We start from the raw sequence: 57671 nt of genomic DNA, 5'->3' as shown, positions 1-57671 counted from the left end.
GAGCGCTACACCCCGGACCAGGCGGGCATCGTGGTCGGCGACTACCGGCGCGCGCTGCTGGGCACCGTGCCGCAGGAGTACCTGGTGGAGTACGCGGCCGCGCAGCCGGCCATGGCGGCCATCGTGGACATGCTGCGCGGGGCCTGCGCCCGCCGCCTGCCCGGCCCGGACGTGACCGCCGAGCAGCTGCGCAACCGCAGCTGGTACAGCGGCAAGGACATGTTCGTGATCGTCGACGACTACGAGCTGGTCGCGACCAGCTCGGGCAACCCGCTGGCGCCGCTGGCCGAGTTCCTGCCGTTCGCCCGGGACATCGGCCTGCGGGTGATCGTGGCCCGCAGCGCGGGCGGCGCCGGGCGCTCGATGTACGAGCCGGTGATGCAGCGGATGCGCGAGCTGGGCGGGCAGGGCGTCATCCTGTCCGGCAACCGGGACGAGGGCGCGCTGCTGGGGACGGTCAAGCCGCAGGCGCTGCCGCCGGGCCGCGGGATCTACGTGTCCCGCCGGGCGACCCACGGGCAGATGGTCCAGACGGGCTGGCTGCCGGTGCAGTGACGACGGCCGTTGGCCGGGCCGTTGGCCGGGCCGTCCGCTACGGACGGTGATCGAAGGGGTCGGACTCATGGAGTCCGACCCCTTCGGCGTCCCAGGTGCTGAAACGTTACCTAGATCTTTCCGGGCCGGGGCTGCGGTTCCCGCACCCGGCCGGGGAGTTGCGGTGCCGCTCGGAGCCGCCTGGGCGTATTGCCGTCCAACCGGAGCGCCGCCTTTGAATGATGGGCCGCAACGCGCAGTTCACCTTTGATTCATGCTTCTTGTGGCCAAAGTAACAAGTCGGACAAACAGCGTGATGACCGTAAGTGATCATCGGATCGCATGTTTATGCCATTCCCCGCAACGGATTCCGAAGCAGTTCCGGCGTTGACGCGATCAATACGCCCAAGGTTCCATTGCGGCCCGGGAGCGACCGGCACAGACCCGAGCAACCAGCCAGCGGAGGCGATACCGCTCCCGTCCCAGGACCGCACAGAGCCGATCGGAATCCACATGACCGACACGCTTCGCCCGCCACAGACCGTAGCCGCCACGGCGGACGGGGCCGCGCCCCAGCAGCTCAAGCGCTCGATCGGCGTCGTGGGCGGCACCCTGCTCACGCTGTCCTGCGTCACCCCGGCCTCGACACTCTTCGTGATCGTGCCGCAGCTGTTCTCCAGCATCGGCAGCGCCACCGCCCTGGCCATCGCCATCGGCTCGGTGCTCTGCATCGCGGTCGCGTTCTGCTACTCCGAGCTCGGCACCCTGATCCCCAGCGCCGGCGGCGAGTACGCGATGGTCGGCACCCTGGCCGGGCGGCTCGCGGGCTGGCTGGTCTTCATCCAGTCGCTCATCGTGGTGATGATCGTCCCCTCGGTCATCGCCCTCGGCACCGCCGACTACCTGGCGCCCGTCCTGCACGTCGACAAGCCGATCGCCGGCGCCGCCGTGATGCTGGCCGCCACCCTGGCCGGCCTGCTCGACCTGCGCGCCAACGCCTGGATCACCGGCATCTTCCTGGTCCTGGAGGTCATCGCGGCCGGCGTGGTCTCGGTGCTCGGCTTCGCCCACACCAACGCCCACCACCCGAGCCTGCTGCACGGCCTGGTCTCCACCGACGGCGGCGCCGCCAGCCCGGTCGGCATCGGCGCCATCATCGGCGCGCTCGGCATCGCCCTGTTCGCCACCCAGGGCTTCTCCACCGCCGTCTACCTCTCCGAGGAGCTGGAGAATCCCCGCCGCACCGTCTCCCGCACCGTGCTGTGGACCCTCGGCCTCTCCAGCGCCATCATCCTGGTCCCGGTCGCCGCCATCACCATGGGCGCCCCCGACCTGCAGAGCCTGACCTCCGGCGACATCTCCGGCATGGTCACCGCCTGGAGCAACTCCGCGGTCGGCACCTTCATCAGCCTCTGCATCGCGCTGGCCATCATCAACGCCGGCATCGTCATGGTCATCCAGAACTCCCGGGTGCTGTTCGCCTCCGCCCGTGACAAGGCCTGGCCCGAGCCGGTCAACAAGGCCTTCGGCACCCTCGGCCGCTTCGGCTCCCCCTGGATCGCCACCCTGGCCGTCGGCCTGCCCGGCGCCGCGCTCTGCTTCGTCAAGGGCGAGCTGCTCAGCAACATCACCGGCGTCGCCGTCACCGCGATGTACCTGCTGGTCGCCATCGCCTCGCTGCTCTCCCGCCGCGGCCACCACAAGCACGCCGCCGCCTGGCGGATGCCGCTGTGGCCGGTCGTCCCGGTGCTGCTGATCGTCGTCCTGGTCTACGTCATGACCCAGCTGGACGCCGAGCCGCTGCTGTGGACCGGCGGCATCACCGCCGTCGCTACCCTCTACTGGCTGTTCTACCTGCGCCCCCGGCAGGCCACCCGCTGGGTGATCAGCCTCCCCGAGGACCAGCGGGACTGACCGCCACTCCCCCACCCCCTCCCCCACACGGCGGTGCCCCGGGCTCTCCCCCAAGCCCGGGGCACCGCCACATCCGTGACCGCTACTTCTTGGCCTTCCACTCCGGGCTGGTGGCGATCGCCTTCAGCTGGTCCAGGCTGAGCAGCGGCTTGCCGGTCGGCGGCTCCCCGACCTGGACGAGGACGTCGTCCCGCACCACCTCGGCCATCGGCGCCGCCTTCGGGCTGGACGTCCCCGGGCCGTAGAGCTTGAGCTGACCGCCCTCGGGCAGCGTGGTCGCGCCCTGGGACATGTCCTTCGTCTCGCCCTGCTGCCCCGTCAGCTTCTGCATCCGCACGACCAGCGATCCGGTGCTGCCCCCCTGGGTGAGCTGGACGTTCATGGCGACCTCGTTGCCGTCGACCTTGGTGGCGGTCACCCCGGCGGGCAGCAGGCCGGTGAGGATCGCCTGCCGGTCCTGCAGGGACACCCCGGTGCTCAGGGCCGCGTAGTCGACGCCGTCGGGCTTGACCGCCGCGACGATCCGGTCCCAGGACTTGTCGGTGACGATCGCCCTGAGCTGGTCCAGGGTGAGCGGCGGGTTGGCACGGCTGTCCGGCGCGCCCTTCTCCTGCGGCGAGTTCCACTCGCTGAGGGAGATCTCCCGGCCGTCTGGCCCGGTCAGCGACGCCATCCACTCCTTGGTGGTGGCGCGGTGGTCCGGGTACTCGTAGCCCTCGCTGAGGTACAGCTTGGAGCCGTCCGCCAGGGTGGTGACCGAGCACGCGTCGAGCTGGCCGGGCTTGAGCTCCGGGCAGGACCGGTCCTGGCTCTGGCCCGGGCGGTGCTTCTGGACACCGACCATGAGGAGCGACTTGCCGGCGCCGTCGTCGAACACCAGCTGGGCGCCCGCGAAGGTGCCCTTGAGCGCGGGGTCGTCGGTGCCGCGGCCGCTGGCCCCGGTGATCTGGCCCTTGGGCAGCAGCGCCTTGAAGGTGGACAGCACCTCGTCACCGGTGACCGCCGCGGCGGCCGTGGGGGTGGGGGTGCCCGCGCCGGCGGAGGCCGGGGTCAGGGCGGCGCCGGTGGAGGCTGCGGGGGCCGCGGCCACCGTGCTCGCGCCGGACGGGGAGGCGGAACCGGTCAGGTACACCGCCCCGGTGCCCACCAGGGCCAGCGCGGCGGCACCGCCCACCACCGCGGCGGTCGAGCGGCGGCGCCAGCGGCGGCGGCCGAGCTGGTACCCGCCCGAGACCAGCCCGGCCTGGTCGGCCTGGTCGGGGCGGAAGCCCTCACCGGTGCGGGTGAGGGCGTAGAGAAGATCGTCTTCGAACTTGTCCTGCTCGGACATGGCGGATCACCGTCTCCTTGCGTCGCGGAAGTGCCGGAAGTGGCCAGCTCGTGGTGCGGAGCGTCAGCTCCTGGTGCGGGGGACGTCAGCGGGGTGCGGAGGACGTCAGCGGGCGGCGAGTTCGGCCAGCGAGTCGCCGAGCAGGGTGCGCAGCCGGGCCAGCGCCCGGGTGGTCCTGGTCCGGACCGCGCCGGAGGACAGCCGCAGCACCTCGGCGGTCTCCTCGACGCTGCGGTCCTCCCAGTAGCGCAGCACCAGCACGGCCCGGTCCTTGGCCGACATCCGCCCGAGGGCGTCGAGCAGGGTCAGCCGCAGACTGCTGTCCGCGTCGTGCCCCTCCCGCTCCGGCAGGGTCTCGGTCGGGCGCTCGCCGCTGGAACGGCGGCGCTGCTGGGCGATGAAGGTGCGCACCATGACCGTGTGGGTGTAGGCCGCCGGGTTCTCGATCCGGTTCCGGCCGCCCGTGAAGGCGCTGCGCCGCCAGAGCACGTACATCCGGCTGAGGGCCTCCTGCACGAGGTCCTCGGCGTAGTGGGTGTCGCCGCTGGTGAGCAGACAGGCCGAGCGGTACAGGTGGCCGGTGCGGCTGGAGACGAGTTCCAGGAACTCGGCGTCCTTGGCCTCGCGGCCGCCTCTCATCCACCCCATCGCCCGTCGCTCCCCCGCGTCCGTGTGCCCCTGACACCTGATGGATGCGGTGAGCGGGCGCCGGTGTTACAGGCGTTCCGCAGGTTTTTCAGTCGGCGGACTTGCGGCGGTGGTCGCGCAGCACGACGCCCCCGCCGACCAGCAGGGCGACCAGCAGCGCACCGACGCCGACCACGTACGTGGCGGTGCGGCCGTCGCGGTCGGCCTGGGTCTCGCCGAGGCCGACCGGCGCCGGCACGATCGGGGCGGCGGCCAGCTGCACCGGGGCGTCCGGGGCGGCGGCGGACGGCGGGTTATCGGGCGCCTTGGTGACGGCCTTCACCGGATCCACCACGCCCCAGCCGATGAACTGGTTGGGGCCGGGCTCGGTGCGCTGGGCGGTCTGCTCGATCCAGGCCCGCACCTGGGCCGGCGTCCAGCCCGGGTGCGCGCCGACCAGCAGCGCGGCCAGCCCGGCGACGTACGGGGCGGCGAAGCTGGTGCCGTTGTCCACGCACTGGCCGCCGCCGGGCACCGTGGAGAGCATTTCGACGCCGGGCGCGGCGACCTTCACGAAGGAGCCGTACTGGGAGAACGGCGCGCGTTCGTTGTTGCGGTCGGAGGCGCCCACGGACAGCACGGTCGGGAAGGCGCCCGGGTAGGTGTCGCCCTCCTTGCCGTCGTTGCCGCTGGAGGCGACCACCACGACCTTCTTCTGTTCGGCCCGCTCGATGGCGGCCTTGAGGTCCGCGTAGCCGCCGAACTGGGCGTCGCCCGCACCGCGCACGTCCTGCGAGATGTTGATGACCCTGGCGTGGTCGGCCGCCTCGTTGATGGCCTTGGCCAGGGTGGAGACGTCGCCGTTGCCCTCACTGTCGTTCTGCCGGATCGCGTAGATCCGGGCGTCGGGGGCCAGTCCGACGAAACCGGTCTTGTCGCTGCGGCTCGCGGCGATGATGCCGGCCACCTTGGTGCCGTGGCCGACGGTGTCGTTCTTGGAGTTGCCGTCGGCCGGCTTGTTGTTCTGCTTGTCGAACAGCAGGCTGGTGCCGACATCCACCTTGCCGGCCAGCTGCGGGTTGTTGTCGTCCACCCCGGTGTCGATGACGGCGACCGTCACGCCGCTGCCGGTGGTCTTCCCGCCCTGCCACAGCTCGTTCAGCAGCAGCCGCTGCAGCGACCACGGCACGGTCTGCACGTCGGGCGCGGGCTTGGGGCAGTCACCGGCGGAGGCCAGCCCGGGCCCGTCCGCGTACGCCGGGGCGGTCAGTGGGCCGCCCAGCACCACGAGCGCGGCCAGCGCCGCGGCCGTCCTACGGAACCCGCGTCCGGACACCCTGCCACCCCTCATGTTCTCCACCCCGTGCCGCGTCACGCGCCGAAGGGCGGGTGCCCGGAACTCCGGGTACCCGCCCCTGTCGTTCCCGTCCGGGAACGGTCGATCAGCCCTGCCAGAGACCGGCGTTCTTCTTCTCGGTCGCGTGGTAGCTCTGCGCGGCGCTCTCCAGCGAGCCGGAGATCTTGGCGCAGGTGTCCTTCAGGTTCTGCGCGGCGGAGTCCCACTTGGCCTGCTGGGCGTTGTAGCCCTGCTGGGCCTGGCCCTGCCAGCCGTGGGAGATCTTGACGACCTCCTTGCGCAGGTCGGACAGCATGCTCTCGATCTTGTTGGCCGAGTTCTGCACGTCCTGCGACGCCTGGTGCAGGGTCTGGAAGTTGACGAGAATGTGGTCGGACACAATGTCTCCTTGACGAGGATGCGGAGCACCCGGCGCTCAGCCGCGGGCGCCCCGGCGGGCGGACGGTCGGAACAGAGTGGTGATCAGCTCGACGATCAGCCCTGCGGGCCGAACAGCGCCTTCTGCTCCTCTTCGGCACTCGCGTAGTGCTTGGTGGTCAGCTCGATCGCGTGCTTGATCGCCGTCAGCGATTCCTTCAGCTTCTTGACGTCCTCGTTGACCTGCGTCTGCAGGGACTTGTAGGCGTCCGCCGCCTGGCCCTTCCAGCCGCCGGTGATGTTGTCGACCGTCGTCTGGAGTGCAGAGCGCTCCTGCTCGATCTGGCCGATCGCCGTCTCGATCTTCCCGGCGAAGTCCATCATCTCCTGCGCGGTCACCGTGAACTGGCCGTCACTCATGCTCCACCATCCCCCATGAGACAAACATTGTGTGTACGGAGGGCCCCCAGGACCCTGCCGCCGCATCACCCGTGTGATGCCGAGCAGCACTGTAGTCGGCACACGCAACTCACCCAACATCGAGACCTGAGTAGTTACCAGACCATGACACTGGGGCCAATTCCGTTGCCGCACCCGGCCGGTCAGGCGTTCTGCGGCTGCGCGGCGCTCTTCGCGGTCAGCGGCGGACCGGCCGGGACCAGGTTCGACCACTCCTTCGGTACCGGCAGCGGCTGGACGTTCTGGTAACCCAATCGTGCCTGGTTGCCGCCGGGTTGGTCGTCCGGGTTCGGGGTCTGCTGACTCCCGGAACCGGGGTTCGGGGTGCTCTGCTGCGGTGCCGGCGTCTTCGCGGCGCCGCTCGCACCCGGCGACGGGCTCGGGCCGTGGCCGCCGTCGCCGTTGGCCGGGACGGAGTAGCGCAGGCCGGTCTCGGTGATCAGGAAGTCGGTGCCGGAGCCGTCGGGCGCACCGGCGTTGGCACCGGCGGCGTTGGCACCGGCCGGGTTGGCGCCCGGCTGGTTGCCGCCGCCCGCGTTGTCCACCGCCCGGTAGAACAGGCCGTGGCCGGGCGTCACGTACGCCGCCCCCGCGCCGTTGTTGTACGGCGCCGGGTAGGACGTCCCCGCCCAGACGCTGCGCTTGGGCGTGCGCCCGTCCTCGGACATGCCGTCGAAGGTGCTGCAGACGACCAGCCGGGCGTCCTGGCGGTCCTGCCAGTTGTTCACCGGCGCACCGGACTTCAGCGGCCAGTCGTCCGGGGTCTTCGGCAGCTTCACGTCGGTGTTGAACTTCGACTGGTCGTCCGGGGTCATGTCGTCGCTGCGCGGCCGCTTGTCCTGGTCGTACTTGTAGAGCACCTGGTAGGCCGGGTTCTGCCGGATCAGCTCCGCCTGGAACGGCGTGATCAGGAAGAGGCCGTCCTTGCCGACCACGTAGTTGCGGTCCTGGTAGTGCACCAGCCGGCCGATCCGGCGGTCCGCCGCGTTGCCCAGGTTCACACTGGAGTTGGCGCCCTGGGTGTCGGTCATCCCCTTGACGTCCGGGAAGGTGATCGGGCTGGCGGTCATCAGGGTGTCCAGCCACTCCCGCTTGACCCGCTGCGGCACCGCGTTGGGCCCGAAGACCGCGGTGATCAGCGCCTTGCGCTCCTTGTCGTCCGACTCCGGTCCGATCGCGTGCTTGCGGCCCTGAGCGTCGACCAGGAACACCATCGCGGCGCCCGGGCCCGAGGCGGTCGAGGAGACCTGCTGCTCGTCCGCCTGCTGCACCAGCATCAGCTGGTCCGGGCCGAGCATCCGGTCCTTCGCGGACAGCGCCGCCGCGTCCGGGCCGGCCGCCACGAACACCGCCTGATTGACGGTCTCCTGCTTGTCGTCCGAGCCCGGCCGGTCGCAGACCGCCCACTTCATCGGCTGGTTCGCGTTGTCCTTGCCCGGCAACTTGTCCGGGGCGTACGGGATCCCGATGGTCGGACCGTGGTTGGGGTAGCGGTCCAGCACCCCGTCGTCCACCACCACGACCTTGGCGTCCGCCGGCAGCACCAGCCGTGCCGAGGACATGTTGAGCACCTGGTGCAGCCGCTTGGTCTTGCCGTCCGGATCGGTCAGCACCACGTAGCGGGTGGTCGACTGCTTGCCCTGGATGATGTTCTTGCCGCTGTCCCACTGCAGCGGAGCGGCGGGCTTGAACACCCCCCAGAGGCCGAACCCGGCCACCACCACCGCCCCGACCAGCACGCTCGGCAGCACCGCCTTCACCGGGCGCGGCGCGTCCTCGTCGCTGCCGCCGCCGGAGGGCAGCAGGAACGCCCCCACCGTGCGTTTGCGCGCGAAGGTGTACGCGTTCAGCTCGTCCCGGCGCGATGCCATCCTCGTCGTCCCCCTCTGTCAGACGTGTGCCAGACGTGGTCGGCCTTCCGTCGGCCCGACCGGCCCCGTGGTCCGCACCCGCCGGGCGGGATCCGGCCCGAACCCTCTACGATGCGGCAGCAGACGGTGAGTACGGTACGGGTACGGTCCGCGAACCAGCCAGCCGGGCCGCGACAACGGATCAGAGAGGGCCACCGGGGGATGCCAAGCCAGACCGCTCCAGAACGCCGCGGCACCGCGGGCGGCGGAAGGTCGCGCCGGTCCGGACGGGCCCGACGCGGCGGCCCGCCCGCCGAGGCCGCGGCCGTCCGACCGCCGACGACGGGCAGCGCCGGCGGCGCCGTCCAGGTGCGCGTCAACCCCCGACCCGGGCTGCTCGGCGGCCGGTTGAAGCTCCAACAGCTCGTCCTGGTCGAGGTCGCGGCCGCCCTGGTCGCGGTCGGCTGGACGATCAGCCGCCCGGTCGCGGCCGGCTTCGGCGCGGTCTCGCTGGTCCTGCTCGTGCTGGCGGTCGTCCCGCTGCGCGGCCGCACCATCCCGGAGCTGCTGCGGGTGCGCTCCGCCCTCAAGTCCCGCCGCAAGCAGGCGAAGTCGCTGCTGCCGCCGCCCGGCACCGACCCGGCCCTGGCGCCCGCGCTGGAGCTCGAACCCGGGCTGCGCACCTGCACCCACGCCACCGAGGCCGACTTCGGCGGCCGCCCGGTCCGCCGGGAGACCGGCATGGTCGGCGACGGCACCTTCCTCAGCTCGGTGCTGCTCGTCCAGGCCAAGGACCAGCCGCTGCGCCCGGTGCGCACCGCGCTGCCGCTGCCGCTGGACGTCATCTGCTCGGCGCTCACCGTGGACGACATCACCCTGGAGTCGGTGCAGCTGGTCCAGCACACCCAGCCCGCCCCGGCCCCGCACCTGCCCGAGCAGTCGCTGGCCGCCCGCGCCTACCGCGAGCTGCCGGACGGCACCTCCACCCCCGGACTGCGGCTGACCTGGGTCGCCCTCAAGCTCGACCCGGAGCGCGCGGCCACCGCCGTCCGGGCCCGCGGCGGCGGCGAGGAGGGCGCCCGCAAGGCGCTCCAGCGGGTGACCGACCAGCTCGCCGGGCGGCTCAACAGCGCCGGGTTCAACGCCACCGTGCTGGACGAGCGCGAGCTGATCGCCGCCCTGGCCATCGCCACCTGCGCCAACCCGATCGCGGTGGCCGGGCGCCAGGGCACCGGCAGCGGCGGCGGCACCACCCGCCGCACCCAGGAGGGCAACCGCTTCTGGCGGATCGACGACCGCTGGCACAGCACCTACTGGATCTCCCGCTGGCCGCAGCTCAGCCGCCCCGGCGGCGCCCCCGGCCGGATCGGCGCACCGGACCTGGTCAACCTGATCACCGGCTCCCCCGCGCTGGCCAGCACCTTCAGCCTCACCGCCGGGCACGGCACCGGCGGCTCGGTGACCGTCAGCGGGCACCTGCGGGTGACCGGGCGCAGCGAGAGCGAGGTCGGCCAGGTCGGCCGCCAGGTGGAGGCCCGGGCGCAGAGCACCGGCCTCGGCCTGGTCCGGCTCGACCTCGAACACGCCCCCGGCATGCTCGCCACCCTGCCGCTGGGAGGAGCGTCCTGATGCCATACCAGACCTATCCGACCCCCGGCCCGCAGCCCGGCGCCGAGCAGCGGCGGACCCGGCCGCGGGTCCTGCCCGGCTTCGGACTGCGCGGACCGCGCTGGGAGAAGCACGTGCTGGAGGCCGCCGACCTCGGCGCGCTGGCCTTCCCGGTCGGCGACGACGGCGTGGTGATCGGCGTAGACCCCCAGGGCCTGCCCGCGGTGCTCGGCCTGTTCCGCCCCAGCTCGTACGACCTGGTGCTGGTCGGCGGCATCTGGACGGCGCAGATCATCGCGCTGCGGGCTGCCGCGATCGGCGCCCGGGTCGCGGTGGAGACCGCCCGCGCACAGCTCTGGGGCCCGATGGCGCAGGCCGCCGGCGGCGGTCAGCCGTGCGTGACGATCCACCAGGTCGGGCGGCTCGGCCCGCAGGGCGCCTCGGTGGCCTCGCCGGTCCTGGTGGTGCGCGACCTAGGCGCCCGCCCGCCGCGCAGCCGGCTCTCCGCCGCGCCCTGGCAGACCACCCTGACCCTGCTGCCCTACCTGGGGCCGAACGCCTCCCGGGTGCTCAACGCGGCCGATCTGGTCGGCGTGCAGCGGATCTCCCCGCAGGAGGCGGAGCTGACCGGCCGGGTGCTGTCCCTCCCGCCGGAGGACGTGGCCGCGCTGCCCACCCTCGGCGACGACCTCACCCTGTGGGCCACCCGGATGCGGCGTCAGTACGTCCGGGCGGTGGCCGGGCAGGCCGAACAGCAGGTGCTCGGAGGCCCGCGCCGGATGGACTGAGGGGCGCTTCCGGGCCGGTCGATCCCGGTCCGGAACCGAAGCCGCCTTCAACAGGGGCAGCCGAACGGCCTAGTCTTTGTTGCGGCAACGGCACCGCTGAACAAGCGGCGGCGAACACGAGGGAGCCCTAGTGAGCAGCGATCGGGACGGCGTCTACGTCGGCGACAACGCGGCGGAGGACGACGACGACTGGTCCGACGCGCCCGATTACACTCCCCCGTCCTGGTACGTGCAGTCGGGTCCGGCGGCGCCGCCCGCTGCCGGGCAGGCTCCGGCGGCCGAGCCTGCCGTTCCGGGGGCCGTCCCGGCGCAGGCTCCTGTTCCCGCTCCGGCTCCGGCTCCGGCTCCGGCTCCGGCTCCGGCGACCGAGCAGGCGTCCGAGCCCGTGGCCCAGCCGCAGGCTCCGGTTCCCGCGCAGGCCCCGGCCCAGGTTCCTGCCCCGGCCCCTGCCCCTGCTCCGGTGGCCGAGCCGGGCCCGGCGCCCGCCCCGGTTTCGCCGGTCCCGCCCGTCCAGGCCGAGGCGCAGCACGTTCCGTTCCCGATGGCGGCCGCGGCCCCTGCCCCGGGCCCTGGCGTGACGCCGGAGCAGCCGCACGCCCCCGCTGCCGCGGCCTGGCCGCCGGCGGCGGAGGCACCGGCGCAGCCGAGCGCGCCGCAGCCGCAGCCCTACCCGGCGCACATGGCGGCACCGGCGCCCGCCCCGGTGCCGCAGCCGGTGCAGCCTGTACCGCCGCAGAACTTCGCGCAGCCGCCGGCCCAGCCGGTGCCGGGCCAGCCGGTGCCGGGTCCGCAGGCGCCGCACGACCCGCAGCCCGGGTGGGATCCGCAGGCCGCCTGGGCCGCCCAGCCGCAGCCCGGCCAGCCGGGTCAGCCGGCGCAGCCCGTCCAGCCGCACCCTCAGCCACAGCCCGCGCCGCCGCTCCAGCCGCAGCCCGGCCCGGTGGACCCGCGCCAGGGCGGCTGGCCGCAGCCCGGCGCCTACCCGCCGCCGGCCGCGCCCCAGCCCGTGCAGCCGGCCCAGCCGCAGCAGCCAGGCCCCGCGCAGCCCTGGCCGCCGCAGGGCGCCGCCACGCCGCAGCCCGCCGCGTTCCAGCAGGCCGCCGCCCCGCAGCAGACCGCGCACGGCGCCCCGCTCGGCTACACCGCCGCCGTCGAGCTGTCCTCGGACCGGCTGCTGCGCAGCCAGCCCAAGCAGCAGCGCCAGCAGCCGCGGTTCCAGTTCGGCGGCAAGGCCGCGGCGGCCGAGAAGGCCCGCAAGCTGGAGATCATCCGCACTCCGGTGCTGAGCTGCTACCGGATCGCCGTGATCAGCCTCAAGGGCGGCGTCGGCAAGACCACGACCACCACCGCGCTCGGCGCGACCCTGGCCAGCGAGCGCCAGGACAAGGTGATCGCGATCGACGCCAACCCGGACGCCGGCACGCTGGGCCGCCGGGTCAAGCGCCAGACCGGCGCGACCATCCGCGACCTGGTGACGGCGATCCCGCACCTGCGCAGCTACATGGACATCCGTCAGTTCACCTCGCAGGACCTGAACTCGGGCCTGGAGATCCTGGCGAACGACGTCGACCCGGCGGTCTCGACCACCTTCAACGACTCGGACTACCGCCAGGTCATCGAGGTACTGGGCCGCCAGTACCCGATCATCCTGACCGACTCCGGCACCGGCCTGCTGTACAGCGCGATGCGCGGGGTGCTGGACCTCGCCGACCAGCTGATCATCGTCTCCACCCCGAGCGTGGACGGTGCCTCCAGCGCCTCGACCACGCTGGACTGGCTCTCCGCGCACGGCTACGCCGACCTGGTGCAGCGCAGCATCACGGTGGTCTCCGGGGTGCGCGAGACCAGCAAGATGATCAAGATCGAGGACATCGTCGCGCACTTCCAGACCCGCTGCCGCGGCGTCATCGTGGTGCCCTTCGACGAGAGCCTGGCGGCCGGTGCCGAGGTCAACCTCGACATGATGCGGCCCAAGGTCCGCGAGGCGTACTTCGAGCTGGCCACCCTGGTCGGCGAGGACATCATCCGGGCCCAGCAGGCGGCCGCCCAGCAGGCCGGCTGGCAGCAGCAGGCACAGGCCGCCCACCAGCAGCAGCCCGGCCAGCCCCAGCCGTACGCCGACCCGCAGCAGGCCCCCCAGCCCGCGCCCGGCGCGCCGTGGGGGGCGCAGCCCGGCCAGCCCGCGCCCCCGTCCGGCTACGGCTGGCCGCAGCAGCAGGGCACCCCGCGGCCCGGCTACGACTACGACTGCCTGCCGCCCGGCGGCCCGGGCCAGCCCCAGCCGTACGCCGACCCCCAGCAGCAGGCCCCCCAGCCCCCGCCGCCGCCCGGCTACGGTTACCCGCCCCAGCAGCAACCGCCGGGCTACGGTTACCCGCCCCAGCAGCCGCCCCAGCAGTAGGACGACGAGGGCCCGCCGACCGGGAGTCGGCGGGCCCTCGGCCGCGGTGCCGGACGAAAGCCGGCCCCGAACGTCAGTCGGCGTCGGTCAGCTCACGCGCGCGCTTGACGTCGTCGGCCATCCGGTCGAGCAGCGCCTCGATGGAGTCGAACTTCTCCATCCCGCGCAGGTAGGCCAGGAAGTCCACGGCCACGTGCAGGCCGTACAGGTCCAGGCCGACCCGGTCGATGGCGTACGCCTCGACGGTGCGGGCGGTGCCGTCGAAGGTCGGGTTGGTGCCGACCGAGATCGCCGCCGGCATCCGCTCGCCCTGGGCGGTCAGCCAGCCCGCGTACACGCCGTCGGCCGGGACGGCGCTGTGCGGCACGGTCTCCACGTTGGCGGTCGGGTAGCCGAGCTCGCGGCCGCGCTGCGCGCCGCGCACCACGACGCCCTCGACCCGGTGCGGGCGGCCGAGCACCTCGTTGGCGCCGGTCATGTCCCCGGTCTCGACCAGTCGGCGGGTCAGGCTGGAGGAGAACGGCTCGCCGTCCCCGGCGCTGCCGCACACCTGCAGGTCCACCACCTCGACCTGGAAGTCGTCCGCCCGGCCCAGCTCGGTGAGCAGCGCGACGTCCCCGGCCGCCTTGTGCCCGAAGCGGAAGTTGGGGCCCTCGATGACGACCCGGGCGCGCAGCGCGTCCACCAGCACCTGCCGGACGAAGGTCTCCGGGGACTCCTTGGAGAACTCGGTGGTGAACGGCAGCACCAGCACCGCGTCCACGCCGAGTTCGGCGATCAGCTCGGCCCGGCGCGGGTGCGGCGCGAGCAGCGGCGGGTGGCTGCCCGGACGGATCACCTCGCGCGGGTGCGGGTCGAAGGTCACCACGACCGAGGGCAGGCCGAGTTCGCGGGCCCGCTCGACCGCCTGCCCGATGATCAACTGGTGCCCGCGGTGCACCCCGTCGAACGAGCCGATGGTGACGACGCTGCGTCCCCAGTCAGCGGGGATCTCCTCCAGGCCACGCCAGCGCTGCACCCGACTGCTCCTCGTTCCGTACGGTGCGTACCCTCGGTACGCTCAAACGCTCAAAACCCGAACCCCTATAGCGTGCCATGCGTCTGCCCCGGCTCAGGCACCGGAATGGGGGTTGAGCGCACCGGTGCGCGAAGGGCCCGCGCCGGGGCGGTCCGCTCGGCCTCGGCGGCGGCGTACTGCGGGTCCCGTCCGGCGGCCACCAGGGCCCGCATCCGGGCCAACCGGGGGCCGTCGGGGGCGGTCGGGGCGGCGTCGCGCGGCCACTGGGCGAGCAGTTGGGCGAAGGCCGCCGAGCGCCCGGCGCAGCGCACCAGCAGGTCGTCCGCGTCGGCCAGCCCCGGGGTCGCCCGGGCCAGCACGGCACGGGCCCGGGCGGGATTCTCGGCCGCGCAGTGCTCGGCGAGGCGTTCCACGGCGGCGGTGAGCACCGCCCGGTCGGTCTCGGTGGCGAGCAGGGCGTCCAGCAGCTCGCAGCGCAGAGCGTCCGCCGCCGGGTCGGCCACCGGGCAGGACAGCACCTCGGCGAACGGCCCGCGGACCGCCGCCGTCCGGGCGGCCAGCGCGGCGCCGAGCAGCACCCGCAGCTCCAGCCGGGCGGTCGGCCCGTCGATCGCGGCGTGCCGCAGACGTCGGCCGAGGTAGTCGACGGCGACCGGCCCGGCCAGCTCCGGCTGCTGGCGCAGCAGCCGGGCGGCCAGTTCGGCGCTCCGCCGGACGGCGACCGGGGCGCGGGCGTCGGCGAGCACCCGCAGGGTCTCGGCGGGGGCCGCGCCGGGGGCCGCCAGCCGGTCGGCGAGCGCGGCCAGGACGGGCTCCGGGTCGCTCTCCAGGGCCGGGGCCAGCGCGTACGGGGTGAGGAAGGCGTCGCCGCCCGCCCGGTGCAGGGCGAGGGCGGCGTCCAGGTGCTCGGCCCGGGTCGCCGGGTCGCCGACCAGCAGGGCCAGGGCGGCGCCGTGCAGACCCGGTTCGTCCTCGCGGGCGAGCAGGGTCAGCGCGCTGAAGCGCAGCAGTTCGGCCCCGGCCCCGGCGGCGTACGGCGCGGTCCGCAGCGCGTGCACGGCGGCCGCGACGTGCCGTTCGGGCCGCCGGTCGTGGCTCCAGCGGTCGACCGCGCGGCAGAGCGCGGACGGCTCCTCGGCGGCGAGCACGGTGAGCAGCGCGTCCGCCCTCGGGTGCGCGGTGTCGGCCAGCGCGTCGGCCAACTCGTCCAGGGCCAGCCACCGGTGGGCGTACAGCAGGTCCTGGGCGAGGTCCGCGACCCCCACCCCGGTACGGCCGGGGAGTGCGCCCGGGTCGTCGAACCAGGCGCAGAGCAGCGGGAAGACCGTGACCGGGTCGGCGCGCAGCCGCTCCGCGACCGCGCCGAGGAAGCGCTGTTCGGTGCCGTCGGCGGCCACCAGGCGGCGCAGCAGGGCGAGTTCGGCCTCGGCGGGCAGGCCGAGGCCGGTCCAGAACTCCGGGCCGAAGCGGCCCAGCCCGTCGAGCGCCTCCGCACTGCCCGCGACGGCGGCCCGTTCGGCGATCCGGCGGGCCAACTGGTCGAGCAGCGCCCGGTGTTCGACCGGGTCGGGGCTGGCGGCGAGTCCGGCGGTGAGCAGCCGGGCCGCCCACCAGGCGGGTTCGCTGCCCGGCGGGCGCAGGTCCAGCGCGCGCCAGATCCGGTGCAGCCACGGGTCCAGGGCGGGCGCGCCCCAGGTCTCGGCGACCCGGCGCAGCGCGGCCGCGACCGGGCCGATCCGGTGCCGGGGGACGGCCGGGCCGGAGCCCTCCGACCCGGGAGGGGTGTCCTCGGCCTCGCCGAGCAGCATCCGCAGCGCCGCGTCCAGGTCCAGGTGCCGGCCCTGCAGCCAGTCGGCGAACTCCCCGTGGGCGAAGCGGAATCCGGGCCCGGCGGGGACGAACAGCCCCTCGGCGAGCACCGCCGTGGCCCAGCCGCCGTCGACCGGGAACAGCTCCTCGAAGGCCTCCCGGCCCAGCGCGCCCGGCTCCTCGCCGAGCATCCGCCGGGCCGCCTCGTGCACCCGCCCGGCCACCGCCGCCGCGAGCCGGCGCACCCGCCGCTGGCGCGGGCCGACGAGCCGGGCGGCGCCCCGGCGGTGCGCGCCGGGGCGGCGCGGCCGGCCGTCCTCGGCCAGCCGCTGGGCCACCCGCAGGCAGCGCAGGTCCAGGTGGGCGTCGAACAGCTCGCCGCGCCGCGCCGGTCCCTCGTGCAGGCCCTGCGCCCACAGCTCCCCGGCCAGCCGGACGGCCAGCGGGTGCCGGGCGTCCTCGGCGGCGGTCGGGCGGCCCGGCGGCAGCCCGTAGCGGCGGCGCACCCGCTCGGCCGCATCGGCGGGCAGCGGGCCGAGCCGCTGCCCGGCCAGGGTCGGCGCGCCGGGGCCGGCGCCGTCCATCCGGACGGTGGGGGCGCTGGCCAGGTCGCCGTCCGGTGCCGGGTCCGCCGGGCGGGGGGCGTCGTGGGCGCCGCTGCCCCACGGCTCGGCCGCCAGCCGCTCCCAGACCTCCTCGCCGCAGGCGGTCAGCAGCCGTGCCCCGCAGCCGGTCAGCCACTGCCCGGCGCCGCGCAGCCAGCGCGGGTCCAGTTCGGCCGGGGCCTCCTCGGGGCCGTCCAGGAGCACCAGCAGCGGCCGCCCGGCCGCCGCGCACAGGGCCGCCACCGGTTCCGGCGCGGGTGCCGGGACGCCGAGTTCGGCCGCGGTGGCGGCCAGCGCCCGTTCCACCGGTTCGGCGAGCGAGCGGTCCTCGGCGCGCAGGTCGGCGCCGCGCAGCCAGAGGGTGGGCAGCGGCCGGGTGCCGCCGGAGCGGCGGACGGCCAGCGCGGCCAGTTCGGTGGAGCGCCCGCTGCCGGGGGCGCCGACCAGGACGGTGACGGTCGCCTCCGGCTCGTCGGTGGTGGGCCCGTCCGGCCGGTCCACCCGGTCGGCGGCCAGCCCGGCCACCCGGTCCGGCCCGGCCCCGGCGGCGGCCAGCTGGGCCGCGGCCAGCCGCAGCACCCCGGCCAGGTTCAGCGCCGGCCCGTACCCGGGCACCGCCGCCGCGTTGCGTGCCAGCAGCGCGGCCAGGGCGTCGGCGACCACCGCCCCTCCACCGGCCGGCACCGCCGACAGCGCCCCGCCCCCCAGGCCGGGCGCGGCCAGCGCCACCACGGCGCCGCTGCGGGCGTCCAGCACCGGCGAGCCGGCCGGCACCACGACCCCGCCCACCGCCGGCACGTCCAGCACCAGCACCCCGGCCAGCGAGTGCCCGCCGTACGCCGCGCCGCTGACGCCCAGCAGCCCGCAGCGCAGTACGACCGCCCGGCCGTCCTCGCCGGTGAGCGCGGGCAGCAGCACCTCGTGCCCGGCGCCCACCGCGGCCACCGGCAGCGGCGGCACCGGCAGCCCGCCGACCGCGTCGGTGCGCAGCAGGGCGAGCCCGTGCCCGGGCAGCGGCAGCACCGCGTCCGGGCCGAGCACCCGGGTCTGCCCGCCGGGGGTGTGCAGCACCACCCGGTCCAGGCCCGCCACGGCCTCGTGCGCGGTGAGCACCCCGCCCTGCGGGTCGGCGACGAACCCTAAGCCGTGCAGCCGCCCGTTGAGGTCGCGGATCCGCAGCAGGTACCGCCCCGGATCACCCTCCGCAAACCCCGGCATGAACGCCCCCTCGACCGTCGCTCGGGCCCGTCGCCCGCTCGCCGCCGGGAGCCTGCCCGCCGAGGCGGCGCCCCCACCGCGCCCGCGCCGCTCACCACGGTCGTTCACTTCGTGCGCTCCCTCGGGCGGGTGACGCCCCCCGTGCGGGTGAAGGGCCCGCAAAGGTGAACCCCCGCCGGGATTCCCGACAGGGGTTCACACAGGAAACGACGGCTCAGCCGACGAACACCGCGACCGGCTTCGCCTGCCCGCCCTTCTCCTCGACCAGCGCGAGGAAGCGCCCGTCCGGCCCGAACACCGCGATCGGCCCGTCCACGCCCAGCCCGGGCGCCTTCAGCCGGGCGCCGTGCGACAGCTTCTGCGCCGAGTCCTCGTCCAGGTCCCAGCGCGGGAAGACGGCCGCCGCGGCCGCCGCGATCGGCAGCACCTCCAGGGGGCTGGCGGAGTCACCGGTGACGGCGGTCTCCAGCTGCTCCAGGGTGCGCGCCGACTCCACCCCGTACGGCCCGACCTTGGTGCGCCGCAGCGCCGTCAGGTGCCCGCCGACGCCCAGCCCGGCGCCCAGGTCGCGGGCCAGCGCCCGGATGTAGGTGCCGGAGGAGCACTCGACGGTGACGTCGAGGTCGATCACCGGCGTGCCGTCCTCGGCGACCGCCGCGCGCTGCTCGTGCACGGTGAAGGAGTGGATCGTGGTCGGCCGGGCCGCGAGCTCGAAGTCCTCGCCCTCGCGCACCCGGGCGTACGACCGCTTGCCGTCGATCTTGATCGCGCTGACCTTGGACGGCACCTGCATGATCTCGCCGGTGAGCGCGGCGATCCCGGTGTCGATCGCCTCCCGGGTGACGTCCTGCGCCGGGGTCGAGGCGGTGACCTCGCCCTCGCGGTCGTCGGTGACGGTGGTCTGGCCGAGCCGGATGGTCGCCTCGTAGGTCTTGGCGGTCAGCATCAGATGGCCGAGCAGCCGGGTGGCCCGCTCGACGCCGATCACCAGCACGCCGGTGGCCATCGGGTCCAGCGTGCCGGCGTGCCCGACCTTGCGGGTCCCGGCCAGCCACCGCATCTTGGCGACGACCCCGTGGGAGGTGATGCCCTCGGGCTTGTCGACGATCACCAGGCCGTCCGGGCCGGTGCCTTTGCGCTTCATCGGGTTCTTTCTCTGAGACGTGCGGGAGGTGCTCAACACAGGATGGTCAATGGAGGGGCCGCAGCGCACCCCGGAACCGCTCGACCACCACGTCGACGTCCTCCCGGGCGCTGAACCCGGCCGCGAAGACGTGCCCGCCGCCGCCCAGTTCGGCGCAGGCGGCGGCCACGTCGACCGCGCCCTTGGAGCGGGAGGAGCCGCGCAGGGTGCCGTCCGGGTCCTGCTTGAGCACCAGCGCCACCTCGGCCTCGGCCGGCCGGCGCAGGATGTCGATCAGCCCCTCGATCTCCTCGACGGTGACGCTGAACAGCGCCAGGTCCTGGTACGGCACCCAAGTCCACACCAGGCCCAGCCCGTCGGCCGCGTCCGGCTCGTAGACGGCCCGGTCCAGCGCGGCCGCGAGCACCTTGAGGTATCCGAAGGAGCAGGTGTCCCACAGCTGCCGGGAGATCAGGTCGTGCCGGATGCCGGTGGCCAGCAGCCGCCCGGCGAGCTCGTGGGTCGCGGGCGTGGTGGCCCGGTACTTGAAGGAGCCGGTGTCGGTGGCGACCCCGGTGTACAGGCAGGTGGCCAGGGACTGGTCGAGCTCGACGCCGAGCCGGCGCAGCAGCTCGTCCACCAGGACGGCGGTGGCCGGCGCGGACGGGTCGATCAGCTGGTGGGTGCCGAAGCCCGGGTTGGAGGCGTGGTGGTCGAACACCACCAGGACGGGCGCCGCGAACGCCTTGTCGTGCAGCAGGCCCAGCCGGCTCTGCGCGGCGACGTCGAAGCAGAGCACCAGCTCGGGCACGTCCGGCACCTCGGCGGCCGGCACGATCAGCTCCTGGCCGGGCAGGAACGCCAGCGACTCGGGCACGATCTGCGGGTCGTCGCCGAAGGAGACCCGCACCTGCTTGCCCAGCGCGCGCAGCGCCAGGGCGGCCGCCAGCGAGGAGCCCAGCGCGTCGCCGTCCGGGCAGATGTGGCAGATCAGGTCGATCGAACGGGCCCGCCCGATCTCCGCCACCACCTGCTGCCAGATCAGCTCGAAGCCGCTCTCCTCGGTGCGCGGCCCCGGGAGCGCCGCGAGGGCACCCTCCACCGTGCTGGTGGAGGACGCCCCCGTGGTCGATCCGGCTCGCGAGGCGGCCTGCGCCGGCTCACCCGCCATGACTACTCGTCCTCGTCGTCACGCTCGGACGCCGGCACCCGGTACGGGTCCGCGTCGCCGGCGTAGGTCGCGCCCGCGGCGGTGGTGCGCACCGCCGCGTCGATGGCCTTGGCCCGGTCGAGCAGGTCGTCGATGTTCCGGGCGTTCTCCGGCAGCGCGTCCGCGACGAAGGTCAGCGTCGGGGTGAAGCGCACCCCGATCTTGCCGACCTCCGAGCGGATCACGCCCTTGGCGCTCTCCAGCGCGGCCGCGGTGGCCTCGCGGTCGGTCTCGTCGCCGAAGACGGTGTAGAAGACGGTGGCCTCGCGCAGGTCGCCAGTCACCCGGGTGTCGGTGATGGTCACGAACCCCAGTCGCGGGTCCTTGATCCGCCGTTCCAGGGTCTGGGCGACGACCACCTGGATGCGGTCGGCGAGCTTGCGCGCCCTTGCGGTGTCGGTCACGTTGCCTCCTCGTGCAGTGGGCCCGGTACCCGGGCGAGCTGCGCACCCGTCGGGGCCCAAGCCCCAAAGTACCGGCCCGCGCCCGGCCTTGCGGGCGCTCTCGGTCCTGATCTGTGTGAGAACGGCGACTTCCGCCGGCCGGCTCCACAGCCCTCATTCGTCGTCGTCGTTGTGGTAGCGCCTCCTCGCGGAGAGGAGCTGCACCTCGGGGCGGCCGGCGACCAACCGCTCACAGCTGTCCAGGACCTCGGTGACGTACCCGGCTTCGCCGGAGACCACCGCGAGGCCGATCTCGGCCCGGCGGTGCAGGTCCTGGTTCCCGGTCTCGGCAGCGCACACGCTGTACTTGCGCTGCAGTTCGGCCACGATGGGCCGCACGATCGAACGCTTCTCCTTGAGCGAGTGGACGTCGCCCAGCAGCAGGTCGAAGGTGAGTGTTCCCACGAACATGTATGACAGGTCTCGCCGACCTGGAAGGCCTCGGGGAAGGCGCGGCCCGGAACCGGGCCCGCGCCGGGACTGTCGGAAGGTGACTTCCGAACACCCCGGACCCTACACAGCGAGACCGGGGCCGGTCGACGGAAATACCATCCGTCGACCGGCCCCGGCTGACACCGACTAGACGCGCGGCTTCTCGCGCATCTCGTAGGTCTCGATGATGTCCTCGACCTTGATGTCGTTGAACGACCCCAGGGTGACACCGGCCTCGAAGCCCTCGCGGACCTCGGTCGCGTCGTCCTTGAAGCGGCGCAGACCCTCGATGGTGAGGCTCTCCGCCACGACCTTGCCGTCGCGCAGCAGGCGGGCCTTGGCGTTGCGGCGGATGATGCCGTCGCGGACCAGGACACCGGCGATGTTGCCGAACTTGGAGGAGCGGAAGACCTCGCGGATCTCCGCGGCGCCGAGGCGCACCTCCTCGTACTCCGGCTTGAGCATGCCCTTGAGGGCGTTCTCGATCTCCTCGATCGCCTGGTAGATGACCGAGTAGTACCGGACGTCCACGCCTTCCTTGTCGGCCGCAGCGCGCGCACGGCCTTCGGCGCGCACGTTGAAGCCGATGATGATGGCGTCCGAGCCCATCGCCAGGTCCACGTCGGACTCGGTGATGGCACCCACACCGCGGTGCAGGACCCGGAGCTCGACCTCCTCGCCCACGTCCAGCTTGACGAGGGCGTCCTCGAGGGCCTCGACCGAACCGGAGACGTCACCCTTGATGATGAGGTTGAGCTGCTCGATGGAGCCGGCGGCGATGGCCTTGTCCAGGTCCTCCAGGGACACCCGGACCCGACGCTGCGCGAAGGCGGCGTTGCGGTCACGGGCCGAGCGCTTCTCGGCGATCTGGCGGGCGGTGCGGTCCTCGTCGACGACGATGAAGCTGTCGCCGGCGCGGGGCACCGAGGTCAGACCGAGCAGCAGCACCGGGCGGGACGGGCCGGCCTCGGCGAGGCTGTTGCCGTTCTCGTCCAGCATGGCGCGGACACGGCCGTAGGCGTCGCCCACGACGATCGAGTCACCGACGCGGAGGGTACCGCGCTGGACCAGGACGGTCGCCATGGCGCCGCGGCCCTTGTCCAGGTGGGCTTCGATCGCAATACCCTGCGCGTCCTGCTCGGGGTTGGCCCGCAGGTCGAGCGAGGCGTCCGCGGTCAGGACCACGGCCTCCAGCAGCTGGTCGATGTTCAGACCCTGACGCGCGGAGATGTCGACGAACATGGTGTCGCCGCCGTACTCCTCGGCCACCAGACCGAACTCGGTCAGCTGGCCGCGGACCTTGGTCGGGTCGGCGCCCTCGACGTCGATCTTGTTGACGGCGACCACGATCGGCACACCGGCGGCCTTGGCGTGGTTCAGCGCCTCGACCGTCTGCGGCATGACACCGTCGTTGGCCGCGACCACCAGGATCGCGATGTCGGTGGACTTGGCACCACGGGCACGCATGGCGGAGAACGCCTCGTGACCCGGGGTGTCGAGGAAGGTGATCGGGCGCTCTTCGCCGTTCACGATCGTCGCCACCTGGTAGGCACCGATGTGCTGGGTGATGCCACCGGCCTCGCCGGCCACCACGTTGGACTTGCGGATGGCGTCCAGCAGGCGGGTCTTACCGTGGTCGACGTGACCCATGACGGTGACGACCGGCGGGCGCGGGGCCAGCTGGTCCTCGTCGCCCTCGTTGGCACCGAAGTCGATGTCGAACGACTCCAGCAGCTCGCGGTCCTCGTCGTCCCGGCTGACGATCTCCAGGACGAAGCCCATCTCGTCCGCCAGCAGCTGCAGCGTGGCGTCGGAGACCGACTGGGTCGCGGTGACCATCTCACCGAGGTTGAACATGACGGAGACGAGCGCGGCCGGGTTGGCGTTGATCTTCTCCGCGAAGTCCATCAGCGAGGCGCCGCTCGACAGGCGAACGGTCTGGCCGTTGCCGCGAGGCAGCATCACACCGCCGACGGACGGGGCCTGCATGGCCTCGTACTCCTGGCGCTTCGCCCGCTTCGACTTGCGACCGCGCGCCGGGCGACCGCCCGGGCCACGACCGAAGGCGCCCTGCGTGCCACCACGGGCACCCGGACCGCCGGGACGACCGCCGAAGCCGCCGGGACGCGGGCCGAAGCCACCGCCGCCACCCGGGGCACCGCCACCGGGACGCGGGCCGCCGAAGCCACCGCCACCGGCCGGACGCGAGCCCGGACCGGCCGGACGGCCCTGGAAGCCGGGACGGGCACCGCCGGCACCCGGACCACCCGGACGACCGCCGGGGCCACCCGGACCGCGGCCACCCGGACCCGGACGCGGGCCGGCCGGACGCTGCGGCATCATGCCCGGGTTCGGACGCGGCATGCCGGACGGGGTCGGCCCGCCGGGACGCGGCGCGGCCGGACGCGGCATGCCGTCGGGACGGGGGGCACCACCCGGACGCGGAGCACCGGCACCCGGCGCACCACCCGGACGCGGACGGTCACCACCGGGACGCGGAGCACCGGCACCCTGGGCACCGGCCGGACGCGGACGGTCACCACCGGGACGCGGAGCACCGGCACCCTGGGCACCGGCCGGACGCGGACGGTCGCCACCGGGACGCGGGCGGTCGCCGCCCTGCGCACCCGGAGCACCCGGACGGGCACCCGGCGCGCCCGGACGGCGGTCGCCGGGGCGGGCCATGCCGGTCGCGCTGCCCGAGGTGAACGGGTTGTTGCCCGGACGCGGGCCGGCCGGACGCGGGCCCGGACGGGCGCCGCCACCGGCCTGGCCGGCCGGGCGCGGGGCCTGGGCGGCCGGACGCGGGGCGTCGGCACCGGCCGGAGCCGGCGAGGAGAACTCGGCCGCGGGAGCGGCCGGAGCCGCCGGGGCGGCGGGACGCGCGGCCGGGCGCGGGCCCGGGGTCGGCGCACCCGAACGCGGGGCGGCGGGAGCGGCCGGAGCCGCGGGGGCGGCCGGGGCGGCGGGAGCCGCAGCGGCCGGAACGGGACGGGGACCAGGGGTCGCGCCAGGGCGCGGACCCGGGGTCGGGGCACCCGGCTTGGGTGCACCCGCGGCACCTGCCGCGGGCTGGGGCGCCGCGGTCTTCCGCGGGCCCGGCTTGGCAGCGCCACCACCGGTGGGGGCCACACCAAGCGCGTCAGTCAGCTTGCGCACGACCGGCGCCTCGATCGTCGAGGACGCCGAACGGACGAACTCGCCGAGCTCGGTGAGCTTGGCCATGACGGCCTTGCTCTCCAAGCCAAGCTCCTTGGCGAGTTCATAAACCCGGACCTTAGCCACTTCACTCCTGTCTATGAGTCCGGGGGTCTCGTCCGCCGGACTGTCGCTACTTCATGGGCGTACCCATCGCGTACTCATCGCGTACTCATCGAGTGCTCATCGCAATCTCGACCTACTTCCACATCGCGAGGTACCTGACTGGTGGCACGGCGCGCGGCTGCCCGAACGCTGTGCTTGCTGCGGTGGTTCTCCGCCGCGGTGAGCGGCGGCCGTCACGGGAGGCGGTCCGCCCGAGGGGCTCCGCCGACCCGCTCCTCGATGAACTCGCGGAGCCGCTCCGTGTCGAGCGTCCCCTGGAGCCGGAAGGCCCGGGGGAACGCCCGACGGCGGACCGCGAGGTCGAGGCAGGCCGGGTCGAGGTGCAGGTGAGCGCCCCGGCCCGGCAGTGCGCCACGTGGGTCGGGGACGCAAACGCCCTCAACCGCCGTGACACGCAACAGCTGGTGCTTGGCCGCTCGCTTGCGGCAGCCCACGCAGGTGCGTTCCGGGCGTGCTCGGACGTGCGTCCGGCCAGACGAAGGCAAGTCTACCCCTCCGGAGCGACATGGCGCCGCCCCGCTGATCCCGGAGGACCGGCGGGGACCGCCAGGAACAACACTGACTACTGCGCCGCGGCCCCGCCATTTTCTTGCTGGGGCTCGGCCTGGCCCTCGGTGTCCGGACGGATGTCGATCCGCCACCCGGTGAGACGTGCGGCCAGACGGGCGTTCTGCCCCTCCTTGCCGATCGCCAGGGACAGCTGGTAGTCCGGCACGATCACCCGAGCGGAACGCTGGGCGGCGTCCACGATCTCCACGCTGGTCACCCTGGCGGGGGACAGCGCTGCGGCGACCATCTCACGCGGGTCCTCGGACCAGTCGACGATGTCGATCTTCTCGCCGTGCAGCTCGCCCATCACGGCGCGCACCCGGGAGCCCATCGGACCGATGCAGGCGCCCTTGGCGTTCAGCCCGGCCCGGCGCGACCAGACCGCGATCTTGGTGCGGTGGCCGGCCTCACGGGCGATCGCGGCGATCTCCACGCTGCCGTCCGCGATCTCCGGGACCTCCAGCGCGAACAGCTTCTTCACCAGGCTCGGGTGGGTGCGCGACAGCGTCACCGACGGCCCGCGGACACCGCGGCGCACCGCCACGACGTAGCACTTCAGCCGGGTGCCGTGCCGGTAGTCCTCGCCCGGGACCTGCTCCTGCGGCGGCAGGATGGCCTCCAGCTTGCCGATGTCGACCAGCACGTTCTTCGGGTCGTTGCCCTGCTGGACGACACCGGTGACGATGTCGCCCTCCTTGCCCGCGTACTCGCCGAAGGTCTGGTCGTCGGCGGCGTCGCGCAGGCGCTGCATCATCACCTGGATGCCGATGCTGGACGCGATCCGGCCGAAGCCGTTCGGGGTGTCGTCGAACTCCTTCGGCTCGACGCCCTCGTCCAGCTCCGCCGGGTCCTCCATGGCCCACACGGTGACGTGGCCGCTCTTGCGGTCCAGGTGCACCCGGGCGCGGCGGCGCGAGCCCTCGGTGCGGTGGTACGCGGTGAGGAGGGCGGACTCGATGGACTCGACCAGCAGGTCGAAGGGGATGTTCTTCTCGTTGACCAGCGTGCGCAGGGCACTCATGTCGATGTCCACGGCTACGCCTCCTCGTCTTTCGTCACGTTCATGATGGTCGTACGGCGGCCGGCTCACTCGGCGCCGTCGTCCCCCTCGTCGAAGTCGGCGGCCTCGTCCAGGAGCTGCTCGTCGTCCTTGCGGTTGAACTCGACCTGGACCCGGGCCCGCGCCACCTCGACGTACTCCAGACGGCGCTCCTTCGGGCGGCCGCGCCCCTTCACCGGCTGCACCTCGACCAGCGCGCCGTCCTCGTCCGCCTCCAGCACCCGGGCAACGATCTCCCCGCCGTCGACCAGGTGGATCTTGGCGAGCCGGCCCTCCGCCCGCTGCCAGTGCCGGGGCAGCACCAGCGGCCGCTCCGCACCCGGCGAACCGACCTCCAGCAGGTAGGGCTCGTCCCCCATGACGTCCGAGGCGTCCAGGGCCTCGCCGACCACCCGGCTGAACTCGGCGATGGCGTCCATGTCCACGCCGCCGTCGGTGTCGACGTCGATCTGCACCTGCCGGCGGTTGCCCGCCTTGGTGACCTTGACGTCCTCCAGGTCCAGTCCGGCCTGGACGGCCAGCGGCTCCAGCAACGCGCGCAGCCGGTCGGTGTGGGTGGTGCTCATCCGGGTGGACTCCTCGGCCGCGTCTGCTGTTGTCAGAGGTCGCCCCCGCGCCCTCCGCGCCCCTCGGGCGCACTCCGGGTCACGGCAGCTCGGCCCAAAGCCTAGCCGGTGAAGCCGCGAACCACCGATTCCGGACCTCCCCGGACCAGCCGGACGCCATCCACTGCGAGCAAGCTCACACCGGCCCGCCCACCGCACGGGACCCCCGCAATCGTGGGGATTCTGCGAAGATCGGGCCACCGAGGGCAGGCAGGGGAGGCCGCCCTCCCGTACCCGCCCCGGAGCGCCCCCGATGCAGCCGCCCAGCCGACGGACCTTCCTGGCCCTCGGGTTGATCACCCTCACCAGCGCCTGCACCACCGGCGGAACGGACGTCGACCCCAACGGCGACGTGATGCCCGGCAACAAGGGCCCCGGCCCCGACCCGGACAACCCGGTCCGGCTGCGCGCCATCGCCGCCACCGACACCCTGCTGTCGGCCTACGACACCCTCCTCGCCACCCCCGGCGCCCAGACCGCCCTCCTCCAACCCCTCCGCGCCGAGACCGCCCAGCACCGCGCCGCCCTCGCCTACGGCGTACCGGCCGCCTCCGTCCCCCCGGCGCCCGGCACCCCGACCGCGACCCCGAGCAGCACCCCCACCCCCGCCGCCCTGGCCGCCCTGGAACACCAGACCGCCCAGTCCCACCTGGCCGACCTCGGCGCCGCCCGGCCGCCCCTCGCCCGCCTGCTCGCCTCGGTTGCCGCCGCCAGCGCCCTCCATGCCACCACCCTCGGCGCCCCGCCCGACCAGCCCGACCCCGCCGCCGCCCCGACCCCCGCCGCCACCCCCGGAGCGGCACTGCCGGCCCTCCAGAAGGCCCTGAGCGCCGAACACGCCGCCATCTACGGCTACGGCGTCGTCGGCGCCCACCTGCCCGAAGACCAACAGCGCGCCGACGCCCGCACCTACTACGCCGCCCACCAAGCCCAACGCGACGCCTGGCAGCGCCTCCTCACCACCCTCGGCGCCACCCCCACCCCCGCCGCCGGCGGCTACCAGCTCCCCTTCCCCGTCACCGACGCCCCCACCGCCACCAAACTCGCCGCCCACCTGGAAACCCGCCTCACCACCGTCTACGCCGACCTCGTCGCCGACCTCCCCACCCCCCACCGCCGAGCCGCCGCCATCGCCCTGCGCGACTGCACCCTCCGCGCCCACCACTGGGGCGCCCCCACCACCCCCTTCCCGGGCATCCCCGACCCCCTCCCAACCCCCACGGTCACCCGCCCGAACTGACCCACGTGGGCGCGCGGGGCAAAGCCCTCGCGCCCACGCCAACCCCCCACATCGCCCACAATGGACAAGCCACCCCCAACGGGAAGCACTAACCGGAAGGCCCGGGCATGTCGGGAGCAGCACCCCACCTCACCGTCCCCACCTGGCTGACGACCAACGTCACCGCCGCCCACGGCGAAGCGGGCCGCCAGTGGCTGGCCACCCTCCCCACCAGGGCCGCCGCCCACCTGACCCGCTGGAACCTCACCCTCGAACGCACCCTGGACCCGGGCGGCAGCCTCAGCCTGGTCGCGTACGTCCACCGTGACGACCTCTCCCCCGCCGTCCTCAAGACCGGCCTGGTCACCCCCGAGACCGCCCACGAGCACACCGCCCTCACCCACTGGGCCGGCAGAGGGGCCGTGCTCCTCCTGGACGCCGACCCCGCCGAGGGCGCCCTGCTGCTGGAGCGTCTGCACGGCGAGATCCCGCTGCGCTCGCTCGCCGAGTCCAAGGCCATGCTGGAGGCCACCAGCCTGCTGCACCGCCTCTGGGTGGACCCGCCCGCCGGGAGCGCCCTGCCCACCCTCGCCGACCGGGCCGCGGACACCGCCGCCCGTCTCGCCGAGCACCGCGCCGACCCCGCCGCGGCCGCCGCGAAGCCCCTGGTCGACGAGGCCCTGTCCACGGCCGAGGAGCTGACCGGCTCCGCCGCCGAGACCTTCCTGCTGCACGGCGACTTCCATCACGGCAACGTCCTCGCCGCCGACCGCGCCCCCTGGCTGGCGATCGACCCCCGCCCGCTGGCTGGCGAGCGCGCCTACGACCTGGCCCGGCTCGTCCTGGACCGCGCGGACACCCTGCTCGGCTCCCCCGGTGCCCCCGCGGCCGTCCGTCGACGGCTCCACCAGCTCGCCGAGGCCCTCGACGTCGACCGGGAGCGGCTACGCGGCTGGACCCTCTTCCGCGCCGTCGACCTCGCCCTGCGCGATCTGACCGCGGGCCGGCGCCAGGACGCCGAACTCCACCTCGAGTTCGCCGGACACCTCTGAGCTCGCCGGACACCTCCGAACAGGCCGGCCGACTGAACAGGCCGGCTGGCTAAACAGGCTTGCCGACGCCCCCGGCCCCCCGCAGCGGCAGCCTCGCACCCATCACCGCGTACAGCCGGTCCGTCGCCGGGAACTGCACCGCCCGGGCCAGGTCCTGGTACCCCAGCGACCGGTAGAGCCGCCGGGCCGGCGTCTCCGCGTCGATCGCCGACAGGATGCTCCGCTCCAGCCCCGACCCCTCGCACAGCAGCCGGATCAGCCGCGAGCCCACTCCCTGCCCCTGGAACTCCGGCAGCACGTGCAGTTCGGTGACCGCGAACACGCCGTCCAGCCAGTCCGCGTACCCCCGGGCGGTCAGGTACGGCTCGATGACCGTGCTCCACCAGTGCTCCCGCTGGTTCGGCATGCCGTACCCGAACCCGACCAGCTGCCCCCCGCTCATCGCCCCGAACGCGATCACCCCGGGCTGCAGGGCGTGCCGTCCGACGATGTGCAGCCGTACCGCGACCTCCTCGGGGGTGAGGCCGAACGCCACCGCCTGGACCTCCAGCGCCTGCGGCGCCCAGGCCGCAAGGTCGATGGCCCCGATCGTCACCCCGGTCAGCTGATCCATGCTCCGGACGTTACTACCAGCCGCCCCGTGGCGCGGCCGAAGATCGGAACCCAACAACGGGCGAAACACCGGCGAACCGCGCCACAACACCGCCCCGCGCCGCCGCCCGTTCGGGAGCGCGCGCTCAGAAGAGCACGCTCATGAACGCCCCGACCTCACGGAACCCCACCCGCCGATACGCCGCCCGCGCCCGCAGGTTGAAGTCGTTGACGTACAGCGAGACCACCGGCGCCACCTCCCGCAGCGCGACGTCCATCACCGCGGCCATCCCGGTCTCGGAGAGCCCCTGCCCCCGGTACTCGGGCGCCACCCAGACCCCCTGGATCTGGCAGGCCCCCTCGGTCACGGCCCCGATCTCGGCCTTGAACACCACCTGGCCGTCCTCGGTGAACCGCGCGAACGACCGTCCGGTGGTGACGAGTTCGGCCACCCGGGCCTGGTAGAGCAGTCCACCGTCGCCGGCCAGCGGGGACACCCCCACCTCCTCGGTGAACATCGCCACGCACGCGGGCATCAGCGCCTCCACCTCGCCGGGCCGCACCCGCCGCACCAGCGGGTCGGGCGCGATCTCCGCGGACGGCGAGGAGGTCGCCAACAGCGGCTGGTGGCCCCGGACTTCACGCGCGGGCCCCCAACTGCGTTCCAGCAGTGCCCAGAAGGCGGCGGTCGATCCGGCCGGTCCCACGATGGAGGAGCAGCGCCGGCCCTGCCGTCGGGCCCGCTCGGCGAAGGCCGCGACGGCCTGCGGCCCGGCGTTGACCAGGACGAGGTTCGCCCCGGCGTAGCACAGGGCGTCGAGCAGGCCGTGCCTGTCGTACCAGCCCCACATCTCCCCGCCGAGCCGCCACGGGTCCAGCCCGACGGCCTCGACCCGGGTGGCGACGAAGGCGTTGGCGACCGGGTCGCGGTGGAGGATCTCCAGGGCGTCCGCGAGGTCGGACGGCTCCAGCACGCGGGTGGTGGCCAGCGCCCGGGCGGCCTGGAAGGAGCTGGGGAGCATCACACCTCGATCGATCATCGAGACAGCACCTCACTGAGACGACTCTGGCCGCACCCTACTCCGTGGCCCCACCCGGCTACGGCCGCGGGGCCGTCCGCGAACGGACGGCCCCGCTTCCGGAAGACTTCGCCGCACTGCGTTCGGACCGCTTGGCGGTCACCCACGACGTGACCGCCCGGCGGTCACTCCGCGGCGACGACGGTGGGCGAACCGGCCTCTACGCCCTCCTCCTGCATCTGCTCGGCGAGCTTGAGCGCCTCCTCGATCAGGGTCTCGACGATCTTCGACTCGGGAACGGTCTTGATCACCTGCCCCTTGACGAAGATCTGCCCCTTGCCGTTGCCGGAGGCGACCCCGAGGTCGGCCTCCCGCGCCTCGCCCGGCCCGTTCACGACGCAGCCCATGACGGCGACCCGCAGCGGCACCTCCATGCCCTCCAGCCCGGCGGTGACCTCCTCCGCGAGCTTGTAGACGTCGACCTGGGCGCGGCCGCAGGACGGGCAGGAGACGATCTCCAGCCCGCGCTGGCGCAGCCCGAGCGACTCCAGGATCTGGTTGCCGACCTTGATCTCCTCGGCCGGCGGGGCCGACAGCGAGACCCGGATGGTGTCGCCGATGCCCTCGGCGAGCAGCGCGCCGAAGGCGACCGCGGACTTGATGGTGCCCTGGAAGGCCGGTCCGGCCTCGGTGACGCCCAGGTGCAGCGGGTAGTCGCAGGCGGCGGCGAGCTGACGGTAGGCCTGGATCATCACGACCGGGTCGTTGTGCTTGACCGAGATCTTGATGTCGCGGAAGTCGTGCTCCTCGAACAGCGAGCACTCCCACAGCGCGGACTCGACCAGCGCCTCCGGGGTGGCCTTGCCGTACTTCTCCAGCAGGCGCTTGTCGAGCGAGCCGGCGTTGACGCCGATCCGGATCGGCACCCCGGCGTCCTTGGCGGCCTTGGCGATCTCGCCGACCTTGTCGTCGAAGGCCTTGATGTTGCCCGGGTTGACGCGCACGGCCGCACAGCCGGCGTCGATCGCGGCGAAGACGTACTTCGGCTGGAAGTGGATGTCGGCGATGACCGGGATCTGCGACTTCTTGGCGATGATCGGCAGCGCGTCGGCGTCGTCCTGGGAGGGGACGGCGACCCGGACGATCTGGCAGCCGGACGCGGTGAGCTGGGCGATCTGCTGCAGCGTGGCGTTGATGTCCGAGGTGACCGTGGTGGTCATCGACTGCACCGAGACGGGGGCGTCGCCGCCGACCGGCACGTTGCCGACCATGATCTGCCGGGAGTAGCGGCGCTTGGCCAGCGGCTTGAGCGGCAGGGACGGAATACCGAGCGAGATCGCGGTCATGTGCGCAGGGTTCCCCGGGGTTGAGGTGTGGTCGACCGCCCGGCCGTTGGGACGGCCGAGGCCGGGCGCGCGGACGATCGCGCACCCGGCCTCCACGGTACGGCACGGTCCGGGCGCCCAGCACACCCGCCGTGTCCGAACGCCCTAACCGATCTTCACCGGGTTCACCAGGTCGGCCACCATCACCAGCAGGGTGAATCCGATGAAGATGCTGGCCACGACGTATGCCACCGGCATCAGCTTGGCGACGTCGAAGGGGCCCGGGTCGGGCCGCCGGAACAGCTGTGCGAACCGGCGCCGGACCGACTCCCAGACCGCGCCGGCGATGTGGCCGCCGTCCAGCGGCAGCAGCGGCAGCATGTTGAAGAGGAAGAGCGACAGGTTGATGCCTGCCAGCAGGTTCACGAAGATCGCGACCCGCTGGGCGGCCGACTCGTGCAGCGAGAACACCTCGCCGCTGACCCGGGCCGCGCCGACCATGCCGATCGGGGAGTCCGGGTCGCGCGGGGCGTTGCCCACGACGGCGTTCCACAGGCCGGGGATCTTGCCGGGCAGTGCGGCCAGCGACTTCACCCCGTTCTCGGCCATGTCGTACATCCGGTCGACCGACTGCCCGAAACCGAGCTGGACGGTTTCGCTCCTGGGGGTGAACCCGAGGAACCCGGCCTGGACGGTCTGGCCCTTCACCGGCACGCCGTTGCCGTCGTACTTCTGCACGTCGTTGACGGCGATGGTGGGCTTGAAGGTGAGCCGCTGACCGCCGCGGTCCACCACGATCTCCACCTGCTTGCCGGCCGACTTGCGGATGTCCGCCTGCAGTTGGTCGTAGTCGCGGATCCGGTCGCCGTCGAAGGAGAGTACCTTGTCGCCCTGGCGCAGGCCCACCTCGTTGGCCGGGGTCTTGGGCGCGTCGGCGGGGCAGGTGTCGGTGGGCTGGCCGGCCTTGACGACGCACTGGGCGACCGAGCCGATCGTCGGCACCGCCATGGAGACGCCGAAGCCCATCATGACCGTCAGGAACAGCCCGAACGCCAGGATCAGGTTCATGAACGGCCCGGCGAACATGACGATGACCCGCTTCCAGGGCTTGCGGGTGTAGAACAGCCGGTCCTCGTCGCCCTCCTGGAGCTCCTCGTAGGAGGCCTCACGGGCGTCCTCGATCATGGACCGCCAGGGCGAGCTGCTGCGCTTGGTGATCCGCCCGTCCTCGCCCGGCGGGAACATCCCGATCATCCGGATGTACCCGCCGAAGGGGATCGCCTTGATGCCGTACTCGGTCTCGCCCTTGCGGCGCGACCAGATGGTCGGGCCGAAGCCGACCATGTACTGCGGCACCCGGATGCCGAACAGCTTGGCCGTGGAAAGGTGGCCGAACTCGTGCCAGGCGATCGAGATGAGCAGCCCGACCACGAAGACCAGGATGCCGACCACCGTCAAAACCGTTGCCACCGCTGGCCCTCCGTCATGCCGCTCCGCTCATCGTCTCGTCGTACTGCGATCCGTGCCGCGCCGGGCGCCACCGGTACCGGGGTACCGGCGGCCCGACGCCGCCTTCCGGAGTCGGGGTCCCGTCAGCCCGCCGCCAGCTCGCGGGCCCGGGCGCGCGCCCAGTCCTCCGCGTGCAGGACGTCCTCGACGGTCAGGGAAGTTCCCGCGTCAGGCGTCCCGTGCTCGGCCACGACCTTGGCAACAGTGTCCACGATTCCGGTGAAGGCGAGGCGGCCCTTCAGGAAGGCCTCCACGCACTCCTCGTTCGCGGCATTGAACACCGCCGGAGCCGTTCCGCCCAGAGTGCCCACCTCACGGGCCAGCTCGACGGCCGGGAAGGCCTCGTCGTCCAGCGGGAAGAACTCCCAGGTCGCGGCCTTGGTCCAGTCACAGCCGGGGGCCGCGTCCGGCACCCGGTCCGGCCAGCCCAGGCCCAGCGCGATCGGCATCCGCATGTCCGGCGGGCTGGCCTGCGCCAGCGTCGAACCGTCGGTGAACTCCACCATCGAGTGCACCACCGACTGCGGATGGACCACGACCTCGATCCGGTCGAACGGCACGTCGTACAGCAGGTGCGCCTCGATCACTTCCAGGCCCTTGTTGACCAGGGTGGCCGAGTTGATCGTGACGACCGGGCCCATCGCCCAGGTCGGGTGCGCCAGCGCGTCCTGCGGGGTCACCCCGGCCAGCTGCTCCCGGGTCCGGGTCCGGAACGGACCACCGCTCGCCGTCACCACCAGCTTGCGGACCTCGGCCCGGGTGCCGCCCGCCAGCGCCTGGTACAGCGCGGCGTGCTCGGAGTCCACCGGCACGATCTGGCCCGGCTTCGCCACCGCCTTCACCAGCGGGCCGCCGACGATCAGCGATTCCTTGTTGGCCAGCACCAGCACCCGGCCCGCCCGCAGCGCGGCCAGCGTCGGCCGCAGGCCGATCGAGCCGGTGATGCCGTTCAGCACCGAGTGGCACTCCATCGCGGCCAGCTCGGTCGCCGCGTCCGGACCCGCCAGCACGGCCGGCAGCGCACGGCCCGCCGCCTTCGCCGCCAGCGCCTCGCGCAGCGCCGGCTCGGCCGCCGGATCGGCCACCGCCACGGTGTGCACGCCCAGCTGCAGCGCCTGCTCGGCCAGCAGCTCCACCCGGCCGCCCGCCGCCGACAGGGCGACCACCTGGAACCGGTCCGGGTTGCGGAGCACGACGTCGATGGCCTGGGTGCCGATCGAACCGGTGGAACCGAGGATCACCAGCTCCCGGGGGCCGGAAGGGTCCGCCACGGTGGGCGTGAAACGCAGCTGCGGGTGGGCGAGCGAAGTCATGCGCCCATTGTGTCCTGTTCGCGGCACTCCCCAGGACGACCCGCGTCCTTCGGACTACCGTCGAACCCATGCGTACCGTCATCGCCGGGGGCCACGGACAGATCGCGCTGAAACTCGAACGGCTGCTCGCCGACCGCGGCGACCACCCCGCCGGGATCATCCGCCGCCCCGAACAGGCCCAGGACCTCGTCGACGCCGGCGCCGAGCCGCTGCTGCTAGACCTGGAGTCCGCCACCGCCCCGCAGCTCGCCGCCCTGCTCGCCGACGCCGACGCGGTGGTCTTCGCCGCCGGCGCCGGCCCGGGCAGCGGCGCCGCCCGCAAGAACACCGTCGACCGCGACGCGGCCGTCCTGCTCGCCGACGCCGCCGAACTCGCCGGGGTCCGGCGCTACCTCATGGTCTCCTCGATGGGCGCCGACGCGGCCGCCCACCACCCCGCCGACGAGGTCTTCGAGACCTATCTGCGGGCCAAGGGCGCCGCCGACGACGCCGTCCGCTCCCGCACCACGCTGGACTGGACGGTGCTGCGCCCCGGCTCGCTCACCAACGGCCCCGGCACCGGCCTGGTCCGCCTCGCCCCCTCCGTCGGCCGCGGCGCGGTCGACCGGGCCGACGTGGCCGCCGTCCTGGCCGCCCTGCTGCGCGAGCCCGGCACCGCCGGACAGACCCTGGAACTGGTCGCCGGGAACGCCACCGTCGCCGAGGCGGTCGCCGCCGCGGCCGGGCACGACGGCTGAGAACGGCGCGGGGCCCGGTCCGCACCGGACCGGGCCCCGCGTCGGTCGAGCTCTCAGAGGTCGAGGCCGGTGAGGACCATGACCTTCTCGACGGTGTAGTCGTCCATCGCGTACTTGACGCCCTCGCGGCCGACGCCGGAGTCCTTGACGCCGCCGTACGGCATCTGGTCGGCACGGTAGGAGGGCGCGTCGCCGATGATCACACCGCCGACCTCCAATTCCCGGTGCGCCCGGAAGGCGGTCTGCAGGTCGTGGGTGAACACGCCCGCCTGCAGGCCGAACGGCGAGTCGTTGACGGCCGCGAAGGCCTCCTCCACGCCCTCCACCCGGTGCAGCGACAGCACCGGGCCGAACACCTCGGCCTTGGCCAGGATCGCGTCCGCGGGCAGCTCGGCCAGCACGGTCGGGGCGTAGGTCGCGCCCTCGCGGGTCCCGCCGACGAGCAGCTTGGCGCCCTTGGCGACCGCGTCGTCCACCCAGGACTCCACCCGCTTCGCGGCGTTCTCGTCGACCAGCGGGCCGACGTCCGTCGCGTCCTCGTTCGGGTCACCGGTGACCTGCGCGCCGACCTTGGCCACGACCTTCTCCACCAGCGCGTCGTACACCGACGCGTCGGCGATCACCCGCTGCACCGAGATGCAGGACTGGCCGCCCTGGTAGTTGGCGAACATCGCGATCCGGGTGGCCGCCCAGTCCAGGTCGGCCTCCGAGGACCAGTCCGCGAGCACCACGGCCGCGGCGTTGCCGCCCAGCTCCAGGGTGGTGTGCTTGCGCGGCACCGAGTCCATGATCTGGTAGCCGACCTTGTCCGAACCGGTGAAGGAGATGACCGGCAGGCGGCTGTCCCGCACCAGGGCCGGCATCCGGTCGTTCGGCACGGTCAGGATCGACCAGGAACCGACCGGCAGGTCCGTCTCGGCCAGGATCTCGCCCAGCACCATCGCCGACAGCGGGGTCGCCGGGGCCGGCTTGAGGATGATCGGGGCGCCGACCGCGATCGCCGGGGCGACCTTGTGGGCGACCAGGTTCAGCGGGAAGTTGAACGGGGCGATCCCCAGCACCACACCGCGCGGGAAGCGGCGCACCACCGCGAAACGGCCCACGCCGCCCGGGTCGGTGTCCAGCCGCATCGTCTCGCCGTTGGTGCGGCGCGCCTCCTCGGCGGCCCAGCGGAACACCGACACCGCGCGGCCCACCTCGCCGCGGGCCCACTTGATCGGCTTGCCGTTCTCGGCCGTGATCAGCCGGGCGAGCTCCTCGGTGCGCTCGGCCAGCCGCTTGGCCACGTGGTCCAGGGCGGCGGCCCGCTGGTGCGCCGGGGTGGCGGCGAACACCGGCAGCGCGGCCACGGCGGCGTCCAGCGCCTCCTCGACCTGTGCCTCGGTCGGAATGCTGACCTTGCCGACCAGACGGCCGTCCCAGCTGTTGTGCACCTCGAAGTCGGCGTCACCGCTCGCCCGGCGGCCGGCGAGCCAGAAATCGTACGTGGTGGTCACCGTGGTACCGGCCCTCTCCTCGTCGTCGTACGGCCCACGGGCGTGGGACCCGAACCCGAGGGTAGGTGCGAGGGCCGGCCGACCGGATTGGCCGACCAGGAGTGTTCGAGACCCGGGCCACTCCACCGCGTCCAGCCTGGAGTCCTACTCCTCGCCGGAACGCAGCGCCAGCCACAGCTCCATCCGCACGTCGGTGTCGTCCAGCGAACGGCCCAGCAGCTCCTCGACCCGGCGCATCCGGTAGCGCAGCGTGTGCCGGTGCACCCCCAGGTCGGCCGCCGCCGCGTCCCACTGCCCGTGCCGCGACAGCCACGCCCGCAACGAGGCCACCAGGTCACCGCGGGCCGTCCGGTCGTGCTCGCGCAGCGGCCGCAGCAGGCCCTCCGCGAAGGCCGTCACCGCGTCCTCCCCGAGCAGCGGCAGCAGCGAACCCGCGCCGACCTCCTCGTGGTCCACCGACCTGCGGCCACCGCGCAACGCCACCGCCAGCGCCCGCTCCGCCTGCGCGTGCGCCGTACCCGCCTCCTCCAGCGCGGCCGGCGCCGAAACACCCAGCGACAGGCCCTCGTGCTCCTCCACCACCCCCAGGCAGGCCCGGTGCACCGCGCCGTTGTCCAGCGCCAGCACCATCAGCCGCGGCCCGTGCGCGCCGTCCTCCCGCGCCACCAGCAGCTTCTCGCCCACCCGGGAACCCGCCTGCTCGGCCCGGTCCCCCAGCTCCGCCAACGCCTCCGCGGCGTCCGCGTTCGGCCCCGCCCCGGCCACCAGGACCCGTATCGTCCCCTCCGGCATCCCGCCGAACAGCCCCATCGCCACCTGCCGGGCCGTCGCCACCTCGCCCGCCAGCACCATCCGCAGCAGCGCCGCGCCCATCCGCTCCTCGGCCTGGCGCAGCTCCCGCGAACGCTCCAGGGTGAGGGTCAGCAGCGCCACCGCCGCGTTCAGCACGTACCGCTCGGTCGGCGTGATCCGGTCCTCGGTGCCCACCGCCAGGAAACCCCGGGCCCGCCGGTCCGCGCCCAGCGACTGGACCACCACGTAGTCCTCGTCCGCCGTGTCTATCCCCGGCGAACGCCCCTGCAGCGCAGCACTCGACGGCGCCGGCCGCCGACGCAGCCGGTCCACCTCCGCCGCCAGCCGCCCCGCCCGGCGCGCCGCCCAGTCCGGCGCCACCACCGACAGCGCGCCCGACCCGTCGTACAGCGCCGCCCAGCCCCCCAGCCGGGCCGCCAGCCGACGCACCACGGCCGTCGTACCGTCCTTCCCGAGCGCCGCCCGGGTCAGCTCCTCCTGCGCCTCGAAACTGGTCGTCACCGCCTCGTACTGCTCAGCGGCCAGCGCCGCCGACACCACCTTGCTGATCGCGATGAACGGCGTCGGCTCCGGCACCCGCAGCAACGGCAGGCCCCGCTGCTGCGCCGCCTCCACCAGCGGCTGCGGCACCTCGGTGTGCGACAGCCCCACCCCCAGCCCCAGCCCCACCACCCCGGCATCGGCCAGCCGGTGCACGTACGCCTGCAACTGCGCCGCCGTACGGCCCAGCTTGATACCGGTGGTGAGCAGCAGCTCGCCACCCTCCAGGAACGGCGTCGGGTCGTCCAGCTCACTGGTGTGCACCCAGCGGACCGGCCGCTCCAGGTGGTCCGCACCGGCGAGCACCGTCAGGTGGAGCGAACTGTTGCGGACGACGGAGGCGAGTGTGGGGGGCATGGCACCTTCGGGGGGTCGACCTGACCGCGCCGTTGCGGCCGGGCGAGGAGAGGGCAGTGGGACTTAGTGAGGGTCTCTCCCCTTCATTATGGACGCCCCGGACAACCGGCACGGCCGAATCCACCTCGAAGGCGACTTCCCTCCCACTACCCGCGCAAGTCGACCAGCAAGGGCGGCACCTGCTCCCCCGACACCGCCGTCAACGACACCACCGCGTGCCCCGCCGGCAACGCGTGCGCCAGATCCGACGGCGACCACCGCAGCCTCTCCACATCCCGCGTCGTCACCGACTCCGTCTGCGCCGTCGTCCCCGACAACGCCTTCCGCCCGATCCGACCGGCCCGCCGCATCACCCCACCGGAGGTGTCGGGGGTGTGGGTCACCGCGGTCTCCTGCACCAGGTGCGTCCCCCAGGCCTCCGAGAACAGCCGCCCGTCCCAGGGCGCGATCCCGGGGAAGGCCATCCGGCAGCCGACCGCGCCGAACAGCGGCGCCCGCAGCGCCTCCGGCAGTTCCACCAGGGTGCGCAGCAGCAGCACCGCGCCCGCGTTCGCGCCGCGCATCCGCTGCAGGCCGCGGACGGTGTTGGCGTCCAACGCCGCCGAGGCGTCGTCCACCACCAGGCCCGCGAACAGCGAACGGTCCTCGCGGGCCCCGGCCGCCTGCACGAACTGCCCCACCACCAGCCGGGACAGCATCCGGGCGGCCTCCGGGTGGCTACGCTCGGGCAGCTTCACCCGCACCCGCAGCGGGTGGTCCAGCACCCGCATCGCGAACGGGGGACGGCCCGTGCCGTCGGTCGCGAACACCCCCTCGAACGCGGGCCGCTCCAGCAGGCCCAGCCGGTCGGCCAGCAGCGCCCCCGGATCGTCCGCCCGGTCGCGCTGCCGCTCCCGGTACTCCAGGTCCCGCTCGTACGCGGCCAGCCGGCCGGCCACGCCGAGCGCCTTCACCAGCGCCGCCAGCGCATCCGGCTCGCCGCCCAGCAGCGCCCGCAGCTCGCGCACCCCCGGGTAGCGGCCGAACGCGGCGTGGAACGGGCCCACCACCTGCTGCAACGCCGTCCGGGCGTTCTCCGCGCGGGCGGTCAGCTCGTCCGGCAGCAGCGCGTCGGCCAGCCGGGCCGCCGCCTCGTCCGGGTCCTGCGCCGCGCCGTAGAGGTCCAGCCCGTACACCGAGGCCGGATCGCCGGGCGCGATCACCACGTCGTACCAGGCGTCCGGGCCGAGGTCGGCGTCCGCCGCCCCGACCACCACCGCGCACGCGGTGCCCGCCAGCGCCTGCAGGCACAGCGCCTCGGCCACCGGCCGAGCCAGCCGCGCGGTCTTCCCCGTCCCGGCCGGGCCCACCGCCAGCAGCGAGGTGCCCAGCACCGCCGGGTCCAGCGCGAAGTCGGCCGCCCGATGGCTCAGCGGGTTCTTCGGCACGTCCTGCGCGACCCCGAGGCAGACCTGGCCGAGCAGCAGGTCGTGGCGCCGGGCGCGGCCGGGCAGCTCGCGCGCCTCGGAGGGATGGGCGAAGGCCGCCGCGCCGCGGGTGGCCACCTGCTCGGCGAAGGCGGGCACGAACACCGGGTCCGCCTGCGCGGACTCCCAGGCGCGCTGGATCCGCACGTAGTCGACGTCGCCGACCGGCTCCGCGTCCAGCCGCACCGCCGCCTCGACCGCCCCGCCACGGCGCAGCCCGTCCCACGGGTCCAGCCTGCGGGCCGCCTCCATCGCCGCCGGGCCGGCCTCCTCGGCGGGCTCCTCCTGCGTCACCGTCCGCGACAGCAGCGGGGCCGCGTAGCGGCGCCAGACCTCGAGCCAGCGGCCCATGCGGCCGAAGACCTTGATGACCACACCCAGCACCAGGACGTTCAGGGTCAGCACCACGGAGGTGGCGACGAAGGCCGACCGGGAGGGAAGGACACCGATGAGGGTGGTCCCGTCCGTGGCGAACTCGACGCCGTAGACGAACGCCAGCCACCCCACCACCACGTTGAGCGCCGCCCGCAGCAGCAGCGGCCAGGTCGGGACCTGGGCGGCCTCCGCGCGTTCCGGGTCGATGCGGCGGTAGCCGAGCCGGTAGACGCCCGGTCCGGCTTCGGGGCGCGGGGCGGTGGCCCAGGCGGCGAGGTCGAACGCGGGGGTGCCGGGCCGTTGGTGGGGTACCGGGGTCGGGGGTCTGGTGGTGGTGTGTTCGACGTGGTGGTGTGACCCGTCCTGTGCCATGTACGGCCCCGCTCCCTCGCCCGCCCGGCCCGACCGCCGTCGGTGCCGCCATACCCATGCCGCCGTACCGGCGACACGCCCGCGCTCAGGGTAGTGGAGCGGGGCCTGCGGGTAGTCGCGTCGGCCGGGCTGGCCGTGCCGGACAAGTCGGACGGCGTAGTGCTACCGAGTGGCGCATGCCCGGCCGGGTTGGGCGGCCGTAGCCTGCGAAGCACCGAGCCGAGAAGTCTGGAGATACCCCATGAGCGCCGTAACGCCGCTCCCGCAGGAGCGCCGTCTGGTCACCGCGATCCCCGGTCCGAAGTCGCAGGAGCTGCAGGCCCGCAAGCTGGGTGCGGTGGCGGCCGGCGTCGGGACCACCCTGCCGGTGTACGTCACCCGTGCCAACGGCGGCGTGCTGGAGGACGTGGACGGCAACTCGCTGATCGACTTCGGCTCCGGCATCGCCGTGACCAACGTCGGCAACAGCGCCGAGGCCGTGGTGGCCAAGGCGAGCGAGCAACTGGCCGCCTTCACCCACACCTGCTTCATGGTGACCCCGTACGAGGGTTACGTGGCCGTCGCCGAGCAGCTGAACGAGCTGACCCCGGGCGACCACGAGAAGCGCACGGCGCTGTTCAACTCGGGCGCCGAGGCGGTCGAGAACGCGGTGAAGATCGCCCGCGTGTACACCAAGCGCACCGCCGTCGTGGTGTTCGACCACGGCTACCACGGCCGCACCAACCTGACCATGGGCCTGACGGCGAAGAACATGCCGTACAAGCAGGGCTTCGGTCCGTTCGCCCCGGAGATCTACCGGGTGCCGGTGGCCTACCCGTACCGCTGGCTGACCGGTGCGGAGAACTGCGCCGCCGAGGCCGCCGCCCAGGCGATCGAGATCATCAACAAGCAGATCGGCGCCGAGAACATCGCCGCGATCATCATCGAGCCGATCCAGGGCGAGGGCGGCTTCATCGAGCCGGCCAAGGGCTTCATGCCGGCCATCGTGGAGTTCGCGAAGGCGAACGGCATCGTGTTCGTCGCCGACGAGATCCAGACCGGTTTCTGCCGCACCGGCCAGTGGTTCGCCTGTGAGGACGAGGGCATCGTCCCGGACCTGATCACCACCGCCAAGGGCATCGCCGGCGGTCTGCCGCTGGCCGCGGTGACCGGTCGCGCCGAGATCATGGACGCCGCGCACGCGGGCGGCCTGGGCGGTACGTACGGCGGCAACCCGGTGGCCTGCGCGGCCGCGCTGGGCGCCATCGAGACGATGAAGGAGCAGGACCTCGTCGGCAAGGCGCAGCGGATCGGCGAGGTCATGCTGGGCCGTCTGCGGGCGATGCAGGAGAAGTTCGACGTGATCGGTGACGTCCGCGGTCGCGGCGCGATGATCGCCGTCGAGCTGGTGAAGCCGGGCTCCAAGGAGCCGAACCCGGAGTTCACCGCCGCCGTGGCCAAGGCCTGCCACGCCGAGGGTCTGGTGGTCCTCACCGCCGGCACCTACGGCAACGTGCTGCGCTTCCTGCCGCCGCTGGTGATCCCGGAGCACCTGCTCACCGAGGGTCTGGACATCATCGAGGGCGCCTTCGCGCTCCAGGGTGTCACCGCCGCCTGATCCAGGCGCCATCTGCCCGCCGGAGGGATGTCCGGACAGCGCTGAACGGCCCGTGGGGACTCTGGTCCCCACGGGCCGTTCGGTTCGCCGGGGTCGACCGAGGGCCCGTCCGCGGGGCCCGTCCGGGCGGCCCGGGCATGATCGACGGGACCGCCCTGGGGTTGTCCGGAGCGGGGTGAAGATGATGTGCGGAATCGCTGAAGGCGCTCGGCCGGGAAGGGTTGTTGACGTAGTGTCATCACAGATGGACAGCGAGCCTCAGCCATTGGCGGAGCCGTCCGCGGAGCCTCCCCGAGGGGAGGGTCCGCGCGGGCGCCGCGAGGACAACCAGGCCGCCCCGGGAGGGTCGGCACACACCGAAGGCCGATCGACCGACCGTCCGACCCACACCCCCCGGGGCGCACGGAACGGCGATCATCAGAGCCGCCCCGGAGCTCTCCCCCCTGCTCCGGGGCGGCTGTCCGCTGTTCCGGGCCGGGTGGCCCGGTCGGTGGCGGTGCCGGTGGTGGCGGCGATGGTGCTGCTGCTGGTGTCCTGGCAGGTGGCGGTGGACGGGCCGCTGCTCGGACTGGACCGCTCGGTGCGCGCGGCCGTCCGGTCGTCCCACCGGGACCACCCGAGCGCACTGCTCGACCACCTGGGCCACCTGTTGTCGAACCTGGGCGACGGTGAGGTCGCCGTTCCGGTGCTGCTGGCGGCCGGGGGGCTGGCCGCCTGGTGGTGGCGCCGGGCGGGGGCGGCGCGTTGGTGGCTTCCGCTGCCGGTGGCGGCGCTGACCGCGGTGCTGATCCCGCTGCTGGTGGTTCCGGCGAAGGCCGCGTTCGCCCGGCCGGGTCCGCTCGGGGATCCGCTGGCGCCGGGGCAGTGGGGCTGGTTCCCGTCCGGGCACACCGCGACCGCGACGTTCTCGTACGGCGTGGCGGCGCTGCTGCTGGCCCGGGTGGCGGGGGTGCGGACGGCCCGGGGGCTGACCGCGGGCGCGGTGGCGCTGGCACTGGGGGTGGGCGCGGGGCTGGTGTGGAGCAGCTTCCACTGGCTGCTGGACGTGGTGGCCAGCTGGTGCCTGGCGGCCCTGGTGCTGTGGGCGCTCGACAGGTGGCTGCCCCGGCCGGGCGCCTGAGGGGCTCAGGCCTCGGGGGCGTCCTCGTCGTTGCGGTGGACGAGGCCGGCCTCGCCGTTGTCGCGGTGCCACTCGACGACGAGTTCGTCGCGGGCGCCGAAGCGGACGAGGTGACGGCCGACGACGTCCTCCAGCTCGGGCAGCTTCTCGCGCTCGCCCTCGACGGTGAGCAGCAGCGCGTCCGGCTGGGTCTCCAGGGTGGCGGCGCCGGCGCGGAAGACCAGGGTGCCGTGGCCGGTCTCCGGGGAGAAGGAGGTCTCGATCCGGCGGCTCATGTGGGCGGCGAGCTGCTTGGCGTAGCGGGCGGGACGGTCGGTGGCGACGCGGGCGGTGGAAACGGGCATGGGTGCTCCAAGGACGGGAGGAAACTTAGGGTCCCCTCACTTAGGAGCACCTTAACGCAGATGCTGAGCTAAGCTCAACATATTTTTCCGACCACTTTCCGCTGCCGGCCGGACGCCCGGGACCGGCCGATACGCTTGAGCCGACGCCAGCCGAGGAGACCGCCGATGACCACCACGCCACCCGCCGGTCCGGCGGACCCCTCCTCCGGCCCCCGGCCCGGCGCCCCCGGCGCCGCCGCCGAACTCGCGGACACCATGACCAGGGCGATCAAGCGGATCCGTCGCCAAACCGGCTGGCGGCTGGAGCCCTACGGCATCACCCCCGGCCAGGCCCGGGCACTGCGCACGCTCGCCCACGCGCCCGGCTGCGAGACGCCGGACCACGCGATGCGGCTGAGCGACCTCGCGGAGAAGCTGCACATCGCCCCGCGCTCGGCCACCACGGTGGTCGACGCGCTGGAGGAGGCCGGACTGGTCGAGCGCCACCCCGACCCGGCCGACCGGCGGGCGGTCCGGATCCTGCTGACCGAGGCCGGGCGCGCGGCGCTGGAACGGATCGGGCAGGTCCGGGACGAGGTGGCGCAGGAGTACTTCGGCGAGGTCAGCCCCGAGGACGAGGAGGTGCTGCTGCGAGTGCTGCGCGCCGCCGAGGCCCGCTTCCTCGCAGCCGGGCCGCCGCCGCGGACGGCGCCCCCGGGCGCAGCGCGGTGACCCCGATCCCGGCGATCACCAGCAGGGCGGCCGCGGCGGCCGTCGGGCTGACCCGCTCGCCGAGCAGCAGCCAGGCCGAGGACATTCCGAACACCGGCACCAGCAGCGAGTAGGGTGCGACGGCGGTCGCGTCGTAGCTGCGCAGCAGGTAGCTCCAGGCGACGAAGCCGAACAGGGTGGAGAGCAGCCCGACGTAGCCGATCGCGCCGAGCCCGCCGAGGGTCATCCCGCGCAGCGCGCGCAGGTCCGCGTCCGGGCCTTCGACCAGCAGGGACAGGGCCAGCAGCGGCAGCGGCGGGACGGCGCTGACCCAGACCATCCAGCGCAGTGCGTCCGGCGGCGAGGCCTTGCGGGTCAGCACGTTGGCCAGGCCCCAGGCGACGGCCGCCAGCACGACCAGAACGAAGGCGCCGAACGGGCCGCCGAGGCCCTGGTCGAAGGCACTCAGGGCGATGCCCGCGAAGGCGATCGCCAGGCCGAGCAGCCGCCGCCGGCCGGGGCGCTCGCGCAGCAGGACGGCGGCGAACAGCGCGGTGAAGCCGGCCTGGCCCTGGAGCACCAGGGAGGAGAGGCCGGCCGGCATCCCGGCGTGCATGCCGAGGAAGAGCAGCCCGAACTTGACCACCCCGAGGACCACTCCGACCGCCAGCACCCAGCGCCAGGCCACCTTGGGCGGGCCGACGAAGAACACCGCCGGGACGGCGACCACGGCGAACCGCAGGGCGCAGAAGAGCAGCGGCGGGAAGCTGTCCAGGCCGACGTGGATGAGGACGAAGTTGAGGCCCCAGACGGCGGCCACCAGGACGGCCAGGGCGATGTGACGGGGACTCATGCTCGCGCCGACCGGAGCGGCGGGTGTTGCGGTCATGGGTCGAGCATGGCGGCGCGGGAACGTGTAGCACCAGCGATGAATTCTGAAGGAAACACTTTAGGATCGCTGCATGATGGATCTGGGGCGCCTGCGGGCGCTGCACGCGGTGGCGGTGCACGGCTCGGTCGGCGGGGCGGCGGCCGCGCTCGGGTTCACGCCCTCGGCGGTCTCCCAGCAGATCGCCAAGCTGGAACGGGAGACCCGCACGGTGCTGCTGGAGCGACAGGGCCGGGGCGTGGCGCTGACCGACGCGGCCCACGAGCTGGCCGCCACCGCGCGCACCGTCCTGGGGCTGGTGGAGCAGGCCGAGGTGCGGCTGGAGGAGCAGCGCGGCCAGGCGGTCGGAGGGCTGCTGGTGGCCGCCTTCGCGACCGGGGCGCGCGGGCTGATGCCCGGGGTGCTGGCCGAGCTGCGGCGGCGCTGCCCGGAGCTCGACGTCCGGCTGCTGGAGAGCGACCCGTACCCGGCGGCGGAGCTGGTGGCGCGGGGCGAGGTGGACCTCGCGCTGGTGCAGGACTGGCCGAGCGTGCCGCTGCCGGTGCAGGAGGGGCTCTCCCGGCTGGACCTCGGGACGGACCCGGTGGACCTGGTGCTGCCCGCCGGGGACGACCTGGCCGCGCTGGACGCGGTGCCGGTGGAACGGCTGTGCGGGCAGCGCTGGATCAGCGTGCCGCCGGGCAACATCTGCCACGACTGGCTGGTCCGCACCCTGCGCGAGGCCGGCGAGGAGCCGGACGTGCACTACCAGGTCGGCGACTTCGAGACCCAGATCGCGCTGGTGGCGGCCGGTCTGGGGATGGCCGTGGTGCCCCGGCTCGGCCGCGGCCCGCTGCCGGCCGGGGTGGCGGCCCGCCCGATCGCCTCGCAGCCGAGCCGGCGGGTGTTCGCGCTCTGGCGCGCCCAGGCCTCCCGGCGGCCGGCGATCACCGAGGCGCTGGCGGCGATGCGGGACGGCTGGGGCTCGGACGGGGAGGCTCAGCGGCGGTAGCGGCAGGACCGCCAGGACCGGCGGGACCGGCGACGCTAGCTGGCGAAGCCGATGACCAGCCACATGAAGCCGACCCCGGCCAGCGTGCACAGCAGGGTGCTGCGCGAGGGGTGCGGGCTGTGCGCCTCGGGGAGGATGTCGGAGGTCGCCAGGTAGAGCAGGAAGCCGGAGAAGAAGCCCAGGTAGAGGCCGAGCAGGTGCTCCGGGATGGTGAAGGCCAGGGTGATCGCGGCGCCGGAGACCGGGGCCAGCGCGTCGGCCGCGAGCAGGGCCAGCGCCCGGCGCCGGTTGTTCCCGTACAGCCGGGTGATCGTGTACGTGTTGAAGCCGTCGGCGAAGTCGTGGGCGACCACCGCGATGGCCACCACGGTGCCGACGGTGGTACCGGCCTGGAAGGCGGCACCGATCGCGAAGCCGTCCATCACGCTGTGCCCGACCAGGGCCAGCGCGGCGGTCAGGCCGATGCCCTGGTGCCCGGAGTGGTGGGCGTGGCCGTGGTGGTGGCCGTGGGTGTGTTCGGCGTACTCGCCCTCGTGGCCGCGGTGGATGGCGACGGCGCGCTCGATCACGTGGATGGTGAGGAAGCCGCCCGCGAACGTCAGCAGTGCCTGGGGCACGCCGTGCACCTCGCCCGGCGCCTGGTGGATGGCCTCGGGCAGCAGGTCGAAGGCGACCACGCCGAGCATCAGGCCGGCGGCGAAGCCGAGCACCAGGTGGCGGCGGTCGCCGGTGCGCTGGGCGACGAAGCCGCCGATCAGCGTCATCAGGAACGCCCCGGCGGCTACCAGGACGGCGGTCATCGGGCCGCCTCCGCCGCCGGGACGGTCGGGCCCGCCGGGCCCCGCGAATCGGCCGGGTCGGCCGGGCCCGCCGGATGGCCGGTGCCGCCGTGTGATCTGCCGAGCGCTCTGCCCATTCCTCTCCCCCTGGGGTCCGCCCGTCGCCGGGCCGACCGCCGACCGTACCGGACGGCCGTTCGACGGTGATCGCCCGGGGGGGTGCCGGGGGGCTCGACCGCTCCTCTGCGCGGTCCCGTCGGCCCGGTCCCCTCAGCCTTTGTCCGGGTGCGGAGGGGCGCCCGCCGGGTGGGCCGTCGGGGTGAAGTCGGACCGGGCCGCTCCGCCCCGGAGGGTCAGTGGCCGGCGGCGAGCGGCAGGCCGAGGTGGGTGCGGGCGAGTTCGCGGACGCCGTCACCGTCGATCAGGTGGATGTGCCGGTGGCTCTCCTCCGCGGTGAGGTCCAGGGCCTCCTCGGCGAAGCGGCCGGTGGTCAGCCGCAGGCCGCGTTCCGCGGACTCCTCGCGAACCGCCTCGGCCAGGGTCTCGATCTGCTCCACGCCTACCGACGCGGTGTCCCGGGAGGCCCAGACCACCCAGCGGCCCGGCAGCGCACTGCCCGGGGCTCCCTCGCCGGTGGCGACCAGCCCGGCCGGACCGCGCAGCCGTACGCTCCACTCGGCGAGCCCGCCCCGGGTGAGCAGGTCGCGCACCAGCTGGACGAACTCGTTGGCGGACAGGTCGGGCGCGGCCGGGACGGTGGCACCGGCCTGGGCGGCCGGCTGGACGACCGTCCTGGCGTACGGGTCCGGGGTGACGGCGGCGCCGAGCTGGCGCAGCCGGACCAGGGCCTCGTCCTGCTCGGCGTCGGCGTAGACGCCCTCGTCGTCGCGGTCCTCGTACGGGGTCTCCGGCGGCAGCAGTCGGGTGCGGGCCAGCGCGTCGCGGTCCGCGTCCACGCTGAGCAGGCAGAGCGGCTCGGCCGCGCCGGGCTCGCGCAGCCAGCCGTTGAGGACGACGCCGGCGAGTATCTCGTCGGTGTCCACGGCGTCGGCGGCCTGCAGCGAGCGCAGGGCGAGCCGGGCGACCAGCCGCAGGTAGTCGGTGGCCCGGTCCGCGGGCGGGCGCGGCACCGGGACGATGTCGCCCTCGGGGGCGAGCCGGTAGCCGGTGAGCGAGGGCACCAGGTCGAGCGGGGGCAGGTCGAGGTCCAGCACGGCGGTGCGGGTGAGCGGGCGGAAGACCGCCCGGCAGGGGGCCGACAGGTCCTGGGTGGCGGTCTCGGCCGCGGCCAGCGCGCGTTCCAGCAGCGACTCCACGGCGGCCGGCTCGGCCAGCCGGTAGGCGCGCCGGCACTCCTCCAGGCTCTCGTTGTACTCGCGCACGGCACGGGCCCGGGCCTCCTCGGCCGCCTCGTGGGCGCGCCGGGACTCGTCGGCGGCCGGGCTGCCGGCCTCGGCCTGACGGGTGCGCCACTCGCGCAGGGCGCGCTGGTGGGTGAGCCGGGCCTGGGCCAGTTCGCGCTGGTAGCCGGAGTCCAGGAGGCGGCGGGAGGGGCCGCGCTCCGGGTCGGCGACGGCCGGCTCGGCGGGGGCGAAGTCCTCCCAGCGGGGTTCGGACCCCTCGTCGGCCCCCGGGGCGTCGGCCGGGTAGGGGCGGGGCTCGTAGTGGCGCAGCTGGCTCTCGAAGTCCATGGCCGAGACGGGCAGCGCGGCCCGCCGCAGCAGGTCGGCCAGCCGGTCGTGCTCGGCCTGGACGGTGAGCGTGCGGTGGTGGGTGAGGGCGGCGGCCCGGGCGTGCGCCGCGATGGCCTCACCGGGGTCGGCGGGGTTCGGGTCGGCGGGGTTCGGGTCGGCGGTGCCCGGCTGGTCGGGGTTAAGGTCGGCCGGGTCCGGGCCGGGGCGGCCGGGCACGGCCCGGCCCGCGGCGCCGTCCGGCTCCGGGCCCTGGTCGGCGCCGAGGTCGCCGAAGACCGAGGCGAGGAAGCCCGGTTGGGGGAACTGGACGGTGGCGGTGCCGTCGGACTGGCCGTCTGCTGAGTACTGCATCGGTCGTCGTTCCCCCATGCTCGTCCGGCGCCTGCCGGGGGCGACCGACCGGCCCACGGCCCCGCCCCCTGCCGGACATTGTCCACCGAACGGGCGCGGCGGTCAGCCAAGCCAGTCAGTTGGTCCGGGTGTTGGTGAGGTGCAGACCGATGTAGCCGACATAGATCCGGCCACTGCCGGAACAGTCGTCCAGATAGTGCAGCCGGGGTGCGGTACGGCCGCCGCCGATCCGCAGGTGCGCGCCCATGAACGCGCGCCGGGAGGCGTCCACGCACTCCGGTACCGGCAGCATCCGTTCGCGTTTCCACTTGGTGTGGCTGAACACCGTCCGGGACTCCCCGCGCACCGCCTTGCGGGGCGGGAAGCGGTGGCAGCCGTCCGGCGTGTGCTCGCACCACTGCTTGAAGTCCCCGCCGGCCGCGCCGCGCACGGCTGCCTCCGCGTACTCCTGCAGGGCCGTCAGGCCGTCCCAGGCGAGCCGGGCCCAGCCGGCGCCGACGCACTGGAGTCCATCCAGGGCGAGCGCGCTCTTCTGGTCGCCGGTGAAGGTGAGCAGCGGGAACTCGCCGATCCTGACGAGGAGTTCGGTGAAGGTCTCGGGCTTGGCCGGGCACCCGGAGGACTGGGCGGCGCTGCGGCGGCCGGTGGCGGCCGGGCCGCTGCAGTGACGGCCGCTCAGGGCGCCGCGGGTGCCGGTGCGGAGGCGGCCCTCGTGGGCGTCCCTGGTCTGGCCGCGGTCACGGCGCTCCAGGCGGAGGGTGCGCCGGACCCGCTCCAGTTCGTCGGCCCTGGCCTGCTGCTCGGCGAGGTCCTGCTGCTCCTCGCGGGCGAGCGCGGCCAGTTCGGCGGCCGGATCGACGGCTGGATCGACGGTCCTGGCAGCGGTCGCGCCGGTGTTCACGTCGGTGCCCGCGCGCACGGGCCCGGCCTCGGCCCCGGGCGTCCGGTCGGCGGCCGGGCGCAGCTGCGGTGGCGGGACGCGCAACACCGGGACGGCGGCCAGCGGCGGCGGCAGCGGCTGGTCGGCGGCGAGGCGGCGCGGTTCGCGGGCGAGCAGCCCGGCGGCGCGGCGGAGGTCCTGTTCTATTCGGCCCCGGGCGAGCACCGGGTGTCGGGCACCGTCCTGCCGGGAGGCCGGGTCGACCTCGGGCAGGTAGGTGCGCACCGCACCGCCGTAGACGGTGTGGTACTCCAGCGCGACGTTGAACCCGGTGCGGGCGCCCGGGTCCAGCACGTAGGCGGTGGCCAGGCCGGGCAGCTGTCGGCAGAGCGGGCGGACCACCTCCTCGACCCAGTGGTCGAGCGGGAGGTTCACCGGGACGCTGGCGACCACGGTGGGCAGTCGGCGCTCCGGGTCGCACAGCTCGTCGATCAGGTCGTCGACCTCGCCGGCCGTGATCACCCGGGGGGCGGGGTGGACGGCGGCCGGGCCGTCGGCGGCGTCCAGCAGCGGGAGCAGCGTGCGGGCGAGTTCGGGGACCGGCACCCGGCAGGGGGTGCGCACACCGCTGCCGGTGTTGTGGGTCTCCGCCTCCAGCCGGAACCAGGTGGGGCCGCCGGTGACGGTGGCCACGGTGAGGGTGAGCTGTCTGGTGCCGTGGGGGGCCGGGGTGCGCAGGCGGCGGCGGTCGTAGCGGCCGGCGCCCGGGCCGCCGCGCAGCGGTCCGTGGTCGCGGTCCAGCAGGACGCGTTCGCCCAGGCGCAGGCGCTCGGCAGCGGGAGGCGTTCCCGCGGCGGCGTCGGAGGTGGGCGGGGGCTCCTCGCAGCCCTCCTGCTTCAGCCAGGAGGCGAGCTGTTCGTCGGCCAGGGCGACGGCCTCGGCGTGCGGGAGGGCGGTGGTGACGGTCATCCGGTAGGGCGTCGCGGGGCCGCGGGCGCCGGGCAGGGTGGCACCGGCGGGTGACGGCGAGCGGTCTGAGGTCATGCGCATACCTCCGTGGTGCGGGGTGGGGTCTGGTGTCCTCCATCGATGGTTTTCGTCCGGTTCGGCCGGATCCTTGCCCAGGAAACGCCACGGCCCGGAGCGGAAGTTCCAACTCCGGGCCACGACACTACGTTCGGGTGAATCTGTTCAAGCCGTCTTCCGCGTGGCGCAACCGCTCGGCTACGGGGAGCGACTCCGCGGGGCCGTGCGTCAGACCGGCACCTCCACGTAGGTGCGGCCGGCCGGCACCGCGACCGCCGTACCGCCGGTCGCCTCGGCCAGCCAGGTGTGGAACCCGGCCACCTCCGGCTCCGGCACTCCCACCTCGATCCGCACCCCGGCCGCCTCGTAGGCGAGGTCGCTCACCGCGTACCCGGCGGCCCGCAGGTCGTTCTCCACCCGTCCGGCGCGCACGTGGTCCGCCGTCACCGCGAGCAGCGCGACCGGCCGCCGCTCCAGCAGGCCGACCTCGTCGACCGCCGCCGACACCGCGTTCCCGTAGGCCCGCACCAGGCCGCCCGCACCGAGCTTGATCCCGCCGAAGTACCTGGTCACCACGGCGACGGTGTCGGTCAGGCCGCGTCGGCGCAGCACCTCCAGCATCGGCACCCCGGCCGTACCGCCGGGCTCGCCGTCGTCGCTGGAGCGCTCGCGGCGCTGGTCGTCGCCGACCACGAAGGCGGTGCAGTTGTGCCGGGCGTCCCAGTACTGCTTGCGGATGCCGGCGATGAAGGCCTGCGCCTCGTCCTCGTCGGAGAGCCGGGCGAGGTGGCAGATGAAGCGCGACTTCTTGATCTCGGTCTCGTGGCTGCCGGCCCGCCGGATGGTGAGGTACGGCCTGGCGGTCGGTTCCGGCGTGGCGGACATGGCGCGGTGGTTCTCCCGGGAACGGCGACGGCTGGCGGCGCGCACCCCGGGGGCCGGGGCGGCACCGCCAGCCTAGTTGGCGTGCGGCCGCAGGATCAGCGGCCGCCGGGACCGAGCGGTGGCCGGGGGCTCAGCGGCCGGCCAGGGCGTCCAGCCGGGCGCGGTCCAGGCCGGTCAGCGCGGTGACCTCGGCCGGGTCGACGGCGCCGCAGTCCAGGCCGCGCAGCAGATAGCCGCTGAGCGCCCGGGCGGTGGCCGGTTCGTCCATCACGTCGCCGCCCGCCTTGGCGACGTACGCGGCCAGCCGGGCGGCAGCGGTCGCCAGGCCCTCGCGGTAGAAGGAGTACACCGCGACGTAGCGGGTCGGCAGGTGCGCCGGGTGCATGTCCCAGCCCTGGTAGTAGGCGCGGGCCAGCGAGCGGCGGACCAGGTCGTGGTGGAGCTTCCAGGCGGCGTGCACCTGCTCGGTGGAGCCGGTGGGGATCACGTTGGTCGAGCCGTCGGAGAGCCGGACGCCGGTGCCGGCCGCGGCGACCTGCATGACGGCCTTGGCGTGGTCGGCGACCGGGTGGTCCATGCTCTGGTGGGCCGCGCTGACGCCGCAGGAGGCGCTGTAGTCGAAGGTGCCGTAGTGCAGACCGGTGGCGCGGCCCTCGGCGGCCCCGATCATGAGGGCGACGGTGGCCCGGCCGTCCGGGCCGAGGATCGCCTGGGTGGTCTCGATCTGGATCTCGAAGCCGATCCGGCCGGCGGGCAGCCCGGCCCGGCGCTCGAAGTCCTCCAGCAGCCGGACCAGGGCGGTGACCTGCTCGGCGTAGGTGACCTTGGGGAGCGTCAACACCAGGCCCTCCGGCAGGCCGCCGTTCGCCAGCAGGGTGGCGAGGAACAGCTCCAGGGTGCGGATGCCGCGGGCGCGGACGGGCGCCTCCATGCACTTGATCCGGATGCCGAGGTACGGCGGCGCGCTGCCCTCGGCCACCGCGGCGGCGACCAGTTCGGCGGCCCGGACGGCGGCGGCGTCCTCCTCGGCGTCCGGGCGGGGGCCGTAGCCGTCCTCGAAGTCGATCCGCAGGTCCTCGATCGGCTCGCGCTCCAGCTTGGCGCGCACCCGGGCGTGCACGTCGGCGAGCAGTTCGTCGTCGGCGACGCCGAGGGCGCGGGCCAGCTCGGCGGGGGTGCCGGCGTGGGTGTCGAAGGCCTCCAGGGCCTGGCGGCCCCACTCCCGTACGGTCTCGGCGCGGAAGGCGTCGGCGGGGACGTAGACGGTGTGCACCGGCTGCCGGGTGCCGGAGTCGCCCGGGTAGCGGCGCGCCAGGTCGGCGTCCACCGGGGCGAGCAGTGCCTCCACGGCGTCGCGGGCGGCGGCGGAGAAGGAGGCCCCGCCCGTCGGTCCGGTTCCGTCGACCTCGACCTGCGACATCCGCACTCCTCCATGCCGAACCAGCACTTCAACAATTTGTTGAGGCGAAGGTAGCTCCGGCGTGGTCAGTCGTCAATGGCCGACCGAGCGGTGGACGGAGGGTGTCGGCGCGGGCTCAGTCCCTTCCGGCGGCGGCGTAACGGTCGCGCAGCTGCGGGTAGAGCTCGGCGACCTCCTTGGGGTGGACCGAGCCGTCCGCCCCCTTGCCGGTGATGCCGTACTCGGCGGTCAGCCAGGCGGCGAGACGCGGGGGGTCGGGCTGGTGGCCGTGGTTGTCGATGTAGGAGACCAGGGCGTCGTAGGCGATGTCCTGGTCCAGCGGCACCGTCTCCGGGTGGGGTTCGGCCTGGGCGGCTTGGGCGGGCTCCTCGGCCTGAGCGGGCTGCTCGGGCCGGGCGTGGTGCTCGCTCTGGGCGGCCGGCTGACGGTGCTGCGGCTCGACGGTCGGCTCGGCCTGCGCCTGCGGCTGCGGGGCGGTCGGGTGCTGGGGCTGCGGCCGGGGCGCGGGGGCGGGGGCGGGCTCCTCGGCGGCCGGGCGCGGGGGCTTGAACCACGGCGAGGCCTGACCGGGCACCCGGCTGCCCGGGGCGGGGTCGGCCGGGTGGCCGGTGGTGCGGACCGGGCGCTCGGTCCAGACGTTCAGCTCCTCGCCGCGCGGCTGCGGGGCGCTGGCCGCCGCCTGCTCCGGCTCCTGGGCGACGCGCAGCCGGACGGCGTGCAGCTTCGCCAGCATCGGCGCGGCGACCTCCGGCGACATCGGCGCGGCCGCTGCGGGAGCGGGAGCCTGGGGCTGGTCCTGGGCGGGGTGTTCGGCCTGGGCCGACTCGGGCTGAGGCAGGGGCTGAGGCTGCTGGACCTGCGACTGCTGGGGCTGGGGCTGCGGCTGCTGGGGCTGCTGGGTCGCCTGCGGCCGGGCTCCGGCGGGGGCGGCAGCCGGGTTGCCGACCGCCGGAACCGCCGGGGCGATGGCCGCTGCGGCGCGGCCCTGCCCGGACGGGGTTTCCAGCTCCTGGGCCCCCTGCTCCGCCAGGGTCTCCTTGGCGTCGCGCTCGCGGGCCTCCTCGTCCAGCCGGTCGAGCAGCGACGGGTCCAGCGGGACGCCGAACTTGGCGAGCTTGAGCGGCAGCAGCGCCTGGATCGGGGCCGAGCGGCGCCAGCCGCGGCCGTAGCGGAAGCGCAGCTGCGCCCGGTAGACCAGCCGGTTCTGCTCCAGCCGGATGACCTCGTCGTAGGAGCGGAGCTCCCAGAGCTTCATCCGCCGCCAGAGCCGGAAGGTCGGCACCGGGGAGAGCAGCCAGCGCATCACCCGGACCGATTCCATGTGGCGGTCCGCGGTGATCGCCGCGATCCGGCCGACCGCGTGCCGGGAGGCCTCGACCACGACGACGAACAGCACGGGGATGACGGCGTGCATCCCCATGCCGAGCGGGTCGCCCCAGGAGGCGGCCGCGTTGAAGGCGATGGTGGCGACGGTCAGCAGCCAGGCGGTCTGACGCAGCATCGGGAAGGGGATCCGCAGCCAGGTCAGCACCAGGTCGAGGGCGAGGAGCACGACGATGCCCGCGTCGACGCCGATCGGGAAGGCGTAGGAGAAGGCACCGAAACCTTTCTCCATGGCCAGCTCGCGCACCGCGTTGTACGAGCCCGCGAAGCCGATGCCCGAGATGATGCAGGCGCCGGCCGCGACCAGGCCGAGCAGGCCGCGATGAGCCTTGGTGAGCGTTGGGCGTGCCATTACGTCTATCAACCCCTGGATGTCGGCTGCTGCCGTACGGGCCTCGGCTGCCGGTTCCCGTCAGTCGGGCCGCCGGACGGCTGAGCACCTCCGGGCTCGGCCCACCGGAGTTTACTCGTACGCGTGTTTCAGCTTTTCCGCAGCCTGGAGTGTCGCCGTACGGGCCGCCTCCCGATGCGTCCGGGCCGGTCGGGCCGTCAGCCGCTCTGCCCGGCCGTTCCGTTGAGGTAGGCCAGTACGGCCATCACCCGGCGGTTGGCGTCCTCGTCGGGGGCGAGCTCGAGCTTGCTGAAGATGTTGGCGATGTGCTTGGCCACGGCGCCGTCGCTCACCGAGAGGCGGGCGGCGATCGCCGAGTTGGAACAGCCCTCGGCCATCAGCTCCAGCACCTCGCGCTCGCGGGGCGACAGCCCGAGCAGCGGGCCGGGCCGGCGCGAGGTGGTCTGCATCAGCTGGGCGATCACGTCCGGGTCCATCGCCGTCCCGCCCGCGGCCACCCGACGGACCGCGTCGATGAACTGCCCCGCGTTGAACACCCGGTCCTTCAGCAGGTAGCCGATCCCGCCCGAGCCGTCGGCCAGCAGCTCCCGCGCGTACAGCTGCTGGACGTGCTGGGAGAGCACCAGCACCGGCAGGCCCCGGATCTCCCGGCGCGCCTTGAGCGCGGCCTGGAGCCCCTCGTCGGTGAGCGTCGGGGGCAGTCGGACGTCCACCACCGCCACGTCCGGGCGGTGGGTCAGAAGCGCCTCCAACAACTCGGGGCCGGTCTCCACGGCAGCCGCGATGGTGAAGCCGTGCGCTTCCAGCAGCCGGATCAGGCCTTCGCGAAGGAGGTAGAGGTCCTCGGCGAGGACAACTCGCACGGCAGCTCCAAGGTGATGGTGGTGGGACCGCCCGACGTGCTGTCGATGGCGAGGACACCGTCGAAGGTACCCAATCGGCGCTCGATCCCGCGCAGGCCCGTGCCCCGGGAAGGATCCGCCACCCCCGCACCGTCGTCCGTCACCGTGATCCGCAGGAACCCGGCCCGGTACAGGATGTCCACCCACACCTGGTCCGCCCCCGAGTGCTTGGCCGCGTTGGCCAGCAGCTCGCTGATGCTGAAGTAGGCGGCCGCCTCGACCGGGGCCGGCAGCCGGTCCGGCAGGCTCACGAACACCTCGGTCGGCAGCGCGCTGTCCAGTGCCAACGCCCGCACCGCGTCGCCGAGTCCGCGCTCGGCGAGCACCGGCGGGTGGATGCCGCGGACCAGGTCGCGCAGCTCCTGCAGCGCCCGGGCGGAGGACTGCCGTGCCTCGGAGAGGAGCTCCCGCGCGGCCGCCTGGTCGGTTTCCATCAGGTGCTCGATGGTGCCCAGGGTCATCCCGATCGCCACCAGCCGCGCCTGGGCGCCGTCGTGCAGATCGCGCTCGATCCGCCGAAGCTCGGCCGCCTGGGTGCCCACCGCGTCCGCCCGGGTCTCGGTCAGCTCGGCCACCCGCCTGGTCAGCTGAGCGTGCGTCGCCCGGCCGTCCTGGTCCAGCACCCTGCGGGCGACCTCCGCGTACCCGCGCACCGCGTACGGGGCGAGGAGTATCCCGGCGAGGACCATGCCGATCCCGACCAGCAGGCTCAGCGCCATGGACGTCAGCCGCGGACTCATCGGACCGAACGCGTCCGCCGGCACCGGGCCCGACAGGGCGAAAGCCGTGCCCAGCACCAGCAGCAGGCCCACCGCACCGCCCAGGGCCGCGACCAGGACGGGGTTCACGACCAGCCAGAGCAGCTCGGCGCGGGTCGTCCGGTCCCGCAGGCCCCAGTGGACCAACTGCGCGTACTTCGCGACCGTCTGCGAGCGGTGGTACGAGTAGCCCGTCCACCAGTGCCCGCGTTCGTCCGACTCCAGCTTCGGCAGCGGATCGTAGACCGCCGGCAGGCGGATGCCGTACCAACGCTGCAGGAACCGACGCGTACGGTCCGCGGTCCGCCGGACGCAGGCGGCGGCCACCGCGGAGCCCACGACCGCCGCGACCGCGAGGGCCAGCAGGGACGCCGAGAAGTAGTACTGCAGGAACTGGGCCGTCACCGCCCCGGTGAAGATCGCAGCCCCCACCGGCAGCGCGAACCCCGGCACCGCGGCCAGCACTGCCTGCGCCAGCCGTGCCAGCCCCTGACCGCCGGCCTGGAAGGCCTCCCGCGTCTGCGTACGCACGGGCGTGCCGCTCGTACGAGTCTCTGTGGTCACGCAAGCTCCCGATGCCGGTACCGATCGTCCTTCATCAGTTTTCACGAACGACCCGCTCCGGACACTGGTCATGGGACCCCAATTCCGGGGTGGACCTAGGACCACCTGTCGGTGGTAGGAGCAACACCTGACTGGTCTGACGGTCGGGAAATGCGAAAAGCCCCCGATCCGATGGATCGGGGGCTTTTCTGAATGATTGTTCGGCGGCGTCCTACTCTCCCACAGGGTCCCCCCTGCAGTA

46 protein-coding genes (1 of these 46 running past the window's edge) are annotated in these 57671 nt (G+C 74.0%); 12 read left to right on the top strand and 34 right to left on the bottom strand.

The window, feature by feature from the left end:
* Both eccCa and ACIG5E_RS31260 read left to right on the top strand, forming a co-directional pair.
* A protein-coding gene (gene eccCa, locus ACIG5E_RS31265; RefSeq protein WP_396539111.1) for a type VII secretion protein EccCa crosses the window boundary here: on the top strand, positions 1 to 555 show its 3' portion. The gene continues 3390 nt to the left of window position 1, outside the view; 555 of the gene's 3945 nt are visible here — the last part of the coding sequence; its start codon lies beyond the left edge, outside the window; it ends in the stop codon at positions 553 to 555.
* Positions 556 to 1047: 492 nt separating this feature from the next.
* Positions 1048 to 2448: an APC family permease gene (locus tag ACIG5E_RS31260; RefSeq protein WP_396539109.1), complete on the top strand. Its 1401-nt coding sequence runs from the start codon at positions 1048 to 1050 to the stop codon at positions 2446 to 2448.
* An 82-nt stretch (positions 2449 to 2530) separates the two neighbouring features.
* Here the strand turns inward: ACIG5E_RS31260 and ACIG5E_RS31255 are convergent, their stop codons facing one another.
* The 6 genes from ACIG5E_RS31255 to ACIG5E_RS31230 form a co-directional block, all read right to left on the bottom strand.
* Entirely contained in the window at positions 2531 to 3778 is a 1248-nt protein-coding gene (locus ACIG5E_RS31255) for a hypothetical protein (protein ID WP_396539107.1), read from the bottom strand.
* Positions 3779 to 3883: 105 nt separating this feature from the next.
* The gene (locus ACIG5E_RS31250) at positions 3884 to 4417 is read right to left on the bottom strand and encodes a SigE family RNA polymerase sigma factor (RefSeq protein WP_279092966.1); all 534 of its coding nucleotides are present in this window, start codon (positions 4415 to 4417) and stop codon (positions 3884 to 3886) included.
* A 97-nt stretch (positions 4418 to 4514) separates the two neighbouring features.
* Positions 4515 to 5756, bottom strand: coding sequence for a type VII secretion-associated serine protease mycosin (mycP, locus tag ACIG5E_RS31245; RefSeq protein ID WP_396539105.1), 1242 nt, complete (start codon positions 5754 to 5756; stop codon positions 4515 to 4517).
* A gap of 91 nt (positions 5757 to 5847) precedes the next feature.
* A complete protein-coding gene (locus ACIG5E_RS31240; RefSeq protein WP_396539103.1) occupies positions 5848 to 6141 on the bottom strand; it encodes a WXG100 family type VII secretion target in 294 nt (97 codons plus the stop codon).
* A 95-nt stretch (positions 6142 to 6236) separates the two neighbouring features.
* Positions 6237 to 6539 carry a WXG100 family type VII secretion target gene (locus ACIG5E_RS31235; protein WP_396539101.1) on the bottom strand — a complete coding sequence of 101 codons (303 nt, stop codon included), beginning with the start codon at positions 6537 to 6539 and terminating at the stop codon, positions 6237 to 6239.
* Between the two features lie 182 nt (positions 6540 to 6721).
* Positions 6722 to 8449, bottom strand: coding sequence for a type VII secretion protein EccB (locus ACIG5E_RS31230; protein ID WP_396539099.1), 1728 nt, complete (start codon positions 8447 to 8449; stop codon positions 6722 to 6724).
* 201 nt (positions 8450 to 8650) lie between these two features.
* Here ACIG5E_RS31230 and eccE point away from each other — a divergent pair, with 201 nt between their 5' ends.
* The 3 genes from eccE (at position 8651) to ACIG5E_RS31215 (ending at position 13225) form a co-directional block, all read left to right on the top strand.
* The gene (eccE, locus tag ACIG5E_RS31225; protein WP_396539097.1) at positions 8651 to 10057 is read left to right on the top strand and encodes a type VII secretion protein EccE; all 1407 of its coding nucleotides are present in this window, start codon (positions 8651 to 8653) and stop codon (positions 10055 to 10057) included.
* Positions 10057 to 10824, top strand: a complete 768-nt coding sequence (locus tag ACIG5E_RS31220) for a hypothetical protein (protein WP_396539095.1) — start codon at positions 10057 to 10059, stop codon at positions 10822 to 10824. The genes eccE and ACIG5E_RS31220 overlap by 1 nt, the downstream gene beginning before the upstream one ends.
* A 130-nt stretch (positions 10825 to 10954) precedes the next feature.
* The gene (locus ACIG5E_RS31215; RefSeq protein ID WP_396539093.1) at positions 10955 to 13225 is read left to right on the top strand and encodes a MinD/ParA family protein; all 2271 of its coding nucleotides are present in this window, start codon (positions 10955 to 10957) and stop codon (positions 13223 to 13225) included.
* A 73-nt stretch (positions 13226 to 13298) separates the two neighbouring features.
* On the opposite strand, the gene ACIG5E_RS31210 is transcribed toward ACIG5E_RS31215, so the two are convergent.
* The 10 genes from ACIG5E_RS31210 to rimP all read right to left on the bottom strand — a co-directional run bounded on the left by ACIG5E_RS31210 (position 13299) and on the right by rimP (position 26582).
* Positions 13299 to 14243 (bottom strand): bifunctional riboflavin kinase/FAD synthetase, encoded by a 945-nt coding sequence (locus ACIG5E_RS31210; protein WP_396539091.1) that lies wholly within the window; start codon positions 14241 to 14243, stop codon positions 13299 to 13301.
* 65 nt (positions 14244 to 14308) lie between these two features.
* Positions 14309 to 17875: a serine protease gene (locus ACIG5E_RS31205; protein ID WP_396539089.1), complete on the bottom strand. Its 3567-nt coding sequence runs from the start codon at positions 17873 to 17875 to the stop codon at positions 14309 to 14311.
* Between the two features lie 214 nt (positions 17876 to 18089).
* A complete protein-coding gene (gene truB / locus ACIG5E_RS31200) occupies positions 18090 to 19019 on the bottom strand; it encodes a tRNA pseudouridine(55) synthase TruB (protein WP_396539087.1) in 930 nt (309 codons plus the stop codon).
* A 46-nt stretch (positions 19020 to 19065) separates the two neighbouring features.
* On the bottom strand, positions 19066 to 20169 hold the full coding sequence (locus tag ACIG5E_RS31195; protein ID WP_396539085.1) for a bifunctional oligoribonuclease/PAP phosphatase NrnA: 1104 nt from the start codon (positions 20167 to 20169) through the stop codon (positions 19066 to 19068).
* Positions 20170 to 20171: 2 nt separating this feature from the next.
* Complete coding sequence (gene rbfA / locus ACIG5E_RS31190; RefSeq protein ID WP_030289888.1) at positions 20172 to 20612, bottom strand: 30S ribosome-binding factor RbfA; 441 nt, start codon at positions 20610 to 20612, stop codon at positions 20172 to 20174.
* 153 nt (positions 20613 to 20765) lie between these two features.
* The gene (locus ACIG5E_RS31185) at positions 20766 to 21062 is read right to left on the bottom strand and encodes a DUF503 domain-containing protein (RefSeq protein WP_030289887.1); all 297 of its coding nucleotides are present in this window, start codon (positions 21060 to 21062) and stop codon (positions 20766 to 20768) included.
* A gap of 168 nt (positions 21063 to 21230) precedes the next feature.
* Positions 21231 to 24368, bottom strand: a complete 3138-nt coding sequence (gene infB / locus ACIG5E_RS31180) for a translation initiation factor IF-2 (RefSeq protein WP_396539083.1) — start codon at positions 24366 to 24368, stop codon at positions 21231 to 21233.
* 212 nt (positions 24369 to 24580) lie between these two features.
* A complete protein-coding gene (locus ACIG5E_RS31175; protein WP_396539081.1) occupies positions 24581 to 24892 on the bottom strand; it encodes a YlxR family protein in 312 nt (103 codons plus the stop codon).
* Between the two features lie 77 nt (positions 24893 to 24969).
* Positions 24970 to 25989 (bottom strand): transcription termination factor NusA, encoded by a 1020-nt coding sequence (nusA, locus tag ACIG5E_RS31170; RefSeq protein WP_396539079.1) that lies wholly within the window; start codon positions 25987 to 25989, stop codon positions 24970 to 24972.
* 53 nt (positions 25990 to 26042) lie between these two features.
* Positions 26043 to 26582: a ribosome maturation factor RimP gene (gene rimP / locus ACIG5E_RS31165; RefSeq protein ID WP_396539077.1), complete on the bottom strand. Its 540-nt coding sequence runs from the start codon at positions 26580 to 26582 to the stop codon at positions 26043 to 26045.
* A gap of 292 nt (positions 26583 to 26874) precedes the next feature.
* On the opposite strand from rimP, the gene ACIG5E_RS31160 reads away from it, so the two are divergent.
* Complete coding sequence (locus tag ACIG5E_RS31160; protein ID WP_396539075.1) at positions 26875 to 27861, top strand: DUF4439 domain-containing protein; 987 nt, start codon at positions 26875 to 26877, stop codon at positions 27859 to 27861.
* 107 nt (positions 27862 to 27968) lie between these two features.
* Positions 27969 to 28892 (top strand): aminoglycoside phosphotransferase family protein, encoded by a 924-nt coding sequence (locus ACIG5E_RS31155; RefSeq protein ID WP_396539073.1) that lies wholly within the window; start codon positions 27969 to 27971, stop codon positions 28890 to 28892.
* A gap of 49 nt (positions 28893 to 28941) precedes the next feature.
* On the opposite strand, the gene ACIG5E_RS31150 is transcribed toward ACIG5E_RS31155, so the two are convergent.
* The 5 genes from ACIG5E_RS31150 to dxr form a co-directional block, all read right to left on the bottom strand.
* Positions 28942 to 29505: a GNAT family N-acetyltransferase gene (locus tag ACIG5E_RS31150; protein ID WP_396539071.1), complete on the bottom strand. Its 564-nt coding sequence runs from the start codon at positions 29503 to 29505 to the stop codon at positions 28942 to 28944.
* 124 nt (positions 29506 to 29629) lie between these two features.
* Positions 29630 to 30505: a GNAT family N-acetyltransferase gene (locus ACIG5E_RS31145; RefSeq protein ID WP_396539131.1), complete on the bottom strand. Its 876-nt coding sequence runs from the start codon at positions 30503 to 30505 to the stop codon at positions 29630 to 29632.
* Between the two features lie 182 nt (positions 30506 to 30687).
* Positions 30688 to 31848, bottom strand: coding sequence for a flavodoxin-dependent (E)-4-hydroxy-3-methylbut-2-enyl-diphosphate synthase (gene ispG, locus ACIG5E_RS31140; protein WP_030290407.1), 1161 nt, complete (start codon positions 31846 to 31848; stop codon positions 30688 to 30690).
* Positions 31849 to 31992: 144 nt separating this feature from the next.
* Positions 31993 to 33297 carry a M50 family metallopeptidase gene (locus tag ACIG5E_RS31135; protein WP_396539069.1) on the bottom strand — a complete coding sequence of 435 codons (1305 nt, stop codon included), beginning with the start codon at positions 33295 to 33297 and terminating at the stop codon, positions 31993 to 31995.
* A gap of 122 nt (positions 33298 to 33419) precedes the next feature.
* Positions 33420 to 34649 (bottom strand): 1-deoxy-D-xylulose-5-phosphate reductoisomerase, encoded by a 1230-nt coding sequence (dxr, locus tag ACIG5E_RS31130; protein WP_396539067.1) that lies wholly within the window; start codon positions 34647 to 34649, stop codon positions 33420 to 33422.
* A gap of 68 nt (positions 34650 to 34717) precedes the next feature.
* Between dxr and ACIG5E_RS31125 the strand changes: the two genes are divergently transcribed.
* A complete protein-coding gene (locus ACIG5E_RS31125; RefSeq protein ID WP_396539065.1) occupies positions 34718 to 35386 on the top strand; it encodes an NAD(P)H-binding protein in 669 nt (222 codons plus the stop codon).
* A gap of 53 nt (positions 35387 to 35439) precedes the next feature.
* Here the strand turns inward: ACIG5E_RS31125 and ACIG5E_RS31120 are convergent, their stop codons facing one another.
* The 3 genes from ACIG5E_RS31120 to ACIG5E_RS31110 all read right to left on the bottom strand — a co-directional run bounded on the left by ACIG5E_RS31120 (position 35440) and on the right by ACIG5E_RS31110 (position 40805).
* A complete protein-coding gene (locus ACIG5E_RS31120) occupies positions 35440 to 36882 on the bottom strand; it encodes an aldehyde dehydrogenase family protein (protein ID WP_396539063.1) in 1443 nt (480 codons plus the stop codon).
* Positions 36883 to 37026: 144 nt separating this feature from the next.
* A complete protein-coding gene (locus ACIG5E_RS31115) occupies positions 37027 to 38592 on the bottom strand; it encodes a PucR family transcriptional regulator (protein ID WP_396539061.1) in 1566 nt (521 codons plus the stop codon).
* Between the two features lie 146 nt (positions 38593 to 38738).
* Entirely contained in the window at positions 38739 to 40805 is a 2067-nt protein-coding gene (locus ACIG5E_RS31110; protein WP_396539059.1) for an ATP-binding protein, read from the bottom strand.
* A 241-nt stretch (positions 40806 to 41046) separates the two neighbouring features.
* Here ACIG5E_RS31110 and gabT point away from each other — a divergent pair, with 241 nt between their 5' ends.
* Together gabT and ACIG5E_RS31100 are read left to right on the top strand one after the other, a co-directional pair.
* Entirely contained in the window at positions 41047 to 42402 is a 1356-nt protein-coding gene (gene gabT, locus ACIG5E_RS31105; RefSeq protein ID WP_396539057.1) for a 4-aminobutyrate--2-oxoglutarate transaminase, read from the top strand.
* Positions 42403 to 42892: 490 nt separating this feature from the next.
* A complete protein-coding gene (locus ACIG5E_RS31100; RefSeq protein ID WP_396539055.1) occupies positions 42893 to 43522 on the top strand; it encodes a phosphatase PAP2 family protein in 630 nt (209 codons plus the stop codon).
* 5 nt (positions 43523 to 43527) lie between these two features.
* On the opposite strand, the gene ACIG5E_RS31095 is transcribed toward ACIG5E_RS31100, so the two are convergent.
* Positions 43528 to 43866, bottom strand: coding sequence for a DUF2218 domain-containing protein (locus ACIG5E_RS31095; RefSeq protein WP_396539053.1), 339 nt, complete (start codon positions 43864 to 43866; stop codon positions 43528 to 43530).
* Positions 43867 to 44031: 165 nt separating this feature from the next.
* Here ACIG5E_RS31095 and ACIG5E_RS31090 point away from each other — a divergent pair, with 165 nt between their 5' ends.
* Positions 44032 to 44577 (top strand): MarR family winged helix-turn-helix transcriptional regulator, encoded by a 546-nt coding sequence (locus ACIG5E_RS31090; protein ID WP_396539051.1) that lies wholly within the window; start codon positions 44032 to 44034, stop codon positions 44575 to 44577.
* Here the strand turns inward: ACIG5E_RS31090 and ACIG5E_RS31085 are convergent.
* Positions 44468 to 45409 carry an EamA family transporter gene (locus ACIG5E_RS31085; RefSeq protein ID WP_396539129.1) on the bottom strand — a complete coding sequence of 314 codons (942 nt, stop codon included), beginning with the start codon at positions 45407 to 45409 and terminating at the stop codon, positions 44468 to 44470. The genes ACIG5E_RS31090 and ACIG5E_RS31085 overlap by 110 nt on opposite strands.
* 109 nt (positions 45410 to 45518) lie before the next feature.
* Between ACIG5E_RS31085 and ACIG5E_RS31080 the strand changes: the two genes are divergently transcribed.
* On the top strand, positions 45519 to 46436 hold the full coding sequence (locus ACIG5E_RS31080) for a LysR family transcriptional regulator (RefSeq protein WP_396539049.1): 918 nt from the start codon (positions 45519 to 45521) through the stop codon (positions 46434 to 46436).
* Between the two features lie 35 nt (positions 46437 to 46471).
* Here ACIG5E_RS31080 and ACIG5E_RS31075 read toward each other — a convergent pair whose 3' ends face one another.
* The 8 genes from ACIG5E_RS31075 to ACIG5E_RS31040 form a co-directional block, all read right to left on the bottom strand.
* The gene (locus ACIG5E_RS31075; RefSeq protein ID WP_396539047.1) at positions 46472 to 47236 is read right to left on the bottom strand and encodes a ZIP family metal transporter; all 765 of its coding nucleotides are present in this window, start codon (positions 47234 to 47236) and stop codon (positions 46472 to 46474) included.
* Positions 47237 to 47568: 332 nt separating this feature from the next.
* Complete coding sequence (locus ACIG5E_RS31070; RefSeq protein WP_396539045.1) at positions 47569 to 49260, bottom strand: restriction endonuclease; 1692 nt, start codon at positions 49258 to 49260, stop codon at positions 47569 to 47571.
* Positions 49261 to 49375: 115 nt separating this feature from the next.
* Positions 49376 to 51184: a hypothetical protein gene (locus ACIG5E_RS31065; RefSeq protein ID WP_396539043.1), complete on the bottom strand. Its 1809-nt coding sequence runs from the start codon at positions 51182 to 51184 to the stop codon at positions 49376 to 49378.
* Between the two features lie 210 nt (positions 51185 to 51394).
* Positions 51395 to 52051: a YigZ family protein gene (locus tag ACIG5E_RS31060; protein WP_396539041.1), complete on the bottom strand. Its 657-nt coding sequence runs from the start codon at positions 52049 to 52051 to the stop codon at positions 51395 to 51397.
* A 130-nt stretch (positions 52052 to 52181) separates the two neighbouring features.
* A complete protein-coding gene (locus ACIG5E_RS31055) occupies positions 52182 to 53471 on the bottom strand; it encodes a DUF6986 family protein (RefSeq protein WP_396539039.1) in 1290 nt (429 codons plus the stop codon).
* Positions 53472 to 53586: 115 nt separating this feature from the next.
* Positions 53587 to 55206, bottom strand: a complete 1620-nt coding sequence (locus ACIG5E_RS31050) for a DUF2637 domain-containing protein (protein ID WP_396539037.1) — start codon at positions 55204 to 55206, stop codon at positions 53587 to 53589.
* Between the two features lie 197 nt (positions 55207 to 55403).
* Positions 55404 to 56069, bottom strand: coding sequence for a LuxR C-terminal-related transcriptional regulator (locus tag ACIG5E_RS31045; protein WP_396539035.1), 666 nt, complete (start codon positions 56067 to 56069; stop codon positions 55404 to 55406).
* Positions 56021 to 57397, bottom strand: coding sequence for a sensor histidine kinase (locus ACIG5E_RS31040; protein ID WP_396539033.1), 1377 nt, complete (start codon positions 57395 to 57397; stop codon positions 56021 to 56023). Before ACIG5E_RS31040 ends, ACIG5E_RS31045 begins: the two co-directional genes overlap by 49 nt.
* Positions 57398 to 57671: the final 274 nt, after the last annotated feature.

Source organism: Kitasatospora sp. NPDC053057 (genome assembly GCF_044546945.1).
GTDB lineage: Bacteria > Actinomycetota > Actinomycetes > Streptomycetales > Streptomycetaceae > Kitasatospora.
The sequence above is the reverse complement of the archived record's forward strand: the minus strand, read 5'-3'. Positions and strand labels throughout refer to the sequence as shown.

Bases quoted from the DNA above. Each gene is read 5' to 3' on its own strand.
- ACIG5E_RS31260 (WP_396539109.1), top strand. From the start codon at position 1,048: ATGACCGACACGCTTCGCCCGCCACAGACCGTAGCCGCCACGGCGGAC.
- ACIG5E_RS31255 (WP_396539107.1), bottom strand. From the start codon at position 3,778: ATGTCCGAGCAGGACAAGTTCGAAGACGATCTTCTCTACGCCCTCACC.
- ACIG5E_RS31250 (WP_279092966.1), bottom strand. From the start codon at position 4,417: ATGAGAGGCGGCCGCGAGGCCAAGGACGCCGAGTTCCTGGAACTCGTC.
- mycP (WP_396539105.1), bottom strand. From the start codon at position 5,756: ATGAGGGGTGGCAGGGTGTCCGGACGCGGGTTCCGTAGGACGGCCGCG.
- ACIG5E_RS31235 (WP_396539101.1), bottom strand. From the start codon at position 6,539: ATGAGTGACGGCCAGTTCACGGTGACCGCGCAGGAGATGATGGACTTC.
- ACIG5E_RS31230 (WP_396539099.1), bottom strand. From the start codon at position 8,449: ATGGCATCGCGCCGGGACGAGCTGAACGCGTACACCTTCGCGCGCAAA.
- eccE (WP_396539097.1), top strand. From the start codon at position 8,651: ATGCCAAGCCAGACCGCTCCAGAACGCCGCGGCACCGCGGGCGGCGGA.
- ACIG5E_RS31220 (WP_396539095.1), top strand. From the start codon at position 10,057: ATGCCATACCAGACCTATCCGACCCCCGGCCCGCAGCCCGGCGCCGAG.
- ACIG5E_RS31205 (WP_396539089.1), bottom strand. From the start codon at position 17,875: ATGCCGGGGTTTGCGGAGGGTGATCCGGGGCGGTACCTGCTGCGGATC.
- truB (WP_396539087.1), bottom strand. From the start codon at position 19,019: ATGAAGCGCAAAGGCACCGGCCCGGACGGCCTGGTGATCGTCGACAAG.
- ACIG5E_RS31195 (WP_396539085.1), bottom strand. From the start codon at position 20,169: ATGGCGGGTGAGCCGGCGCAGGCCGCCTCGCGAGCCGGATCGACCACG.
- ACIG5E_RS31185 (WP_030289887.1), bottom strand. From the start codon at position 21,062: ATGTTCGTGGGAACACTCACCTTCGACCTGCTGCTGGGCGACGTCCAC.
- rimP (WP_396539077.1), bottom strand. From the start codon at position 26,582: ATGAGCACCACCCACACCGACCGGCTGCGCGCGTTGCTGGAGCCGCTG.
- ACIG5E_RS31160 (WP_396539075.1), top strand. From the start codon at position 26,875: ATGCAGCCGCCCAGCCGACGGACCTTCCTGGCCCTCGGGTTGATCACC.
- ACIG5E_RS31155 (WP_396539073.1), top strand. From the start codon at position 27,969: ATGTCGGGAGCAGCACCCCACCTCACCGTCCCCACCTGGCTGACGACC.
- ACIG5E_RS31150 (WP_396539071.1), bottom strand. From the start codon at position 29,505: ATGGATCAGCTGACCGGGGTGACGATCGGGGCCATCGACCTTGCGGCC.
- ACIG5E_RS31145 (WP_396539131.1), bottom strand. From the start codon at position 30,505: ATGCTCCCCAGCTCCTTCCAGGCCGCCCGGGCGCTGGCCACCACCCGC.
- ispG (WP_030290407.1), bottom strand. From the start codon at position 31,848: ATGACCGCGATCTCGCTCGGTATTCCGTCCCTGCCGCTCAAGCCGCTG.
- dxr (WP_396539067.1), bottom strand. From the start codon at position 34,649: ATGACTTCGCTCGCCCACCCGCAGCTGCGTTTCACGCCCACCGTGGCG.
- ACIG5E_RS31125 (WP_396539065.1), top strand. From the start codon at position 34,718: ATGCGTACCGTCATCGCCGGGGGCCACGGACAGATCGCGCTGAAACTC.
- ACIG5E_RS31115 (WP_396539061.1), bottom strand. From the start codon at position 38,592: ATGCCCCCCACACTCGCCTCCGTCGTCCGCAACAGTTCGCTCCACCTG.
- ACIG5E_RS31110 (WP_396539059.1), bottom strand. From the start codon at position 40,805: ATGGCACAGGACGGGTCACACCACCACGTCGAACACACCACCACCAGA.
- gabT (WP_396539057.1), top strand. From the start codon at position 41,047: ATGAGCGCCGTAACGCCGCTCCCGCAGGAGCGCCGTCTGGTCACCGCG.
- ACIG5E_RS31095 (WP_396539053.1), bottom strand. From the start codon at position 43,866: ATGCCCGTTTCCACCGCCCGCGTCGCCACCGACCGTCCCGCCCGCTAC.
- ACIG5E_RS31090 (WP_396539051.1), top strand. From the start codon at position 44,032: ATGACCACCACGCCACCCGCCGGTCCGGCGGACCCCTCCTCCGGCCCC.
- ACIG5E_RS31085 (WP_396539129.1), bottom strand. From the start codon at position 45,409: ATGAGTCCCCGTCACATCGCCCTGGCCGTCCTGGTGGCCGCCGTCTGG.
- ACIG5E_RS31080 (WP_396539049.1), top strand. From the start codon at position 45,519: ATGATGGATCTGGGGCGCCTGCGGGCGCTGCACGCGGTGGCGGTGCAC.
- ACIG5E_RS31075 (WP_396539047.1), bottom strand. From the start codon at position 47,236: ATGACCGCCGTCCTGGTAGCCGCCGGGGCGTTCCTGATGACGCTGATC.
- ACIG5E_RS31070 (WP_396539045.1), bottom strand. From the start codon at position 49,260: ATGCAGTACTCAGCAGACGGCCAGTCCGACGGCACCGCCACCGTCCAG.
- ACIG5E_RS31065 (WP_396539043.1), bottom strand. From the start codon at position 51,184: ATGACCTCAGACCGCTCGCCGTCACCCGCCGGTGCCACCCTGCCCGGC.
- ACIG5E_RS31060 (WP_396539041.1), bottom strand. From the start codon at position 52,051: ATGTCCGCCACGCCGGAACCGACCGCCAGGCCGTACCTCACCATCCGG.
- ACIG5E_RS31055 (WP_396539039.1), bottom strand. From the start codon at position 53,471: ATGTCGCAGGTCGAGGTCGACGGAACCGGACCGACGGGCGGGGCCTCC.
- ACIG5E_RS31050 (WP_396539037.1), bottom strand. From the start codon at position 55,206: ATGGCACGCCCAACGCTCACCAAGGCTCATCGCGGCCTGCTCGGCCTG.